The sequence below is a fragment of the Haloterrigena sp. KLK7 genome (assembly GCF_037914945.1).
Lineage (GTDB): Archaea > Halobacteriota > Halobacteria > Halobacteriales > Natrialbaceae > Haloterrigena > Haloterrigena salinisoli.
Window position 1 is genome coordinate 110895 of record NZ_CP149787.1, and the last position, 55991, is coordinate 166885.

At 68.0% G+C, this 55991-nt stretch carries 53 protein-coding genes and 1 pseudogene (2 of these 54 cut by a window edge); 26 read left to right on the forward strand and 28 right to left on the reverse strand.

What is annotated here, in order from left to right; all coding sequences use genetic code 11:
• The 5 genes from WD430_RS00565 to WD430_RS00585 form a co-directional block, all read left to right on the forward strand.
• Positions 1–715 carry the 3' portion of a shikimate dehydrogenase gene (locus WD430_RS00565; RefSeq protein ID WP_339105841.1) on the forward strand. The gene continues 95 nt to the left of window position 1, outside the view, so 715 of the gene's 810 nt are visible here — the last part of the coding sequence; the start codon falls outside the window, past its left edge; its stop codon occupies positions 713–715.
• A gap of 79 nt (positions 716–794) precedes the next feature.
• Positions 795–1538, forward strand: coding sequence for a DUF4332 domain-containing protein (locus WD430_RS00570; RefSeq protein WP_339104092.1), 744 nt, complete (start codon positions 795–797; stop codon positions 1536–1538).
• A 137-nt stretch (positions 1539–1675) separates the two neighbouring features.
• The gene (pabB, locus tag WD430_RS00575; protein WP_339104093.1) at positions 1676–3340 is read left to right on the forward strand and encodes an aminodeoxychorismate synthase, component I; all 1665 of its coding nucleotides are present in this window, start codon (positions 1676–1678) and stop codon (positions 3338–3340) included.
• Positions 3333–4007, forward strand: coding sequence for an aminodeoxychorismate/anthranilate synthase component II (locus WD430_RS00580; protein WP_339104094.1), 675 nt, complete (start codon positions 3333–3335; stop codon positions 4005–4007). Before pabB ends, WD430_RS00580 begins: the two co-directional genes overlap by 8 nt.
• Positions 4000–4923, forward strand: a complete 924-nt coding sequence (locus tag WD430_RS00585; protein ID WP_339104095.1) for an aminotransferase class IV — start codon at positions 4000–4002, stop codon at positions 4921–4923. The genes WD430_RS00580 and WD430_RS00585 overlap by 8 nt, the downstream gene beginning before the upstream one ends.
• A 248-nt stretch (positions 4924–5171) precedes the next feature.
• Here the strand turns inward: WD430_RS00585 and WD430_RS00590 are convergent, their stop codons facing one another.
• Positions 5172–5723 (reverse strand): twin-arginine translocation signal domain-containing protein, encoded by a 552-nt coding sequence (locus WD430_RS00590; protein ID WP_339104096.1) that lies wholly within the window; start codon positions 5721–5723, stop codon positions 5172–5174.
• A 552-nt stretch (positions 5724–6275) separates the two neighbouring features.
• On the opposite strand from WD430_RS00590, the gene WD430_RS00595 reads away from it, so the two are divergent.
• On the forward strand, positions 6276–7589 hold the full coding sequence (locus tag WD430_RS00595) for an MATE family efflux transporter (protein WP_345786464.1): 1314 nt from the start codon (positions 6276–6278) through the stop codon (positions 7587–7589).
• A gap of 3 nt (positions 7590–7592) precedes the next feature.
• Here the strand turns inward: WD430_RS00595 and WD430_RS00600 are convergent, their stop codons facing one another.
• Positions 7593–8729 carry a saccharopine dehydrogenase NADP-binding domain-containing protein gene (locus WD430_RS00600; protein ID WP_339104098.1) on the reverse strand — a complete coding sequence of 379 codons (1137 nt, stop codon included), beginning with the start codon at positions 8727–8729 and terminating at the stop codon, positions 7593–7595.
• Between the two features lie 90 nt (positions 8730–8819).
• Here WD430_RS00600 and WD430_RS00605 point away from each other — a divergent pair, with 90 nt between their 5' ends.
• On the forward strand, positions 8820–9275 hold the full coding sequence (locus WD430_RS00605) for a Rieske 2Fe-2S domain-containing protein (RefSeq protein WP_339104099.1): 456 nt from the start codon (positions 8820–8822) through the stop codon (positions 9273–9275).
• Between the two features lie 55 nt (positions 9276–9330).
• Here the strand turns inward: WD430_RS00605 and WD430_RS00610 are convergent, their stop codons facing one another.
• Both WD430_RS00610 and WD430_RS00615 read right to left on the reverse strand, forming a co-directional pair.
• Positions 9331–9693, reverse strand: a complete 363-nt coding sequence (locus WD430_RS00610; RefSeq protein WP_339104100.1) for a hypothetical protein — start codon at positions 9691–9693, stop codon at positions 9331–9333.
• Positions 9694–9897: 204 nt separating this feature from the next.
• Positions 9898–10194 carry a transcriptional regulator gene (locus tag WD430_RS00615; protein WP_339104101.1) on the reverse strand — a complete coding sequence of 99 codons (297 nt, stop codon included), beginning with the start codon at positions 10192–10194 and terminating at the stop codon, positions 9898–9900.
• A 144-nt stretch (positions 10195–10338) separates the two neighbouring features.
• On the opposite strand from WD430_RS00615, the gene WD430_RS00620 reads away from it, so the two are divergent.
• Both WD430_RS00620 and WD430_RS00625 read left to right on the forward strand, forming a co-directional pair.
• Positions 10339–11313 carry an NDP-sugar synthase gene (locus WD430_RS00620; RefSeq protein WP_339104102.1) on the forward strand — a complete coding sequence of 325 codons (975 nt, stop codon included), beginning with the start codon at positions 10339–10341 and terminating at the stop codon, positions 11311–11313.
• Positions 11314–11454: 141 nt separating this feature from the next.
• Positions 11455–12165 carry a hypothetical protein gene (locus tag WD430_RS00625; protein WP_339104103.1) on the forward strand — a complete coding sequence of 237 codons (711 nt, stop codon included), beginning with the start codon at positions 11455–11457 and terminating at the stop codon, positions 12163–12165.
• A 33-nt stretch (positions 12166–12198) separates the two neighbouring features.
• Here the strand turns inward: WD430_RS00625 and WD430_RS00630 are convergent, their stop codons facing one another.
• From WD430_RS00630 to WD430_RS00680, 10 genes and pseudogenes are all read right to left on the reverse strand, one after another.
• A complete protein-coding gene (locus tag WD430_RS00630; RefSeq protein ID WP_339104104.1) occupies positions 12199–13077 on the reverse strand; it encodes a hypothetical protein in 879 nt (292 codons plus the stop codon).
• A 218-nt stretch (positions 13078–13295) separates the two neighbouring features.
• Positions 13296–13760: a DUF892 family protein gene (locus WD430_RS00635; RefSeq protein ID WP_339104105.1), complete on the reverse strand. Its 465-nt coding sequence runs from the start codon at positions 13758–13760 to the stop codon at positions 13296–13298.
• Between the two features lie 64 nt (positions 13761–13824).
• On the reverse strand, positions 13825–15354 hold the full coding sequence (locus WD430_RS00640) for an FGGY-family carbohydrate kinase (protein WP_339104106.1): 1530 nt from the start codon (positions 15352–15354) through the stop codon (positions 13825–13827).
• 342 nt (positions 15355–15696) lie between these two features.
• Entirely contained in the window at positions 15697–16422 is a 726-nt protein-coding gene (locus WD430_RS00650) for a diphthine--ammonia ligase (RefSeq protein WP_339104107.1), read from the reverse strand.
• A gap of 54 nt (positions 16423–16476) precedes the next feature.
• Positions 16477–17799 (reverse strand): DUF373 family protein, encoded by a 1323-nt coding sequence (locus WD430_RS00655; RefSeq protein ID WP_339104108.1) that lies wholly within the window; start codon positions 17797–17799, stop codon positions 16477–16479.
• 96 nt (positions 17800–17895) lie between these two features.
• Positions 17896–18891 (reverse strand): signal peptide peptidase SppA, encoded by a 996-nt coding sequence (gene sppA, locus WD430_RS00660; protein WP_339104109.1) that lies wholly within the window; start codon positions 18889–18891, stop codon positions 17896–17898.
• 127 nt (positions 18892–19018) lie between these two features.
• On the reverse strand, positions 19019–20359 hold the full coding sequence (locus tag WD430_RS00665; protein ID WP_339104110.1) for a carboxylate--amine ligase: 1341 nt from the start codon (positions 20357–20359) through the stop codon (positions 19019–19021).
• An 87-nt stretch (positions 20360–20446) separates the two neighbouring features.
• The gene (locus tag WD430_RS00670) at positions 20447–20752 is read right to left on the reverse strand and encodes a hypothetical protein (RefSeq protein WP_339104111.1); all 306 of its coding nucleotides are present in this window, start codon (positions 20750–20752) and stop codon (positions 20447–20449) included.
• Positions 20753–20974: 222 nt separating this feature from the next.
• A complete protein-coding gene (locus WD430_RS00675) occupies positions 20975–21856 on the reverse strand; it encodes a phosphoserine phosphatase (RefSeq protein ID WP_339104112.1) in 882 nt (293 codons plus the stop codon).
• 537 nt (positions 21857–22393) lie between these two features.
• Positions 22394–23481 (reverse strand): annotated as a pseudogene (locus tag WD430_RS00680) (tubulin/FtsZ family protein).
• A gap of 153 nt (positions 23482–23634) precedes the next feature.
• Here WD430_RS00680 and WD430_RS00685 point away from each other — a divergent pair.
• From WD430_RS00685 to WD430_RS00695, 3 genes are all read left to right on the forward strand, one after another.
• Positions 23635–24060, forward strand: coding sequence for a DUF5791 family protein (locus tag WD430_RS00685; RefSeq protein ID WP_339104113.1), 426 nt, complete (start codon positions 23635–23637; stop codon positions 24058–24060).
• Positions 24061–24166: 106 nt separating this feature from the next.
• Positions 24167–25069, forward strand: coding sequence for an SDR family oxidoreductase (locus WD430_RS00690; protein ID WP_339104114.1), 903 nt, complete (start codon positions 24167–24169; stop codon positions 25067–25069).
• 182 nt (positions 25070–25251) lie between these two features.
• On the forward strand, positions 25252–26436 hold the full coding sequence (locus WD430_RS00695; RefSeq protein ID WP_339104115.1) for a bifunctional oligoribonuclease/PAP phosphatase NrnA: 1185 nt from the start codon (positions 25252–25254) through the stop codon (positions 26434–26436).
• Positions 26437–26686: 250 nt separating this feature from the next.
• Here WD430_RS00695 and glmM read toward each other — a convergent pair whose 3' ends face one another.
• Positions 26687–28027 carry a phosphoglucosamine mutase gene (glmM, locus tag WD430_RS00700; protein WP_339104116.1) on the reverse strand — a complete coding sequence of 447 codons (1341 nt, stop codon included), beginning with the start codon at positions 28025–28027 and terminating at the stop codon, positions 26687–26689.
• Positions 28028–28201: 174 nt separating this feature from the next.
• Between glmM and WD430_RS00705 the strand changes: the two genes are divergently transcribed.
• The 6 genes from WD430_RS00705 to WD430_RS00730 all read left to right on the forward strand — a co-directional run bounded on the left by WD430_RS00705 (position 28202) and on the right by WD430_RS00730 (position 36068).
• A complete protein-coding gene (locus tag WD430_RS00705; RefSeq protein ID WP_339104117.1) occupies positions 28202–28510 on the forward strand; it encodes a transcription factor S in 309 nt (102 codons plus the stop codon).
• Positions 28511–28646: 136 nt separating this feature from the next.
• Positions 28647–28973: a hypothetical protein gene (locus WD430_RS00710; RefSeq protein WP_339104118.1), complete on the forward strand. Its 327-nt coding sequence runs from the start codon at positions 28647–28649 to the stop codon at positions 28971–28973.
• An 83-nt stretch (positions 28974–29056) separates the two neighbouring features.
• On the forward strand, positions 29057–32647 hold the full coding sequence (gene smc, locus WD430_RS00715; RefSeq protein ID WP_339104119.1) for a chromosome segregation protein SMC: 3591 nt from the start codon (positions 29057–29059) through the stop codon (positions 32645–32647).
• The gene (locus tag WD430_RS00720; RefSeq protein ID WP_339104120.1) at positions 32640–33722 is read left to right on the forward strand and encodes a ScpA family protein; all 1083 of its coding nucleotides are present in this window, start codon (positions 32640–32642) and stop codon (positions 33720–33722) included. The genes smc and WD430_RS00720 overlap by 8 nt, the downstream gene beginning before the upstream one ends.
• A 72-nt stretch (positions 33723–33794) precedes the next feature.
• Positions 33795–34505, forward strand: a complete 711-nt coding sequence (locus WD430_RS00725; protein ID WP_339104121.1) for a hypothetical protein — start codon at positions 33795–33797, stop codon at positions 34503–34505.
• Positions 34506–34607: 102 nt separating this feature from the next.
• Positions 34608–36068, forward strand: a complete 1461-nt coding sequence (locus WD430_RS00730; RefSeq protein WP_339104122.1) for an MATE family efflux transporter — start codon at positions 34608–34610, stop codon at positions 36066–36068.
• 9 nt (positions 36069–36077) lie between these two features.
• Here the strand turns inward: WD430_RS00730 and WD430_RS00735 are convergent, their stop codons facing one another.
• On the reverse strand, positions 36078–36803 hold the full coding sequence (locus WD430_RS00735; RefSeq protein WP_339104123.1) for a sporulation protein: 726 nt from the start codon (positions 36801–36803) through the stop codon (positions 36078–36080).
• A 268-nt stretch (positions 36804–37071) separates the two neighbouring features.
• Between WD430_RS00735 and WD430_RS00740 the strand changes: the two genes are divergently transcribed.
• The gene (locus tag WD430_RS00740; protein WP_339104124.1) at positions 37072–37263 is read left to right on the forward strand and encodes a hypothetical protein; all 192 of its coding nucleotides are present in this window, start codon (positions 37072–37074) and stop codon (positions 37261–37263) included.
• A 97-nt stretch (positions 37264–37360) separates the two neighbouring features.
• On the opposite strand, the gene WD430_RS00745 is transcribed toward WD430_RS00740, so the two are convergent.
• The gene (locus WD430_RS00745) at positions 37361–38059 is read right to left on the reverse strand and encodes a phosphoribosyltransferase (RefSeq protein ID WP_339104125.1); all 699 of its coding nucleotides are present in this window, start codon (positions 38057–38059) and stop codon (positions 37361–37363) included.
• A 108-nt stretch (positions 38060–38167) separates the two neighbouring features.
• The gene (locus WD430_RS00750; protein ID WP_339104126.1) at positions 38168–38479 is read right to left on the reverse strand and encodes a HalOD1 output domain-containing protein; all 312 of its coding nucleotides are present in this window, start codon (positions 38477–38479) and stop codon (positions 38168–38170) included.
• A gap of 264 nt (positions 38480–38743) precedes the next feature.
• Between WD430_RS00750 and thiC the strand changes: the two genes are divergently transcribed.
• The 3 genes from thiC to WD430_RS00765 are packed head-to-tail and all read left to right on the forward strand — an operon-like array spanning position 38744 to position 41475.
• Entirely contained in the window at positions 38744–40192 is a 1449-nt protein-coding gene (gene thiC / locus WD430_RS00755) for a phosphomethylpyrimidine synthase ThiC (protein ID WP_339104127.1), read from the forward strand.
• Positions 40193–40244: 52 nt separating this feature from the next.
• Positions 40245–40517, forward strand: coding sequence for a hypothetical protein (locus WD430_RS00760; RefSeq protein WP_339104128.1), 273 nt, complete (start codon positions 40245–40247; stop codon positions 40515–40517).
• 58 nt (positions 40518–40575) lie between these two features.
• Positions 40576–41475: a PhzF family phenazine biosynthesis protein gene (locus tag WD430_RS00765; RefSeq protein ID WP_339104129.1), complete on the forward strand. Its 900-nt coding sequence runs from the start codon at positions 40576–40578 to the stop codon at positions 41473–41475.
• Between the two features lie 321 nt (positions 41476–41796).
• Here the strand turns inward: WD430_RS00765 and WD430_RS00770 are convergent, their stop codons facing one another.
• Positions 41797–42519 carry a helix-turn-helix domain-containing protein gene (locus WD430_RS00770; RefSeq protein ID WP_339104131.1) on the reverse strand — a complete coding sequence of 241 codons (723 nt, stop codon included), beginning with the start codon at positions 42517–42519 and terminating at the stop codon, positions 41797–41799.
• Between the two features lie 193 nt (positions 42520–42712).
• Between WD430_RS00770 and WD430_RS00775 the strand changes: the two genes are divergently transcribed.
• The gene (locus WD430_RS00775) at positions 42713–43570 is read left to right on the forward strand and encodes an SDR family oxidoreductase (protein WP_339104132.1); all 858 of its coding nucleotides are present in this window, start codon (positions 42713–42715) and stop codon (positions 43568–43570) included.
• Between the two features lie 2 nt (positions 43571–43572).
• Positions 43573–45603 (forward strand): AMP-binding protein, encoded by a 2031-nt coding sequence (locus WD430_RS00780; protein ID WP_339104133.1) that lies wholly within the window; start codon positions 43573–43575, stop codon positions 45601–45603.
• An 82-nt stretch (positions 45604–45685) separates the two neighbouring features.
• On the opposite strand, the gene WD430_RS00785 is transcribed toward WD430_RS00780, so the two are convergent.
• The 8 genes from WD430_RS00785 to WD430_RS00820 all read right to left on the reverse strand — a co-directional run bounded on the left by WD430_RS00785 (position 45686) and on the right by WD430_RS00820 (position 54829).
• Positions 45686–46498, reverse strand: a complete 813-nt coding sequence (locus tag WD430_RS00785; RefSeq protein ID WP_339104134.1) for a DUF2182 domain-containing protein — start codon at positions 46496–46498, stop codon at positions 45686–45688.
• 94 nt (positions 46499–46592) lie between these two features.
• Positions 46593–47873 carry a hypothetical protein gene (locus tag WD430_RS00790; protein ID WP_339104136.1) on the reverse strand — a complete coding sequence of 427 codons (1281 nt, stop codon included), beginning with the start codon at positions 47871–47873 and terminating at the stop codon, positions 46593–46595.
• The gene (locus tag WD430_RS00795) at positions 47870–49144 is read right to left on the reverse strand and encodes a Glu/Leu/Phe/Val dehydrogenase dimerization domain-containing protein (RefSeq protein WP_339104137.1); all 1275 of its coding nucleotides are present in this window, start codon (positions 49142–49144) and stop codon (positions 47870–47872) included. Before WD430_RS00795 ends, WD430_RS00790 begins: the two co-directional genes overlap by 4 nt.
• 190 nt (positions 49145–49334) lie before the next feature.
• On the reverse strand, positions 49335–49700 hold the full coding sequence (locus WD430_RS00800; protein ID WP_339104138.1) for a helix-turn-helix transcriptional regulator: 366 nt from the start codon (positions 49698–49700) through the stop codon (positions 49335–49337).
• An 85-nt stretch (positions 49701–49785) separates the two neighbouring features.
• Positions 49786–50112 carry a hypothetical protein gene (locus WD430_RS00805; protein ID WP_339104139.1) on the reverse strand — a complete coding sequence of 109 codons (327 nt, stop codon included), beginning with the start codon at positions 50110–50112 and terminating at the stop codon, positions 49786–49788.
• A 156-nt stretch (positions 50113–50268) separates the two neighbouring features.
• The gene (locus tag WD430_RS00810; protein WP_339104140.1) at positions 50269–51810 is read right to left on the reverse strand and encodes a cbb3-type cytochrome c oxidase subunit I; all 1542 of its coding nucleotides are present in this window, start codon (positions 51808–51810) and stop codon (positions 50269–50271) included.
• A complete protein-coding gene (locus WD430_RS00815; RefSeq protein WP_339104141.1) occupies positions 51807–53177 on the reverse strand; it encodes a transporter in 1371 nt (456 codons plus the stop codon). Before WD430_RS00815 ends, WD430_RS00810 begins: the two co-directional genes overlap by 4 nt.
• Positions 53178–53314: 137 nt before the next feature.
• Positions 53315–54829 (reverse strand): permease, encoded by a 1515-nt coding sequence (locus WD430_RS00820; RefSeq protein ID WP_339104142.1) that lies wholly within the window; start codon positions 54827–54829, stop codon positions 53315–53317.
• Positions 54830–54834: 5 nt separating this feature from the next.
• On the opposite strand from WD430_RS00820, the gene WD430_RS00825 reads away from it, so the two are divergent.
• Positions 54835–54987 (forward strand): hypothetical protein, encoded by a 153-nt coding sequence (locus WD430_RS00825; protein WP_339104143.1) that lies wholly within the window; start codon positions 54835–54837, stop codon positions 54985–54987.
• A gap of 122 nt (positions 54988–55109) precedes the next feature.
• Here the strand turns inward: WD430_RS00825 and WD430_RS00830 are convergent, their stop codons facing one another.
• On the reverse strand, positions 55110–55553 hold the full coding sequence (locus WD430_RS00830; protein ID WP_339104144.1) for a hypothetical protein: 444 nt from the start codon (positions 55551–55553) through the stop codon (positions 55110–55112).
• Between the two features lie 210 nt (positions 55554–55763).
• On the opposite strand from WD430_RS00830, the gene WD430_RS00835 reads away from it, so the two are divergent.
• Positions 55764–55991, forward strand: partial view of a hypothetical protein gene (locus WD430_RS00835; RefSeq protein ID WP_339104145.1) — the beginning only. Its footprint extends 339 nt past the window's final position; only the first 228 of its 567 coding nucleotides appear in the window; it begins with the start codon at positions 55764–55766; its stop codon lies beyond the right edge, outside the window.

Genomic DNA, 55991 nt, shown 5'->3' on the forward strand with positions numbered 1-55991 from the left:
CTACGTCACCTTCGAGCCCGCGCCCGAGGATATCACCGACGCGATCGACGGCGCCGACGCGCTGGGAATTACGGGACTGAACGTGACGATCCCGTTCAAACGGGACGCCCTCGAGTGCGTCGACGCGGACGAGCTGGCGACCCGGATCGGTGCGGTCAACACGATCGATTTCACGGGCGAAGGCGCGCCCACGGGCCACAACACCGACGCGATCGGTGCCCTGCGCGCCCTGCGGGATCACGGCGTGGCCGTCGACGGTGCACGTGCGGTCGTCGTCGGCGCGGGCGGCGCGGGCCGGGCCGTCGCCTTCGGCCTCGCCGACGCGGGCGCGACGGTCGAGATCGCCAACCGGACCGCGTCGAAGGCCCGCGACCTCGCCGACGAGGTGCCGGGCGCCACGGGTCACGGCCTCGAGGCCGACGCGCTCGCCGACCTGCTTTCCGACGCCGACGTGCTCGTCAACGCCACCAGCGTCGGCATGGAGGAAGACGAGACGCCGGTGCCGGCCGACGCGCTCCACGGCGAGCTGGCCGTGCTCGATGCGGTCTACCGCCCGCTCGAGACGCGGCTCCTGCGGGACGCGGCCGCGGCCGGGGCGACGACCGTCGACGGCGCGTGGATGTTGCTCTACCAGGGCGTCGAGGCCTTCGAGCGCTGGACCGGGCGGGAGGCGCCGGTCGACGTGATGAACGCGGCGCTTCGCGATCGGCTCTGAGCCGGGCTATGGCTGGAATCGGCGGCCGAGATCCGAGTATCAGGCGAATTTAAGTGATGGAACCGACTATATCGCCACAATGGCAATCCTCCAAAAGCTGAAGTCGCTGCTCGGGTTCGGCGATTCGGACCCGGAGCGAGGACGCGGTCGAGAGGTCGGGGTAACGGTCGAACGGGAAGGGTCGCGGGAGGACGAGGCCGACACCGAATCGACCGAGACGGAACCGGCGACCGAGACGCCGCCGGCAACGGAAACGCCGGCGCCCTCGAGTTCGACGAGCGGCGCGGACGAAACGGGCGCCGAGACCGACGAGACGACCGCCGGTACCGACGACTCGGCCGTCGACGCCGACGACTCGGCCATCGAGACCGGCGAATCGACGGCCGCCGAGCCGGCCGCATCGACGTCTACCGACGAATCCGAGGCGGCGAGCGCCTCCGACACGGCGGACGAAACGCCGGACGTCGAGGATCTGCCCGACAGCGCCGCGGATCCCGCTATCAAGGGGTCCGAGCCGGAAACTGAGCCGGAGCCGGAACCGGAGGCGGCCGAGGAACCCGACGAACCGGAGCCGGCAGCCGAGTCCGCCGAGCCGGACGCGGACGAGTCGTCCGAGCCGCTGGACGCGGCCGACGACGAAGCCAGCCAGGAACCGGTCACCTCGATCAAGGGGATCGGCCCCGCCTACGCGGACCGTCTCGCCGCCGCCGGGGTCGAAACGGTCGGCGAACTCGCCGCCGCCGACGCGGAGGAACTGTCCGAGCAGACCGATATCTCCGAAAAGCGCATTCAGGGCTGGATCGACAGAGCGGAGGTCCGCTAGTCGCCGACGCTCGCCCGCCCGCGACCGACCGTTCGAACCCCGTTCTCCCACTCTCCCGACGGCTACCCTCGGTACGCTCGTTTTCCGTCGCTCTCGAAACCGCAAGAGGATTAGGCGCTCGCCCCCTTCCGAGGGGTATGAGCGATCCGCGCGTCGTCACCTCGCTCGCGTCGTTTCGAGCCGCTGCCCGCGAGCGGCTCGAGGGGGACGACGCCGCGCCGACCGACGACGTGCCGACCGACGACGTGCCGACGCGCCCGCCCGGCGTTCGGATTCCCGTCGAGGTCCGCGTCGCCGTCGACGATCCGTTTCTCGCCTATCGCCGAGCACGCGATTCCAGCGGGGGCACCGTCTTCCTCGAGACGACCGGCGGTCAGCCCGGCTGGGGCTACTTCGGCGTCGACCCCGTCGACCGGCTGACGGTCGGGTCCGACGCGGTCGCCCGAACGAACGACGGCGATTCGCCGACGCTCGCCGCGCTCGAGGGCGTCCTCGACGGCGACGAGCTGATTCGCGGCGACTGTTCGGTCCCCTACCCCTGCGGGGCGATCGGCTGGCTCTCCTACGACGTCGCCCGCGAACTCGAGTCCCTCCCCGAATCGGCGGTCGACGACCGGGGGCTGCCGCGCCTCGAGGTCGGCGTCTACGACCGGCTGGTGGCCTGGGAGGCGCCGACCGACGAGGGCGACGGGGTGACGCTGCGGGTGACGGCCTGTCCGCGAGTCGGGGTCGATGCAGCCGACGCCGTTACGTCTGACCCTGCCGACGCGCTCGAGGCGGCCTACGAACGCGGCCGCGACCGCGCGCTCGACCTCGCGCGGGCCGCCCTCGAGGGCGATCCCGCGATCGGCGAGCCGCCGGTCGCGACGTCCGAAGCGACGTTCGAGAGCGACTGCGGCCGCGAGGCGTTCGCCGAGCGCGTCCGCCGAGTCAAGGAGTACGTCCGGGACGGCGACACCTTTCAGGCGAACGTCTCCCAGCGGCTGGTCGCCCCCGCGGCGGTCCACCCCGTCGCGGCCTACGACGCCCTCCGCCGGGTCAACCCCGCCCCGTACTCGGGGCTCCTCGAGTTGCGCGCGGCCGATCTGGTGAGCGCGAGTCCCGAGCTATTGTTAGAACGCGACGGTGACGACGTGCGAACGGAGCCCATCGCGGGCACGCGACCGCGCGGGGAGACACCCGAGGCGGATCGAGCGCTCGAGGACGACCTCCGAACCGACGAGAAGGAGCGGGCCGAACACGCGATGCTGGTCGATCTCGAGCGCAACGACCTCGGGAAGGTCTGCGAGTACGGCTCCGTGGCGGTCGACGAGTACCGGCGGATCGACCGCTACGCCGAGGTGATGCACCTCGTCTCGAACGTGACGGGCCGACTCCGCGACGACGAGACGCTGGCCGACGCCGTCGCCGCCGTCTTTCCGGGCGGCACGATCACCGGCGCGCCGAAACCGCGCACGATGGAGATCATCGACGAACTCGAGGCGACCCGCCGGGGTCCCTACACGGGCAGCGTCGGGGTCTTCGGCTTCGACGGCCGGGCGACGCTTTCCATCGTCATTCGGACGCTCGTCCGCCACGCCGACGAGTACCACCTCCGCGTCGGCGCCGGGATCGTCCACGACTCCGAGCCCTACCGGGAGTACGACGAGACCCTCGACAAGGCCCGCGCGCTGATCACCGCGGTCGACGAGGCGCTGGGCGAGCGGGCCGGGATGGGACTCGAGGCCGGCGGCGGAGCGGCCCCAGGCGACGGGGAGGCAACCGCCCTCGACGGCCGCGGCGGCGGTGATTCCGATGAGTGAGCGTCCGACGACCGACGGCACGCGAATCCTCGTCGTGGACAACTACGACTCCTTCGCGTACAATCTGGTACAGTACGTCGGCGAAGTCGCGGACGAGGTGATCGTCCGTCGCAACGACGAAATCGACCTCACCGACCTCGAGTCGATCGACCCGACCGGCATCGTCGTCTCGCCGGGACCGGGAACGCCCGAGGAGGCGGGAATCTCGATCCCGCTGTTCGCCGAGACGGAGTATCCGATTCTGGGGGTCTGTCTGGGCCATCAGGCCCTCTGTGCGGCCAACGGGGCGCCGGTCGTCCGCGCGCCCCACGTCGTCCACGGCAAGCCCTCGACGGTCGAGCACGACGGCGACGGGATCTTCGCGGAACTGCCCGAGACGTTCCAGGTCGGGCGGTATCACTCGCTGGCGGTCGACCGCGCGGATCTGCCCGACGAACTTCTCGAGACGGCGCGGACGACCGACGAGCGCGGCGTGTCGATGGCGGTCCGCCACGCCGAGTTGCCCCACGTCGGCGTCCAGTTCCATCCCGAGAGCATCCTGACGCGGGGCCACGACGACGCGGCGGGCGGCGACGGCATCTCGCTGCGGGTCGGGAAACGCATGATCGCCAACTTCTGTGCGTTCGCCGCGGAAGCGACGGCGGAGGAGGAACCGCGGCATGGCTGACGGAGACGGGGAGCGCTACTACCACGTCGACGGCGAGATCGTTCCCGCGAGCGAGGCGACCGTCAGCGTCGACGACCGGGGCTTCCGGTACGGCGACGCCGCCTTCGAGACGCTGCGGGCCTACGGCGGGACGGTCTTCGCGTGGGACCGCCATCTCGAGCGCCTCGAGCGGACCTGCGACGCCCTGTCGCTCGCACACGGCCTGACCGACGCCGACCTCCGCGCGCGGATCGACGAGACCCTCGCGGCGAACGACCTCGCGGACGCCTACGTCCGCCTCTCGATCACGCGGGGCGTCCAGCCGGGCAAACTCACCCCCCAGCCCGAGGTCGATCCGACGGTCGTGGTCTACGCCAAACCGCTCCCTCGCGGGGGCCTCGAGGGCGAGTCCGTCTGGGACGACCCGGCGACCGTGCGGACGGTCGAGACGCGCCGGACGCCGAGCGAGGCGATCCCGGCCGCGGCGAAGACACACAACTACCTGAACGGGATCCTCGCGCGCGCGGAACTGCGTCGGGGCGGGGGTGGGGCCGGCAACGAGACCGAGGACGGAACGACGACAGCGGACGAAGCCCTCATGCGCGACCTCGAGGGGTCGGTTGCGGAGGGCGCGACGAGCAACCTGTTCTTCGTTCGCGACGGCACCCTCCATACGCCGACGACCGATGGCCCCGTCCTGCCGGGGATCACCCGCGAACTCGTCCTCGAGTCGGCCGCCGAGGACGGAATTCCGACTCGAGAGGGACGGTACGACCTCGCGGACGTCCGCGGGGCCGACGAGGCGTTTCTGACCAATCGCACGTGGGAGCTTCGCCCGATCGAGACCCTCGACGGGCGAGCGATCGGCGCCGGCCCGGTCACGGAGCGACTCTCGCGGCTGTACGACGAACGCGTCGAATGGACCTGTTACTCGTAGGGTCCAGAGCGCTACGGCTCGCGGTCGTGTACGAACCCGCAGATCTCGTTCGCGACCCGCTCGACGCCGACTCGATCTCGTCTCGTCGTGACTGGCGCACTCGAGTGCGACCGACGGAGCGTCGCCTCGAGCGCGACGAACACGGCACGTACGCTCCGGAGATATCCAACGCAACGATGGAGTCGTCGTCGCGAAAGAAATCGGCGGGTCAGCTCCCGTTCACTCGTCGGGAGACGATTCCGCAACGCCTACGCGGTGGTCTGCCACCAGTCTTGGGTCTCGAGGATATCGTCTTCTTCCTCTTCCGTGACTGGGCTGGCGTTGACGGTGATGAGCTGGTTATTATCGCTGAAGGGCGTCCACTCCCGGTTCATCTCGAACAACTGGGGCTGATTCTGATCGTCGTCGGCGTCGGGAATGAACCCCAACTCCTCGTCGTACTCACCGATGTTCGCGTCGTGTGCGACGTAGAGCGGGACGATTTCGTCCCCGTTCAGCCACCGAATCTGGTACGTGTTGTAATCCGAGAACCAACTGTCCTGTACGTCGCCGTAGCTGGGGTTCCACTCGATCACTTCCGAGACGAACGTGAACCGCCCGTTCGGGTGGAAGTTATCGACGTTGATCAGCGCCTTCCACGCGTCGTCGAGATCACCGAACACCCCATCGTCTTCCTGTGCCACTGCCGTTCCGGACGCGCCGATGGTGAGAGCACTCGTCGCCAGCGCCCCTTTCTTGAGGAATGATCGGCGCGAGTCATCGGATCGACCGAACAGCAACCCGTTTTTTCTTTCTGTCATAGCAGCGTCCCTCCATCGGGCGGGTCCGCCACTGGAACCGGTAAGCCCTATCCTTGCAACTCGTTCGGAGTTATTTTATATAAATTTCGGAAGTACGTATATTATATCAAATTGGAATCATAAGCGACTCGAAGACGGTCGCCGATGAGAACCGATCGCGCCGGTCCCTCGTCGTAGATCACCGCCATGACGAGGGTGATCGGTACGGTGGGATCGACTCACCGAGAATCGATGTGACGAGCGGCTGACGTCCGCGAATAGTCCAGCGACGGCCGATGCGGCGACGGTTCAGACCGCGTCGCGTCCGCGACCGATCTCGAGGCCGGTGACTCTCGTGGATGTACGGAACGAGCGTCCCGATCGACAACAGCAGGCGAACCCGAACCTAGGGTCGCCGACGTCTCCTCTCTCCGCCGCCGTCGACGACCCGCTTCGAGTATCGCCTTCAACAGGTTCAAACGGGCCACCGACCGAGTTCCAGACGTGCTTCCCGGAGGGAGACGACGGCTGTTCGCCGTCTGGCAGCGTGTGTTCGACCTCTCGTGGCCGGTGATGATCGAGCAGTTCCTCCGGACGATGATGCGGACGACTGACGTCGTCGTCACCGGGCTGTTCTCGCCAGCAGCGGTGGCGGCCGTCGGCCTCGCGGACCTCTACGCGAGACTGCCGCTCCGGATCGGGCTGGGACTGGGCAGCGGCGTCATCGCCCTCTCGAGTCAGGACACGGGCAGCGGCGCGACGGCCAACCGGGACGAGGCGATCACGCAGGCGATACTGCTCGGCGCGGTCGCCGGGCTCCCGTTCGTGCTGTTCGGCTTCTTGCTCGGCGAGCGGGCGATCGGCGTGCTGGGCGCCGAACCCGAGGTGGCTCGCATGGGCGGGCTCTACCTCGCGATCATCTTCGCGACCAGTCCCGCCCGCCACGTCACGCTGATCGCCGCGCGGTCGATCCAGGGCGCCGGCGACACGCGCACGCCGATGTACGTCAACGGCGTCTCCAACGCCCTCAACATCGCCGGCACGGTCGTCCTCGGACTGGGACTGGGGCCCGCACCGCGACTCCACGTCCTCGGCGTCGGCGTCGCGACCGCCTTCGGGAACGTCTTCTCCGCGCTCGCGCTCGTCGCGGCGATCCGCGGGCCGTGGACGCCGGCGGGATTCGTCCGGCCGCACCAGTGGACGATCACGAAGCAGTTGCTCTCGATCAGCGCGCCGCGGATCGCGGAGGGGCTGGTGACGACCGTCCTCGAGTTCCCCTTCAACTCGATCCTGCTGGTCTTCGGGACGGACGTCAACGCGGCCTACCAGATCGGCCGACGGGTCTACCAGCAACTGACCAGCCCCCTCTCGCGTGGGTATCGGACCGGGACGAGCATCGTCGTCGGCCAGACGCTCGGCGACGGCGATCCCGCGGGGGCGCGGTACAACGGCTGGGCGGCGGCCGCGCTCGGACTCGTGACCGTCGGCTCGCTCGGCGGCCTGATTTTCGTCGGCGCCGAGCAGATCGTCTCCCTGTTCACCGACGATCCGGCGACGATCGCGCACGCGACCGGCTTCGCTCGCGCGTACGCCCTCGCGGCGCCGGCCACCGTCCTCTACGTCGTGCTCTCGGGCGCGCTCACCAGCGGCAGCGACACGCGGACGCCGTTTATCGCCCGCGTCTCGGGAATGGCGGTCGGCATGCTCGGCGTCTCGGCCGTCGGCGGGATCTATCTGGACTACGGGATGCCGGCGGTGTACGCCTCCATCGTCGTCTTCTACGTCTGGTCGATGGCCTACGTCGCCGTCGGCTACTATCGGGGCGGCTGGGTCGACCGAACGCGGACGATGATGGACGAGCGCGGCAGCGCGCCGAGCGAGGACTGACGCTCAGTCGTCGGACTCGAGGGTCGATCGCTGGGGATCGGCCGACTCGGTCGGCGCCTCGAGGAGTTCGCGCTCGGTCCCCGCGAGTTCGAGGACGAACTCGGAATCGAACGCCGAGGAGGGCGTCTGGAAGCCGGCCGGGAGGCGATTCCGGGTTCGGGACCGGGATCGCTTCCCGCCGTCGATGACCCGTTCGGCGGCGCTCACTGCGGCTTCGGCCGTCAGCGCGTAGGGTTCGGGGGTCCGGAGGCGAGCGCGGACGCGACGGCCGGTCGCCTCGTCGACGGCCTCGCCCCAGACGGTCGCGGCGCCGGTCGAGCGGGCCGCGTCGTCGGGACCGTCGAGCCGTGCGTCGACGAGGCGTTTCAGCGCGGCTTCGACCGGTCGGCGCTCGAGCAGCCAGCCCAGCGAGTCGACGGCGGACAGCGCGCGGGTCGCCCACGACGGCGCGGCCGCGTAGACTTCAATCGAGTCGATGCCAGTGCTGTGGGCGGCAGTGACGACGTCGCCCCACGGGATCGTGACGGCGTGTTCGGGGCCGTCGCCGAAGTCGATCTCGCGGGTCCGGTAGGCCATCGGGACCTTGATGAGCCGGCCGTTGCGCCGGACGACGCCGTCGTCGCCGAGGTGTTCGACGAGCGTCCGGGCGGTGCCTCGAGAGAGCCCGCCGCCGCCCTTGATCCCCAGCGAGAGGGCGGTCGCGTCCGGCAGTTGCGCGTGGAGAAACGCCGCCAGACAGTCGGTGGGGACGACGTCGAAGCCGACGCCCGGCAGGAGCGTGATTCCCGCCTCGCGGGCCGCGTCGTCGCGCCGGCGGAGCCGTTCGAACGCCTGGAACTCGCCGCTGATGTCGAGGTAGTGGGTATCGCTCTCGAGACAGGCGTCGACGAGCGGATCGACCGTGTTCACGAACGGACCGGCGCAGTTCAACACGGCGTCGAACGAGCGGAGATGGGCGGCGACCTCGTCCCCGTCGGTGAGCGCGAACGTTCGCCCCTCGACGCCGAGTTCGTCCGCCTGCCGGGAGACGGCGCGACCGTTGCGGCCGGCGACGACCGGGGACCCTCCTCGAGAGACGGCTTCGCGAGCGATCAGTCGGCCGGTGTAGCCGTAGGAGCCGTAGATGAGAAGGGAGTCCATAGCCGTCGTTTGGGGTTCGGGATGTTAAATCCGCGTCAGACGTTCGGTCGATCGAAACCTTCACGACGGCGGACCCGTAACCGAGGGGCGATGGACGCGTCCCAACGGATCACCGCGCTCGAGGACGTGCCGGCGGACTCGACGGTGCTCTTTCGCGTGACCGACGGCGACGGCGGCGAACGGGAGGCGATTCTCGTCGCCACTGAGAACGAGACCAGCGGCGACGGGGCCGACGGTGACGTCGACGCGGAGCGACTCTCCTGCTGGCTGAACTACTGCCAGCATCTGACGCACATCAAGATCGACAAGGGCTCCGGTGCCCCGATGCGAGACGGGGAACTCGTCTGTGCCAACCACGGCGCGTACTTCGACGCCGACTCCGGCGAGTGTACGTACGGTCCCTGCGAGGGCGCCTACCTCACCGACCTCGAGGTGACGGTCGACGACGGTGCGGTCTACCTGACCGACGACGACTACGAGTACGTCGGCGCGGGACCCGTCGACGACGATGACGACCTCTCCTCGAGTTCGAACGTGAAGATCTAGCAGTCGGTCGAGACAGCGGAGACGCGGCACCTGGGGCTGCCGGATCGCGCCGTCGCTACTCGAGGGCCGTCGGCATCACGAGGTCGCGCTCCTGATCGTAGTCGAGCAGGCCGGCGTCGACCAGCCGCGGCAGGTGATCGTGGTACAGGGAGAGATATATTTCGTGGACGCGCTCGGCGGAGATCTCCGGGACCTGGCAGCCGGTTTCCCGGACGGCGACCTCCTCGGCGGCGTCGGGCAGCGTCAGCGCCTCGCCGTAGGTGCGCATGACCGACAGCAACAGCCGCCGGCGGTGATCGGCCAGCAGCCCGAACGCGTCGTCGACCGTTTCGGCTGAGGCGTCACAGCCCTCGAGTTCGTCGAGGACTGCCAGCACGAAGTCGACACAGTCGGACTCGGAGTTGGGGGTGGCAGTCATTCGTAGCCTCCATGGGCCTCTCGAAACGGACGGGTTCCTGCGTCGGAGAGACGAGAACGGTAGCAGGGTCGATGGGACAGCGGATCGACCGTCCGTTCGCTCGAGGGTATGTACCGATTTCTCGGGAGCACACTAAATATGAGTATCGAATCCGTCCCGGACGTATTCTCCGAGTTGACTGTCTCTCTCTCGAGACCGTCTCGATCACTCGATCGTCAGGGTCGGTTCGGTGACGGACTCGCTCTTGCACTCAGGACAGCGCGAGGGGAGGTTCAGCAGGTCGTCGAAGTCGTCGAAGCCACAGTCCCGACACGTCGGCGGCGCGACGAGTAGCTGTTCGTCCGTTTCGTTCCCGTCGATCGACCGGGAGACGTGTTCGGCGTGGCGAACCACCGACTCGGGGGTCAGATCGAGCCGGACCGCGAGTTCGCTGGGCGTCGCGGGGTCGTCTCGGAGGGCGTCGGCGAGTCGCTGTCGCGTCGTTTCGTCGGCCTCTCGCATACGTCCGAAAAACGGCCGTCCGACCGTTAGCCTATCGGTCGTCCGATCGGCCGCCGGTCGTCGCGCCCGACGCCAGAACTCGCCGACGGCGACGCGATCGCTGAAAGGGCAAACCACTTATCGCAGGCAGATGAAGGAGAGGCCATGAAAGCCGTCGTCCTTGCCGGCGGGTACGCGACTCGGATGTGGCCGATCACGAAGCATCGGCCCAAGATGTTCCTCCCGATCGGCGACTCCACCGTCATCGATCGCATCTTCGCCGAACTCGAGGCTGACGAGCGGATCGACGAGGTCTTCGTCAGCACCAACGAGCGGTTCGCCCCGGACTTCGAGGCCCACCTCGCGGACAGCGAGTTCGACAAGCCGCGGCTCTCGGTCGAGGACACGACCGAGGAAGACGACAAGTTCGGCGTCGTCGGCGCGCTCGCGCAGCTGATCGACCGCGAGAACGTCGACGACGATCTGCTGGTCATCGCCGGCGACAACCTGATCAGCTTCGACGTCGCGGACTTCGTGGACTACTTCGAGGACCACGAAGCGCCGACGCTGGCCGCCTACGACGTCGGCTCCCGCGAGAAGGCCAAATCCTACGGGCTGGTCGAACTCGAGGGCGATCGCGTCGTCGACTTCCAGGAGAAACCCGACGATCCCAACAGTACGCTGGTCTCGATCGCCTGTTACGCGTTCCCACAGGACTCGCTGTCCCTGTTTCCCACGTACCTCGAGGAGGGGAACAACCCCGACGAGCCGGGCTGGTTCATCCAGTGGCTCCAGAATCAAGAGGAGACCTACGCCTACACCTTCGAGGACGCGTGGTTCGACATCGGCACCCCCGAGAGCTATCTCGACGCCGTCGGCTGGCATCTCGACGGCGACTCGAGGGTCGCCGACTCCGCGACCCTCGAGAACGCCTCGATCGGCGAGAACGTCCACGTCATGGGGGACGTCACCCTCGAGAACACCGATCTCGACCACGCCGTGATCTTCCCCGACGCGACGGTCCGTGACGCCGACATCCGCCGCTCGATCATCGACGAGGGAACGCACCTCGAGGACCTCGATCTCGCGGGTGCGCTCATCGGCGCCCACACGACGATCACGAACGGTCCCTCGAACTGACGGCGGAGCCCGTCCGAACGGCGAGGCGATCACCAACGACGAAGGGACGACCGGACGGCGAGCCGTCGACGGTCCCGCCGCGTTCGAGTCGAACGGTCGATACAGCTATCAGTCCACCGTGTGATGTGTTCCGACGAACACATGTCACGGGCGGTCCAATCGGTTCTCGACCGATACGCCGAGGGCGTTCCCTGCGCGGAACTCGCGGCCGCCTTCCGCGAGCACCGCCGCTGGACCGGCGACGACCCGCGGCTGTTGCTCGCCGAAGCGGCCGCGTCGACGACCGGCCAGCGCTTTCTCGGCGGCGTCAAACCGACCGTCGAACGGTTCCGCGAGGCGTTCGTCGCGACCGATCGCGTCGCGTCGTTCGCCGACATCGCCGCCCTCGATCTCGAGGACGACGACCTCGTCGCGGCGTTCGGCGCCCAACGGAAACGACGCGTCCTGCTCGAGGCCGCCGGCGTGTTATCGGCCAGACCCGAGGCCGACGATCCGGCGGCGCTGCTCGGCTGGGCGGAAACGGCGGATCACTACCGCTACGACGAGGACCCCATCGGCGCGATCGCCGGCGTCGGTCCCTCGACGTTCCAGTTCCTGCGCCAGCTCGCCGGCGTCGAGACGCTCACTCCGGACCCGACGGCCGTCGCCCTGATCGACGCCGTCGCGGACGCCCTCGAGTCGTCGCCGCTGGACACCGGGACCGACCTGCGAACGATCGCCTCGGGCGAGTGGCTGGCCGTCGAATCGTCGTACTCGGCCCTCGAGATCGACCGGCTCGCGTGGTGGACGTTCACCGACGCCGACGATCGCGAGGCCGTCCTCGCAGTCCACGAGTCGGCAACGAAGCGGTGACCGCGGCGAACCGATGGCCCCGTCGGCGATCGGTTAGAACTCTTCCGTCGGGACCGTGTACTCGGCGGTGACCATGCGGCCGTCCTGCGAGACGTCGGTCACGTCTGTTTCCTCGCCCATAATCTCCGTCACTTGCGTCTCCGCCTCGTCGACGTCGACGCCGCTCTCGGCCTTGTAGAGGGACACGAACGTCCCGTTCATCTCCGCACCGTCGACCGACGCGACCAGACCCATCGCGACGGTCGTGTCGTCGCTCGCGTCTTCGGCGCTCGATTCCGTGTTCGCGTTCACGAACGCGATATCACCCGACTCGAGTTCGCCGTCGACCTGCTCGAAGTTCCCGTTGATGTCGATATACCGATCGGCGTCCTCGGCGTAGGTGTCGAGCAGGAGTTCGAGTTCGTCGCGGACTTCGACCTCGCCGTACGGCGCCGGCGTCGTTCTGACGAGATGATCGCCGTCGGTCGCGACCAGCGCGTCCCTCTCCTCGTCCCCACTGGAGTCGGTGTAGACGTCGAAATCGCCGTGGCTATCCGCCGAACCGAACTCCATCTCGTCGACGATGTCACCGCCGTCGAACGAGCCAGAGAGGATTTCGGACTGGCCGACGGACAGGGCGATCTCGACGTCGTCGGCCAGGAGCGCCCCGCTGTAGTCGCTCGTGACGTTGTCCCGGAGCTCCCCCTTGTCCGGAACCTCGTCCGTCTCGAGGATGGAACCGACGTCCTGATAGGCGACCCACAGCGATCGCTGCTCCAACTCGGCGGGATCGTACGCCCACTCGGTGTAGTCGACTTCGTCCTCGAAATAACTCCCCACGACCGGGACGTTGCTGCAACCGGCGAGACTCGTGATCCCGCCGACGGTCGCAACGCCCGCACCCATTCGAAGCACGTCGCGTCTGGATTGCATCTCTCGCTGAATAGTAACCTAGACCTTAAAGTCTTTTTTGCCAATATTTCCGCATATGGCTCCTTACTAACGTCACGATAGCCGACGTACCGAGAGAATACGGAATCTCAGTTACTCCAGAGACGGAACGCTCTCCGTTCGACGACGGTCGAACGGAGAGCGGCCGAAAAGTGAGGGGCCGTCGGCCGTCGACGCGCGGTCGTACCCGCGTAACCGCCCTAGGCCGTCAGTCCCTGGACGCGCTCGAGGCCGTTCTCCACCTCGGCTTTCGTCTGCTCGAGGGGATCGACGACCTCCTCCGGGAGGTCCATCCGATCGGCCAGCGTCAACAGCGTCTCGAGTTTCGTGAGTTCGAGGCGCTCGATCCCGCGTCCGAGCTCCGTCTCGACGAGGTCGCCGAGGTGGGGGTCCTCCACGTCCTGAACGAGTTCCTCACGGTCCTCGCGCAGGCCCGCGAGCGTCTCGCTCTCGAGCGCGCCGGGTTCCTCCTGGACCGCCTCGAACAGCGGCTCGAGTCGCCCGATCTGCTCGGACGTGGTCTCGCCGTGGGCCATGTAGTACTCCTCGAGTTCCTCGTCGGTCGCCGACTCGGCCAGTTCCGACTGGAGGTCCTCGAGTTCCCGCTCGATGTGGTACAGTTCGCGCAGTTCGCGGACGAACAGGTCGCGCTGGGATTCGATCATGCCGTCAGCCACGTCACCGACGAGAAACAAAGCGGTTCGCCCGCCAACTGAAACCTACCCGACCTCACTCCGACTCCGACGTCGGCTCCGTCGCGGTCTCGCGGGCCCGGGACGCAGCCTGTGTGTCCCAGATAGATTCCATTTCCCGCCGAACGGACACGTATCCGTCGTACAGTTCGTCGTACGTCGCCGCAGTCGACGGCGTCGGCTCGTACCGGGTTCGGTCGCCGACGAGCGTCTCGGTCGCGGCCTCGAGCGTCGGGACGGCGTCGAGTCCGACCGCAGCGAGGGCCGCGGCCCCCGTCGCAGCGGGCTCGTCGGTGTCCGGGACGACGATTTCGGTCCCGACGCAGTCGGCGACGAGCGGGGGGAGCAACGACGAGCGAGCGCCGCCGCCGCTCAGGGCGATCCGATCGGGGTCGACGGGGAGGTGCTCGACGCAGTCCCGCAGGGCCAGCGCCAGTCCCTCGTAGGCGCTCCGGACGAGGTGGGCGGTCTCGTGGGTCGGCGAGAGACCGAGAAACCCCGCCCGAGCGTCGGGATCGGTAAACGGCCCGCGCTCGCCGGTCTCGCTGAGATAGGGGAGGTAGAGCACGCCCTCGCTGCCCGGCGGGACCGACCGGGCTCGCTCCTCGAGATCGTCGAACGACGCGCCGTCGGCGGTCTCGGACTGCAGCCACTCGAGGGTCCGCGTCCCCGCGTTCGAGCCGATCGCGGTCGTCCAGCGGCCGTCGATTCCGAGCGCCATCCCGATCGACGTCGGCTCGTCGCCGGGGCCGTCGCCGATGACCTGCGTGAACAGCGAGGTGCCGAGCGAGGCGGCCCCGTCGCCCGGCGCCACGGCGCCGCTCCCGATCGCCGACGCGGCGACGTCGATCGCACCGGCCACGACCGGCGTTCCGGCCGTCAAACCGGTTTCGTCGGCGGCCTCGGCGGTAACCGTCCCGGTGACGGCCGTCGGGTCCCGTATCTGTGGGATCAGCGACGACTGCTCCGGGAGGCCGACCGTCTCGAAGACGTCGGACTCGAACGCGGTCGTCTCCCGATCGAGAAACGGCACCGTCGCCTCGGTGTAGTCCGTCCCGCGCTCGCCGGTTAGCGAATACGCGATCCAGTCCTTGCACGAAAACGCCGTCGCGGCCCGCTCGAGGCGCTCGGGTTCCTCGTCGGCCATCCACCGCAATAGCGGGAGGCACATCCCCGGATACGGCCGCGAGCCGCAGGTGTCGACCAGCGCCTCGAGCGTTCCGTCACGTTCCCACGCCTCGATGATCTCCGCTGCGCGGCTGTCCGACCAGAGGACGGCGTTCCGGACGGGGTCGCCGTCGTCGTCGAGCAGCCAGCAGCCGTCGCCCTGTCCCGTGAGCCCGACGGCCTCGATCGCGGTCCCGCGGGCCTCGAGATCGCCGACGACGGATCGGATCACCGCGGCCGTGGTCGACCAGACCGCGTCCATGTCCTGTTCGGCCCAGCCCGGTTCCGGATTCCGTACCGGCTGTGATCTCGACGCTGCAGCGATCCGTCGACCGTTTCGATCGTAGGCGACAGCTTTGACGTTGCGGGTTCCCGCGTCGATCCCGAGGAAGACGCTCATCGATCGATACAGCGAATCGCGCGATATTGAATCCCAGTGTGAGCGGCCGCCGAATCGCTACTCGAGCCCCGCGTCCGTGATCCGCAACCGTCCGCGCGTTCCGTCCCACTCCCGCTCGTACTCGAGGTCGATCCGTCGATCCATGTGCGGCCCGTCGACCACCAGCGTCTCAGAACCACCTTTTTTCCTCTCGGGTCGGCCTTCGGCCGACCGCTCGAGCAAAAAATCTGGACCAAAAAAGGCCGCTCGCTCACTTCGTTCGCTCACGGGCGCTACGCGCTCGTTCACGTTCTCGCGGTTCTCGGCCGTCGGCCTCCGAACCGCGCATCGCTCCCGGTACAGTTACTCGAGTCGCGCGTCCGTGATCCGCAATCGCCCGCGCGTTCCGTCCCACTCCCGCTCGTACTCGAGGTCGATCCGTCGATCCATGTGCGGCCCGTCGACCACCAGCGTCTCGAACTCGCCGCCCTCGCCCAGAATGTGGACGCCGTACTCCTCGTTGAGTTCCTCGAGTTCTTCGATCGCCTCCCGATCCAGCGTCCGACCGAGCCACGACTCGTCCAGTCCGTGCGCGGCGACCTGGATGATCGCGATCTCGAACCCGGCCTCGAGCATCGCGTCGGCCAGTTCCCGTGGGTCTTCCTGCCAGAGCGGAGCGAACAGCTCACACTCCAGTCGGTCGCACATCCCCTGAATGCGGCTCGTCTGGTACTCGCTCTCGACGGCGCCCGCGGTGACGCCGGCGAGTCCGCCCTCGAGGTCCGCGTCGAGATCGGTCAGGGCGGCCTCGAGCGGTTCGAGTTCGTCGTCGCCCTGTGCGCCGGAGTCGGCGGCGCTGGCGGCCTCGAAGTCGTCGGGCTCGACGTCGATCAGCGGGATCCCGATGCTCTCGGCCGCCAGCGCCGCCAGCTCCGTCGCGGGCACGTGGTACATGTACGAGTCGCCCGTCGGGTGAACCGTCACGAGGTGGGAGACGTCGTGTCCCGCCACGAGGGCCCGGTACAGCGCCCACGAGGAGTCCTTGCCGCCCGAGAAGAGGCTCGCCCACGTCCCGTCTGCGTCGCTCATGGATGGACGTTGCGCCAGAGGAGTATATGGATGACGAGTCCGCTCGCCGACGGGTCACTCGCTTGAATCGGGGTCAGCGCTCGAGTTCGAGTCGACGTCGGCGCTCGAGGTCGAATCGGGGTCGTCAGTCGCGTCCGTTCGGGACGTCGGCGGCCCGCCGTCGGTGCGCTCGGACATCGATTCCGGGCCCGACGGCGTCTCAGGCGCCGTCCCGGCCGCCGGCAAGTCGTCGGAGCCGCCGTCGGCGAGTTCCGCCTCGTCCGGACTGGTGCTGAAGTACGACGCGACGTGCGCGCCGACCAGACTGACCACGATCCCGGTCACGACGAACAGCGCCAGCCGTTCGCCGGCCGCCACCACGAACTGCTCGTTCGAGATGACGCCGAACTCGTAGGCCGGCACCACGAACGGCTCGATCACGTGCTGTTGCTCGAGGAAGTACGCCGAGAACCCTCGGACGACCAGTCCGACGGCGACGACGATGAAGGGCAGGTTGAGGTAGGAGCTGCGGATCGGGTCGTCGCCGATGGCCTCGTCGAGCAGTCGGCCGGCGCTGGCCGTCAGCCCGGCCATCGCGAGCCAGGGGACGCTGTCGAAGGCGAACTGCATCGTCGGGACCACGACACCGGGCGCGTCCTCGATCGTCGAGACGCCCAGCGCGCCGGCGAAGAGGCCCACGAGGGTCAGCCCCGCGGCGACGACGTAGGTGACGACCGAGACCTGCCCGGAGTACAGCGATTCGCGAACTTGGTGGGCGAGTCTCGTCACCAGTTCGTCGATGTTGAACCCCTTGTAGAGCAGGAAGACGCCGATGACGGTCGTGATCGCGGCGGCGCCCTCCGCGGGACCGACGAAGCTCGCGAGCATCGGGAAGACCAGCAGCGTCAGCCCGATCGGCACGAGGACGGTCTGGCGCAGTTCCTCGTCGGCGAGGAACTGTTTGAGCAGGTAGTAGGTCGACTCGATGTCCCGGGCCTGTCGCACGACGACGCGGTCGACCGAGTCGACCCGGACGCGGCTCTCGACGATCGGCACCAGTCGCTCGTCCTCCGCGCTGTCGATGACGACGACCGCGGAGTCTGGATCGTACTCGGCGACGAGTTCGTCCAGTTGCGTCGCGACGGCGCGGTCCGCCGACACCATCGACTCCCGGTCGCCCGAGACGACCGCGACGACGACCTCCTCGTTCTCGTCGCGGAGGTTCTGGGCGACGCGTAACGTCTCGAGCAGGGAGTTGACCCCCGAATCCTCCGGATCCGCCAGCCCGACGTCGGTCACGAGCGCGCGGACCGCCTCCCAGCCGACGACTGGAGAGCGCAGTCCGGTCTTGCGACCGACGTCGTCGGTCCGGTCGAGACAGACGACCAGCGTTGTCACGGTAGGCGATGCATTCCGTGTGACGATAAAACCACTCACTCGTTCGACGCGTCGGGGGCGCCGAGCGATCGGCGAGAGCGGCCCGCGAGCGTTCGATCAGGTCCGCAGGCGGAACTCCCGGTCCTCGGCGAGACTCGAGACACCGGCCCCGAAGGCGTAGGCGACTCGCTGCGCACCCGCGCCGATGCGGGCCATCAGCGGTCGCTCGGGCTCGAACTCCTCGACGCTGATCTCGTCGCGCTCGAGGCGGTCGGCCAGTTCGGCCTCGATCTCCCGGCGGGTGCCGAGCCGATCGACGAGATCCAGTTCGTGGGCCTGCTCGCCGAGGTAGATCCGCGCCTCGGTGTCGCGGACGAACTCCGCGTCCAGGTCGCGGCCGTCGCTGACCCGCTCGACGAAGGTATCGTAGTAGTCGTCGATCAGCCCCTGCAGGTACGCCCGCTCGTCCTCGTCCATCTCCTTCAGCGGGGAACCGGCGTCCTTGTAGTCGCCGGCGGCGAACCGCTCGTAGGAGAGGCCGACCTTCTCGGCGAGGTCGCTCGCGTTGACCCGGGAGCCGATGACGCCGATCGAGCCGACGATCGAGCCCTCGCGGGCCCAGAGTTCGTCGCAGCCGCTGGCGATCCAGTAGCCGCCGCTGGCACAGACGTCGGTCGCGTAGGCGATCGTCGGCCCGTCGAACCGTTCGGCCGCCAGCCGGATGTCGTCGCTGGGGACGACCTCGCCGCCGGGCGTGTTCAGCTTGAGCAGGAGGGCGTCGACGCCGTCGTCCTCGTCGGCCCGGTCGATCTGGTCGACGATGTCGTCGGCCGGCGTCCCCCGCGGACTCGAGGGTAGCGACCCCCCGCCGCCGTCGCGCGTGATCGGCCCCTCGACGGCGACCTCGGCGACGTCGTAGCCGGGGTACAGCGACGCGGCGATGTTACTCGAGAAGCGAACGCCGAGTCCCACCGCTGCCAGCGTGACGAGCACGCCGAGCAGTTCCGCCAGCGAGTCCGGATAGACGACGAACAGCGCGAACCCGGCCGCGGCAGAGGCGACGACGCCGCCGACGACGATCAGCAGTCGATCGATCCGTTCGCTACCGACCACAGCGGACACCTCGGTTCATACGACTCTCTCCGTTCGGTACCCGGTAAGCGTTGGTGGTTCCGGCGATCCGTCGCCTCGCGGTCTCGTTGGGCCGCTCGAGACGGCCCTCGACGCGTTCGACGCGTCATCAGTCGTCGAATCCCTGCGACGTCTGCGACGGCGACGTCCCGCGTGAACGCGCCGATTGTGGCGATGATCCCGTCGGCTCTCGGTCGTCGTCGCCGCTCGAGCCGTCGGTTCCGCTCGAGCCGTCGGCCGAACCCGACGTCGATCGGCTCTCGCGGTACGCTTCGATCAGATTGATGCCGTCCCGGACGAACGGCATCGGATCGTCGGCCACCGCGTAGTCGAACCGCGGCTGACTGACGAGCGACGTCGCGACGTCGCGCACCGCGCCCGCGAGCGACGGCCGTTCGACCATCGGATACTCCTTGGTCGCCACGCTGTGGAGGTAGCTGAGCTCCCCCCGGAGCAGGTGGCCGCCGATCCCGACTTCGTAGGTGTCCCCCGGCTCGATCGGCCGGCCGATGGCCTGCCGCCAGTAGTAGTACGGAAAATCCGCGCCCGCGCGGACGGAGAACGGCAGCGACGACCAGAAGCGGGGGTTGATCTCCATGAGCTTGTACTCCCCGTCGTCGGGGTCGCGGAGGAACTCGACCATCGCGAGGCCGTGCCACTCGAGTTCGTCCAGCAGGTCCCGACCGGCCGACTCGAGGGCCGGATCGTACACCGACTCGCGGTAGGCGCTGGGCCCGCCGCAGTACTCCCAGCCGCGGTGCTGGCAGTGCTGGAAGGTCGCCACCGGATCGCCGCGATCGTAGAGGGCGAAGAAGCCGAACTCGCGGGAGTCGGGGATCCGTTCCTGGACCAGCGGGACGTGACCGTGCCGATCGACCATGGACTGGAGGTCCGGCGGCGTCCCGGGTTGCTGGTACTCCGTCGAGCCGATCTCGATATCGTCGGCGTCGGGATCGAGATACGCGGACGAAGCGACCGTGTACCGCGGCTTCACGATCGTCTCCTGGTCCCAGTCGGTCCACTGGTCGAGCAGCGCGGTCTCCGGGACCGCGACGCCGGCCGCGTCGGCGGCGGCGAAGAGTTCGACGCGGTCCTGAACCCGCCGGAGGGTTTCGAAATCGGGCCAGTTCGTCTCGACCGCCGCGGCGAACGCCGCCTTGCGATCGGCGAGGACGTAGACGTCCTCCTCGCGGACCGGGACGATCGTTCGGACGTCCGACCGCTCGGCGACCTCGAGCAACGCGTCACCGTACGCGGACAGATCCTCGGACGGATCCGGCAGCTCGACGAACTCGTCGCAGTACGTCGAGCGGGACGCCGGCGTCGTCGACGACTCGGACCCGACGATGGTACGGATACCCCGCGGTCGCAGCGAACGGAGGCAGGCGACGGTACTCGGCGCCTCGATGCCGGGTATCAGGACGCCCGCGTCGTCGTCGTGTCGGTGCATGGTCGAAGAATCGTGATCAGCTGTCATCGGTATAGGCTCACTAACTCGATCGGTGTCCGCTATCGGTCGGTCGGTTCCACAGGCATACTAGTCGGGTCCGAACACCTGCCGTCCGCGGTCGGTTTCGACGAATCGCTCCGGTGACTGCAGGGGCGTCGCCAGTTCGCGAGCGGACGCGGCGACGATTTCGGCGACGGCGTCGAGACCCCTATCGCTTCGCTCGGAACGATCACCGTCCGCGGCGACCGCCCACCGGACGCCGTCGACAGGCGCCGCTTCCGGTGCGTCTCGCTCCCCGCGATCCGTTGCGAGGCGATCGAATCCGGGATCGTATTCGGCGAGGCTGCCGCGGCCGGTCGGTCGCCCGGCTATTCGATTCGATTCCGTATCCATTACGCGCTCGTCTACACTCCACCGCGGCAGGGACTAAAATAGCTCACCCTGCTTCCACGCGATGAGAAGGTCCCGCCGCTCGAGCGGACCGGGACGTTCGGCCGATCGGAGACGCGCGGTGTCGATCTCGAGAGCGTAACGGCTGGTCCACCGGCTCAGGAACCGTCGACGCCGAAATCGCCGCAAAGAGAGAAAACCGAACCGCCGGTAGACGAGAACGACCTAGAGCAGGCCGGTCTTCTGGAGCTTCATCAGGTCCTCGGTGTCGAGGGTCTCGCCCTCCTTGAACTTCTGATAGATCTCCTCGGCCTCTTCCTTGGCCTCCTCTTTCTTCTTGTCGCGCTCGGACTTGCGCTCCTCCTCTTCTTTCTTGTCCAGTTCGCGCAGGCGCTTCTGGACGCGGACGAAGTCCTCGTGGTGCTGGTCGGCGGCCTCTTGGGCCTCGACGAACTTCTCGTGCATCTCGTCGGCCTCGTCGCGGATGTCGTCGGCCTCCCGATAGGCCTCGATCATCTGGTTGTGGTGTTCCTGGGCCTTGTCCGCGAGCTCAGTCACCTTCTGGTGGTGCTGGGAGGCTTCCGATCGCACTTCCTCGGCTTCCTCGACGAGGTCCTCTAAGTCCTCGTTCTGCTCGAGCTTTTCCTTGCGCGACTCGTACTCCTCGCGCTTGGACTCGATCTTCTCGATGAGTTCCTTCTCCTCTTCGCTCGAGAGGACCTCGGTCTGCTGTTTGAACTCGAGTTCCTCGATCTCCTCCTCGAGGTCCTCTAAGTCCTTGCCCTCGTCGAGCTCCATGTCCGACTTGAGCTTCTCGACCTTGTCGAACAGCTCGTTGGCCTCGGCGTTGAGCTCGTTGCGGCTCTCCTTGTGCTCCTGAACCTTCTCGTTGAGCTCGTCGCGCTTCTCGCGGTGTTCCTGGGCCTCGTCGACCTTCTCGCGTGTCTTCGCGTTGAGGTCGTCGCGCTTGGACGCCCGCTCGGACGCCATCTGGTTCAGCTCGTTTCGCCGGTCCCGCAGTTGACCGGCCATCTTGATAAGCTGTCCTTTCGATTTGTTTTCGAGGTCGTCCTCCGTCAGTTCGATGTTCTTTGATTCGTCTACCATGTATTATTCAAACCTCTGTGCCATACCCGCACCGGGGACGTTCGCCCGTTTCACGGACGGTTACAGCCGTCGGTCGGACGGATACCGTCGAACGGAAACGAGCGGCCGTACACAGCATCTGCTCACGATCTGCGAAACCTCGGTGAATAAGATTTCCTGTCATCGATCGTCGAGCGATACGCGCCCCGGTGGCGTTCTGGTAGCCGTACCTATTGGCGCCTTCAATTTAAACCTACCGGTCCACTACCCCCTGAAAACCGTTCGCAGGGGCGCCCTCCTACTGTGATGGACTGTGTCATGGGTCCCGAGAGTACTTATAAATGATACCGGTCGCCGACCGGTCCGCCGACCGCGATACCCGTCGGCCGGACACCGTTCACGTCCGGCGGAATCTCGGCTCGGCCGGTGGCCGTCGTCGGCCGTCGGTGGACCGCCGTCTCGTCGGTCGGCGGCGAACCCGGATCAGTTGACACCGCTGGGTACAGTCACCGAACCCGACCGAAAACGTCCATCCGAGCGGGTTCCGGGATCGGGGCGTTAGAAGAGGTTCTCGAGGCGATCGTCGGCGAACTGCTCGGCCGGATCGGTCTGCTCCTCCTCGCGTTCCTGGGCCTTTTTCGCCTCGCGCGCGCGTTCCATGACTCGTCGATGCGGTCGGAGCGTTCCGCCCCGCCCAAGAGGACCAGCGCACCGAGCCGGTCGCTGTCCAGCGGGAAGTCCCCGCCCCGAACCTGCATGCTGCCGGTCTCGTCCTCGAGCCAGTGGCGGGCGCGTTCGACGCCCTTGCGCGGGATCCGGTCGGGTTCGCCGGCGATGACCAGCAGGGCCGAGTCGGCCGTCGTCGCGTCGGGGAGACTGGTGCCCGTCAGCAGGGCCTGTCGAGAGACGCTCATGGCGGTGTTGACGTTCTCGGCGCTGTCCTCGCTGGCGATCTCGGTCGCGTACCCCAGCGCGGCGATGCCGCCCGCCCGGAGGGTGTTGATGACCTCGCTCGAGTCGACCACACTTTCGCCGACGCCCTCGACGGCCTCGCCGGAGGCGAACAGGAGGCCGACGCGCTTGGCGACCCGCTCGTTGATCGTCTCGAAGGCGCCCTCGACGCTCTCGCCCTGTTCGTGCCAGGCGTCGTTGTCGACCAGCAGCGTCGAGTCGGCCTCGCGGACGATGGTCTTCAGCGACCGGCCCGCGTTGGCCTGGTAGAGCGCGCCCTCGTTTCGCCCCGGGAGGACCCCGAGCGCGTAGACGGGAACGTCGTAGATCTGCTGGAGGTGGTGGACGACGACCGGCGCGCCGCCGCTGCCGGTGCCGCCGCCGAGGCCGGCGACGACGAAGATCGCCTCCGCTTTGGAGGTGACGCGGCCGTCGATCGAGTCCAGCACCTGCTGGATGTCCGCCTGCATGATCTCGGTCCCGAGTTCGTTATCGCCGCCGACGCCGTGGCCGTTGACGCGGTCGGCGCCGACCAACTGCGTGTCGACGTACTCGAGCGACTGGAGGTCCGGTTCAGCGGAGTTGACGGCCAGCGCGCCCTGGACGGCTCCGAACCCCATCTCCGCGTCGAAGCGGGCGAGCCGTTCAGTGACCTTGCCACCGGCCTGACCGACACCGATCAGGGCAACTTTCATAGTATCTCATGTAAGTATGCCCAATTGAACGTTTCGGCGGACAATTGCAGCGAACGCGATGACTCGAGTCGGCCGCCGACGTGGCGTCGATACCCCGTCACCGAGCCGACAGGGATAATAATACCTTTCAACGCGATGCCCGTTCTTCCGGGCATGTTCTACGAACAACGGATGACCGTCCCGGACTCGCCCGCCGACCTCCGCGCCGAGTACGAGGACGACCTCCGGGCGGTCGTCAACCAGCACGGCGTCGACGCCGTCGCCGACGAGACCGACGTCGACCGCGAGAGCGCCGAGGCCTTGCTCGAGGGCGACTCGCCCGCCCTTACGCTTCCCGAAGCGGCCCAGATACAGGCGCTCGAGGACGGCGAACCCGAGCCCGACGAGATGGTCGAAATCGCCTGTGAGCACCTCCTGCTCGGAATGACCACCGCCGTTCTCGACGTCGACGCCGTCGAGAGCGAGCTCGGAATCGATATGGACGCAAAGGAGATCCAGCAGAAGATCGAACGCCGCGCGCCGATGTCACTCGAGGAGTTCGTCCACATCCAGTACGTGATCGCCGACGGCGCGCCCTGACGGCGTCGTCAGTACTCCCGCCAGTCGACGACGTCGAATCGGGCGAGGGGACTCGAAGCGTCTCCTCGAGCAGTGATACTATAGTCGTTCGTCCACGAGTCGAGGTATGAACGTCGCAATTCTGGGCTGTGGCCACGTCGGCCTCGAGTTGGGCCGTCAACTGACCGATCGCGGCCACGAGGCCATCGGGGTACGCCGATCGGACGAGGGCATCGCGGCGATCGAAGACGCCGGCTTCGCGGCCGTGCAGGCGGACGTCACCGACGACGCGGACCTCGAGGCCGTCCCGGACGTCGACGCCGTCGTCTTCGCGGCCAGCAGCGGCGGGCGCGGGGCCGAGGCCGCACGCGAGGTCTACGTCGAGGGGCTCCGGACGGCCGTCGAGCACTTCGACGAGCGCGAGGCCTCGCCGGAGCGACTGGTCTACACCTCCTCGACGGGCGTCCACGGCGACCACGACGGCGACTGGGTCGACGAGGAGACGCCGATCGAACCCACCACCGAGAAGACCGAGGTGCTGGCCGAGGCCGAACGGATCGCTCGCGAGTTACCCCCCGAGCACGGCTTCGAGGGCACCGTCGCGCGCTACGCCGGTCTCTACGGCCCCGGCCGCTACCGCCTCGAGCGCTACCTCGAGGGGCCCGTCACGGAGGGCTACCTGAACATGGTTCACCGCGACGACGCCGCGGGGGCCGTCCGCTACCTGCTCGCGGAGGACCTCGCGCGCGGCGAGGTCGTCCAGGTGGTCGACGACGAACCGGCCCACAAGTGGGAGTTCGCGGACTGGCTGGCGGAGCGATGCGGCGTCGAGGAGCCACCGAAGCAGACGAAAGCCGACCGACTGGCGGACGACGACATCTCCGAGGCCGGCAAGCGGCGCATCCTGACGAGCAAGCGCTGTGCCAACGAGAAACTGCGCGAACTCGGCTACGAGTTCGCGTATCCGACCTACCGCGAGGGGTATCGGGACGCCATCGAAGCCTACCGAAACGGCGAGACCGGAATCTGAGCGGTCCGAGGGCGGTCGGACTGCCGCTTGCGAGACGCGAAGAGCGCTGCGCGAGTGCCCCCGATCGAGGGCGGTCCGACCGGGAACCGGACGGCAGGGACCGACCGAGAACTTGCGTCGAGACCGACCGATTCGGTCACTCGAGGGGGAAATTTCTTGTCGATTCGATTTAATGGTGACGTATGATCGTTCGGAACGGCTCGACCAGCGGCGCGTTCCGCCAGTCGGGCGCGGCGCTGGTCGGGCCGGTCCGCGAGTTCCTCGAGTCCCTCGAGCCGTTGATGCTCTCCCTGTTCGTGGTGGCGACCGTCGCGGTCGTCGTCGGCGGCTGGTGGGTCGTCCGCTGGTTCCGGCGGCCGCCGGGCGTTCGCTTCCAGCGCCTGCTGGAGGAGTACGACCACGTCGCGGTGGTGATGCACCCGAACCCGGACCCCGACGCCATGTCCTGTGCGATGGGGGTCGCCCGGATCGCCGAGAGCGTCGGTACCGAGGCGACGCTGCAGTACGCCGGCGAGATTCGCCACCAGGAGAACCGCGCGTTCCGGACCGTCCTCGATCTGGACCTCGAGGCCATCGAGTCGAGTTCGCAACTGGCCGCCGACGCGGTGGTCCTCGTCGACCACAACACGCCCCGCGGGTTCGCGGGCTCTCAGACCGTCGAACCGATCGCGGTCATCGACCACCATCCCGGCAACGGCGCGGGAACGGAGTTCACCGACGTCCGGACGGAGTACGGCGCCGCCTCGACTATCCTCGTGGAGTATCTGGACGAACTCGGCGCGTCGATGACCGGCGACGGGGACGGCCTCGCGGTCTCGGCGGAACTGGCGACCGGACTGCTCTACGGGATCCAGTCGGACACGAAGCACCTGACCAACGGCTGTTCGCGGGCGGAGTTCGACGCCTGCGCCGCGCTGTTCGACGCGGTCGACGAGGACCTGCTCGATCGGGTCGCCAACCCGCAGGTCAGCGACGACGTCCTACAGGTCAAGGCGACGGCGATCACCGAGAAACGCGTCGAGGGCCCCTTCGCCGTCTGTGACGTCGGCGAGATCTCGAACGTCGACGCGATCCCGCAGGCCGCGGACGAACTGATGCACCTCGAGGGGGTGACGGCCGTCGTCGTCTACGGCGAGTACGACGGGACGATCCACCTCTCGGGGCGCTCCCGGGACGACCGGGTCCACATGGGCGAGACGCTCCGCCACGCCATCAGCGACATTCCGATGGCGAACGCGGGCGGCCACGCCCGGATGGGCGGCGGGCAGGTCTCGGTCGACCACATGAACGGGATCGGGCCCTCCGACGGCATCTCGAGGGACGAGTTCGAGAATCGGCTCTTCGCGGCGATGTCCGGTGAACGGTAACGAGCGACCGATATCGTGTTCGCTGCCACTCGAGTTACTGCCCGCTCGAAGAAACGGGCTGAGAACGCTGCTAACACCGGCAACAGGGATCGCCACACCCACCCCAGCCGATTCGTTCGCTACGCTCACGAAGACCTCGCGCAATGTCGTCGATCGATCCTCACTGGCGTTCGGGTACGATCGACGGCGCACGCCACAGCGAGGCGAGATCCTCAGCCGGAGCGACGACGCGTACGCCGCTCGAGTCGTCTCACTCGGCGGCGGTTACGTCGGTCCCCTCGCTCGCCTCGAGGACGATTTCGCGAGCGTCCTCGAACAGCTCGTCGGCGCGGTCGTCGTCGCGGGCTTCGGCGGTGATGCGGACGACGGGTTCGGTGCCGCTGGGGCGGACGAGCGTCCAGCCGTCGCCGTGGTCGATGCGGACGCCGTCCAAGGCGTCAATTTCGTCGTAGCGCTCGCGGACCGTCGCCTCGACGGTCTCCATCACCCGTTCCTTGTCGTCGACCTCGATCGACGTCCGGCGGATCGGATACGTCTCGAGATCGTCGACCAGACCGGCGAGCGAGCCGTCCGCGGCGGCCATCGCCGCGAGTTTGGCGGCCGCCAGCGGGCCGTCGGGACAGAGCGTCTCGTCGGGCCAGATCCACGCGCCACTGGGTTCGCCGCCGAAGACGACGTCGGGCTCGGTCGCCCGCTCGGCGACGTAGACGTCCCCGACGGCGGTTCGAGTCACCGAGGCGCCGGCGTCCGCGAGCGCATCGTCGACGGCGAGGCTCGTGTCCACCGGCGCGGCGACCCGGTCGCCGCTGCCGACCGCCTCGCGGGCGAACAGCGCGAGCAGGAGGTCCTTCGGGACGAACCGGCCCCGCTCGTCGACGGCCACCATCCGATCGCCGTCGCCGTCGTGGGCGATCCCCAGATCCGCGTCGGTCGCGCCGACGAGTTCCTGGAGGTCCCCGAGGGTCTCCTCGTTGGGCTCGCTGGGCCGACCCGGGAAGCGACCGTCCTGCTGGGCGTTGAGGGTGCGGACCGACGCGCCTAACTCGAGGAGGGCGTCCGCGGTCACGCTCCCGGCGCCGTTGCCGACGTCGACGACGACGTCCAAGCCGTCGAGGTCGTCGACGCGGTCCGCGATCGCCTCGACGTGGCGCTCGAGCAGTCCCGTGTGCTGCGCGCGCGTCCCGAGCCCGTCCCAGGCCGCGAGGTCGTACCGGTCGGTCTCGACGCGGCTCGCGATGGTCTCACGGCGCTCGGCGTCGAACGCCTGGCCGGAGGGCGACCAGAGTTTGATCCCGTTGTCCGTGGCCGGATTGTGCGAGGCCGTGATCACGACGCCCGCGTCGGCCTCGAGCCAGTCGACGCCGCGGGCGACCGTCGGCGTCGGCGCGACGCCCACCTCGATGACGTCGCCGCCGCACTCGCGAATGCCGGCGGTCAGCGCGTCGACCAGAACCGCCCCGCTCTCGCGGACGTCGCGGCCGACGACGACGCGTTCGTACCCCTCGGTGGCGAGCGCACGGCCGACGGACAGCGCCAGATCGGCCGTCACCTCGTCGCCCACCGCGCCCCTGATACCGCTCGTTCCGAACATGCTCGAGGGTAGCACAACCGACTATATAAAGCCCGGAATCCCGTCCGCCCGTGTGAGAGAAGGTGTATCGAGATCCCGCGAGTCGCGGAAAACCGCCGGCCGTGACGCCGCCTGCGACGGCCGGGGAACGGAACGGGTGGCTTAAGTCGCTCGGCCGACGTATCCCGGACAACGATGGAATTTTGTGACGAATGCGGTTCGATGATGAAGGCCGACGACGGTCTCTGGAAGTGCGGGAGCTGTGGCTACACGGAGCCGAAAGGCGACGCCGACCAGTACGTCGTGACCGACAGCCAGGAGGCCAGCGAGATCATCGAGTCCTCCGGCGAGACCTCGCTGCCCGAGACCGACGCCCACTGTCCCGAGTGCGGCAACGACCGCGCTCACTGGTACATGCAACAGATCCGCTCGGCCGACGAGTCCGAGACGCGCTTCTTCATCTGTACCGAGTGCGAGCACAAGTGGCGAGAAGACGATAACTGAGCGTCGCTGAGCGCCGCCGCCCGTCCCGGCGTCGCCCCTCGTTTCGCGGCCCGACGTTCGCGAGCGACCGAAAGTTGCCAGAAGAGTTAGTATTGTCTGACGTACGTTTATGTGGCCAGACAGACCGCTAGAGGGTATGCCGAATAACCGCGTCGAAGAGCTCGAATCGACGGTTGCGGAACTCGAGTCGACGGTAGAGGGGCTGACGGATGAACTCATCGAGGCCAAGGAGCGCATTCGCGTTCTCGAGGCCGAACTCGACGCGGAGACGCCGACTCGCGTTCCCGATCGGCGCGTCTCCGAGGCCGAGGGCGAAGCGGACGTCGACGTGACCGCGGAGGCCGAACCGGACGAGGTCGCCGAGGCCGCGGCCGACGCCGACGCTGACGCCGACGCGGACGAGGAGACGTCGACGACCGACGAAGCGGAAGACTCAGGTAGCGACGATATTATTGTCGCATAACCGCGTGGTACCGGTTCGGTCGCGGCGATATCGCGATCACATCGGCCACGATTCCCCGCACGGATGGAGGGCGCGCTAAGAGAATGTATATCAAGGCACTCGTTCTGGACAATTTCAAGAGCTTCGGCCGCAAGACGAAAATTCCGTTCTACGAGGACTTCACGGTTATCACGGGCCCGAACGGCTCGGGCAAGTCGAACATCATCGACGCCGTCCTCTTCGCGCTCGGACTGGCCCGCACCCGCGGGATCCGCGCCGAGAAGCTGACCGATCTCATCTACAACCCCGGTCACGAGGACGGCGACGCGTCGGGCGGCCCCCGCGAGGCGACCGTCGAGGTCATACTGGACAACGCCGACGAGACGCTGACCCGGTCGCAGGTCGTCAACGCCGCCGGCAGCGAGGACGTCGGCGACGTCGACGAGATCCGCATCCGCCGGCGCGTCAAGGAGACCGAGGACAACTACTACTCCTACTACTACCTGAACGATCGCTCGGTCAACCTCTCGGACATTCAGGACCTCCTCGCGCAGGCGGGCGTCACGCCGGAGGGGTACAACGTCGTCATGCAGGGCGACGTCACCGAGATCATCAACATGACGCCCCACGCCCGCCGGGAGATCATCGACGAGATCGCCGGCGTCGCCGAGTTCGACGCGAAGAAGGAGGACGCCTTCGAGGAACTCGAGGTCGTCGAGGAACGCATCGACGAGGCCAAGTTGCGGATCGAGGAGAAGCGCGACCGGCTCGACCAGCTCGCCGACGAGCGTCGGCAGGCCATGCGCTACCGCCGCCTGCGCCGCGAGAAGGAGGAGTACGAGGGCTACAAGAAGGCCAGCGAACTCGAGGAGAAACGCGACGAGCTCGCCGACGCCGAGGCGACGGCCGACGAGTTGGCGGACGAACTCGAGGAACTCCAGCGCGAACTCGACGAGCGACAGGGGACGGTCGTCCGCCTCCAGGAGGACCTGGAGGACCTGAACGCCGAAATCGAGCGCAAGGGCGAGGACGAACAGCTCCGAATCAAGAGCGAGATCGAGGAGATCAAGGGCGAGATCTCCCGCTTCGAGGACAAGATCGAGGCCAGCGAGGCCGCCATCGAGGAGGCCGAGTCGAACCGCCGCGAGGCGTTCGTCGAGATCGACCGCAAGCAAGAGCAGATCGACGACCTCGAGGACGAGATGCGCGAGCACAAACTCGAGAAGGCCTCCCTCAAGAGCGAAATCCAGGAACGAGAGGCCGAGCGCGACGAACTCGAGGCCGAGATCGAGGCCGTCGACACCGAGTTCGACGAGCTGAAAGCCGAACTCGCCGAGCGCAAGGCGGACCTCGAGGAGGCGAAAACCGAGAAGAACGACCTCCAGCGCGAGCAGGACCGCCTGTTAGACGAGGCCCGACGGCGCTCCAACGAGATCGACGAGAAGGAGGCCGCCATCGAGGACAAGCGCGAGGAGATTCCCGAGATCGAGAGCCAGCGAAGCGACCTCGAGCGGGAACTCGAGAAGGCGGAGAAGAACCGCGAGAACATCGCGGGCGTCGTCGACGACCTCAAAAGCGAGAAGCGCCGCATCCAGTCCGACATCGACGAACTGGACGACGAGATTCAGGCCAAACAACAGGAGTACGCCGAACTCGAGGCCAACGCGGGCGAGAGCGGCGACACCTCCTTCGGCCGCGCGGTGACGACGATCCTCAACGCGGGGATCAACGGCGTCCACGGGGCCGTCGCCCAGCTGGGATCAGTGCCGGGCGAGTACGCCGTCGCCTGCGAGACGGCGGCGGGCGGTCGGCTCGCGAACGTGGTCGTCGACGACGACGTCGTCGGCCAGCAGTGTATCGACCACCTCAAATCTCGGAACGCGGGCCGGGCGACGTTCCTCCCGCTGACGGACATGAGCCAACGTCGACTGCCGTCGGCCCCGAGCGATCCGGGCGTCGTCGACTTCGCGTACAACCTCGTCGACTTCGACGACCAGTTCGCCGGCGTCTTCTCGTACGTGCTCGGTGACACGCTCGTCGTCGAGGACCTGGAGACCGCCCGCTCGTACATGGGCGACTACCGGATGGTCACCCTCGACGGCGACCTGGTCGAGAAGAGCGGCGCGATGACCGGCGGTTCCGGCAGCGGCTCCCGGTATTCCTTTACCGGCGGCGGCGAGGGCCAACTCGAGCGCGTCGCCAAGCAGATCACCGAACTTCAGGAGGAACGCGAGTCCCTGCGCGAGGACCTGCGCGGCGTCGAGGAGCGGCTGGACGACGCCCGCGACCGCAAGACCGACGCGACCGACGAGGTGCGGTCGATCGAGAACCGACGCGAGAACCTCGAGGAGCGACGCGAGTCCATCGAGGCCGAGATCGAGGCCCTCGAGGACGACCTCGACGAACTCGAGGACGAACGCGAGTCCGTCGACGAGCGGATGACCGAGATCTCCGGAGAAATCGAGGCGAAGACCGCCGCCGTCGAGGAGATCGAGACCGACATCGAGGAACTCGAGACGGAACTCGAGGACTCGAAGATTCCCGAACTCACCGCCCAGATCGAGGAACTCGAGGCCGAGATCGACGACCGCGAGGACCAGATCGCCGAGCTCGACAACACGCTCAACGAGCTGAGCTTAGAGAAGGAGTACGCCGAGGACGCCATCGAGGACCGTCACGACGAGATCGAGGCGGCCCAGAACCGGAAAGCCGAACACGAGGAGCAGATCGAGGAGTTCGAGGCGGAAATCGAGGCCAAGGAGGCGAAACTCGAGGAGAAACGCGAGGCCGTCGCGGAGTTAGAGGAAGAGCTCACCGAACTGAAGGAAGACCGCAGCGAGCTCAAGGACGAACTCAGCGACGCGCGGGCGGAACGCGACCAGCAACAGGATCGGGTCAACGCCGTCGAGAGCAAACTCGAGGACACCCGCAGCACGGTCAGCGACCTCGAGTGGGAGATCGAGAGCCTCGAGTCGGAGGTCGGCGACTACGACCCCGAGGACGTCCCCGACCACGACACCGTCCTCGAGATGATCGACCTCCTGCAGGCGGACATGGAGGCGATGGAGCCGGTCAACATGCTCGCGATCGACGAGTACGACGAGGTCCGGAGCGACCTCGAGGAACTCGAGGACGCGAAGGCGACGCTGGTCGAGGAAGCGGAGGGGATCCGCGACCGTATCGAGCAGTACGAGACCCAGAAGAAGGCGACGTTCATGGACGCCTACGACGAGATCGCCGCGCAGTTCACGGAGATCTTCGAGAAGCTCTCGGAGGGGACCGGTACGTTGCACTTAGAGAACGAGGAGGACCCCTTCGACGGCGGGCTGACGATGAAGGCCCAGCCGGGCGACAAGCCCATCCAGCGCCTGGACGCGATGTCCGGCGGCGAGAAGTCGCTGACGGCGCTGGCCTTCATCTTCGCGATCCAGCGGCACAACCCGGCGCCGTTCTACGCGTTAGACGAGGTCGACGCCTTCCTCGACGCGGTCAACGCCGATCGCATCGGCGAGATGGTCGACGAACTCGCCGACGAGGCCCAGTTCGTCGTCGTCTCCCACCGCTCGGCGATGCTCGACCGCTCCGAGCGCGCCATCGGCGTCACGATGCAACAGGATAACGTCAGCGCCGTCACCGGGATCGATCTGAGCGACGGCGCCGACGCGAGCGGTGAGGAGGTGCCCGTGAGTGACTAGGGAGCCGCCACGCGGCTCGGACGACTCGCGAGACGTCGATCCGGACGAGTTTTACACGGACGGCGGGCAGGACGACATCCCCCTGAACATCGCCGGTCACGAGGAGAGAGAGCCGCCGGGGGAATCGGGTTCGGAGACGGACTCGAGTAGCGACGGCGGCCCTCGAGACGCCGATCCCGAGGCCGAGGAATCGGTCCTCGAGTTCTCGGAGGACGAGACGGCCGGCGACGACACCGACGCAGACGGGGACGGCGACGAGGATGACGAAGTCGAGCCCGTCGAGTTACTGGTGCAACTCGCCGAGGACGGCGAGATCGACCCGTGGGACATCGACGTCGTGCGGGTGACCGACAAGTTCCTCGCGGCGATCGAGGACGTCGACCTGCGGACGTCGGGGCGGGCGCTGTTCTACGCGAGCGTCCTCCTGCGGATGAAAAGCGACGAACTGTTCACCGCCGACGAGCCCGACGAGGAGGAACTCCCGCCGTGGGAGGCCCCCTTCGCCGACGAGGGGCCGGGGCCGATGGACGGCGGCGACGGGGACGGACCGGCGCCCGGGTTCGACCCCGTCGAGAGCCTCGAGGCGGAGATGGAGCGGCGCCTCGAGCGCAAGCAGGCCCGCGGGAAGCCGGAGACGCTGGACGAACTCGTGCGGGAACTGCGGTCGGCCGAACGCGGCTCTCGGTGGAAGGAATCGCGCAGTTACGACACGAGCGAGTCGCCCCAGGGGTACGATCGGGGCGTCCAAGAGCTCGACTACCACGCCGACGACGACTTCCGGGTCGACGACGAGCCGACCAGCGACGACGTCACTCACACGACCCACGAGGAGGACATCGAGGCGGTCATCGACGACGTCGAGACCGAACTCGAGACCCAGTACGACGGGGGCCGCGAGGAGGTGCTGTACGCCGAGATCGAGGGCGTCGGCGGCTCGCGCGTCATGACCTACCTGGCGCTGCTCTTTCTCGCTCACCGCGGTCGGATCCGCCTCGAGCAGGACGAACTGTTCGGCGACCTCTGGATCCAGAACGCCGCGGCGGAGACGGACGCGAGCGAAGCGATCGCCGATTGATCGCGGGATCGTGATGGTCGACTGAGGGTTCTGCCACAAACGTTTACCAGTCGCTATCCCAACGTCGGAGCGATGGAACGGCCCGACGACGCAGTGATCCGCATCCACGTCGAACTGTTCGCGCTGATCCGGCGGCTCCTCCCCGTCGCGATCCTCGTCGGGTCGTTCGCCGGTCCGATGTCCGTCGCCGAACCGCGCATCGCGATGTGGTACTCGGCGGTCCTGTTCTGCGTGAGCCTGTTCGTCCTCTGGACGCTCGAGGGCCTCCCGCTGTATCCGGCCCACACGTTCGGGCTCGAGTACCGCTTCGAGGACCGTCCGCTCGAGTCCGGGACGCGACGCTGCGTCCACTGCGAGCGCGTCATCGACGACGGCGTGCATCGCCGCTACGCCCGTCAGGTCGTCGCGCTGGGCGTTCCGATCTACACGATCGCGTGGGGCAGCAACGACGTCTGCCGGGACTGTCTCGGAATCGGGGCGGGCGCGGGACGCGCGCCCGGGTGGACGCGGCGAGGGGACGTCGGCCGCGTCCACCGCGGGGCCCCGGTCGACGAGCGCGGACGCGGCGTCGGTCCGGCATCGGCCGCGTCGGCGGCCGCCGACGCCGCGTCCCGATCGGAATCGGCACCGGCCGACGGTGCCGCAGCGTCCGACGGGGCTGCCCCGAACGACTGGCGTCGCGACGACACCGGCCCCGGAACCGAGATCGTCCGACGCGTCGATCTGAGCGACGAAACGGCGGCGCTCGAGGTCGAGCGGGCCTTCGAGGACGGGACGCGGTAGTCGGGATCCGGCGCGACGTCGCGGAACGGATCCGCCGTCGATCGTGATCGAAGATATCATACCTCGCGAATGGTCAAGTGACTCGAGAGACAGTGCTCTAACATGTCCTCCGGCCCGGCGCCGGACGCGAGCACCCTCACCGAGGGATCGCTCGTCCGGCCGATGTTCGAACTGGCGTGGCCGCTCGTGGTCATTCAGCTGTTGCAGGTGACCTACAACGTCGGCGACACCTTCTGGCTCGGGGCGCTCTCGCCCGACGCCGTCGGCGCGGTGAGCCTCGCCTTTCCGCTCCTCTTTCTGGTGATCTCCGTCGGCGGCGGCTTCACGACCGCGGGCTCGATCCTGCTCGCCCAGCACACCGGCGCCGAGAGCGGCGAGGGCGGTCTGATCGCCGGCCAGACGATCTCGTTTATCTCGATCGTCGCGGTCGCGCTCGGCATCGTCGGCTTCCTCGCGACGGACTCGATGCTCGCCGCCCTCCCCGCCGACGCGGAGACGCAGGCCGCGATCATCCCGCTCGCTGGCGACTACCTGCGGGTCTTCTTCCTCGGGATTCCCTTCGTGTTCGGCTTCTTCGTCTTCGCCGCGCTCATGCGGGGGTACGGCAACACCCGCGCGCCGATGCGGGTGATGGTCGGCAGCGTCCTGCTCAACCTCGTCATCGATCCGCTGTTGATCTTCGGCGTCGGGCCGCTGCCCGACCTCGGGGTCGCCGGCGCGGCCGTCGCGACCGTTATCTCGCGCGGACTGGCGACGCTCGTCGGCTTCTACCTGCTGTACTACGGCGGCGTCGGGCCGGACATCCGACCGGAACACCTCCGGCCCCGTCTCGAGTACGTCGCCGAGATCGTCCGCCTGGGCGTTCCGACGGCCCTCGAGCAGTCGATGACGGCGCTGGCGCTGGTCGGGATGACGGCGATGGTCGTCACCTTCCAACCGGCGGTCGTCGCGGCCTACGGGCTGGGCAACCGACTCATCTCGCTGGCCTTCCTGCCGGCGATGGGGATGGGACAGGCGACGGACTCGATCGTCGGCCAGAACCTGGGCGCGGGGAAGGGCGACCGCGCCGAGCGAGCGACGTGGATCGCCGCTGGCACCATCGCGGGGATCATGGCCGTCGCGGCGCTGCTGGCCGCGCTCTTCCCGGAGCCGTTCGTCTCGGTGTTCGTGACGGCCGAGGAGGCGGGTCGCGCTGAGACGATCGCCTACGGCTCCACCTACCTCCGGTTCGCCGCGGTCGGCTTCGTCTTCATGGGCGCCATGCAGGTCGTACTCGGCGCCTTCCGCGGCGCCGGCAACACGAAGACGGCGCTGGCCTTCTCCGTACTGGGCCTGTGGCTCGTCCGCGTGCCCGTGACCTACGCCCTGCTGTTCGTCGCCGAGTGGGGGCCGCGGGGGATCTGGACCGGCGTCGTCGCCGGCGACGTCGTCGGCGCCGTCGCCGCCGTCGCGTGGTTCACTCGCGGCACGTGGAAGGGAGCGCTGGTCGACGAGGACGAGCGAACGGACGACTCGCCGGACGGTGCGGCGGAATCCGTCGACGCCGAGTCGACCGCCGAGTGAGCGGGCGTCTCAGAGAGTCCGTTCGATCGCCGCTCGCAGGCGCCGTTCGAAATCGTCGCTCGTCGACTCGAGCGACAGGCGTTCGTGGCTCTCGTCGGCGTCGAAGTGTTCGGTCAGCAGACCGCCGCGGCGGTCGACCTCGACCAGCAGGTCGAAGCCGTCGCCCTCGGGGAGCGGAACGATCTCCAGTTCGTCCAGTTCGCCCGCGAAGGGGCCCGAGCGAGGGACGAACTCGAACTCCTGGACGAACCGGTGGCTCGAGAACAGCGACTCGCTGGCCTCGCAGTTCGCAGTCCGGAGCGTGAACCCGAGCGATTCGACGGCGTCGAGCATCGTCCGCCGGAGCGGATCCGGTCGGATCTCGACGGGGTCGGTGTCGTCCGGATCGACCGCCCAGTCGATGTCGAGGCCCGTATCGAGCCAGACGTCCGTTTTCCCCATCGTCACGGGCGTGTGATACGGCACATCGATCGAGACGGAGAACGATCTGTCCTCGTCGGGGTCGATCGTGAACGAGTCCGCGATGCGGTGCGAATCGATCGTTCCCGTGCGGGTGCTCTCGTCGGTCTCGTAGCGCGTCTCGAGCGCGAAGTAGATGCCGTCGACCGCCTGGGTATCGTTCCCGCCGGTGACGTCGACGCGCGCGTCGACGGTGTCGCCCGCCGTGAGCGTCGTCGGGAGGACCGTATCGACCGTTGCGGCCCCGATACCGAGGCTCGATAGGATACGTTTCATACGACAGAGTTGTCACAGCCATCAAATAAATCCCTTACTGTACTGACGTGTATCGCAGGAGCGGCCGCGTCCCAGTTCAGCGGCGCTACACCGGCCGCGGCGGAGCGACCGTCTTCCGTCGCGACCTGTCTCAAATCGTTCACTGACTGACCGGGCGCAGGCGTGCTGATAGCAGTCGAACGACTCACTTCCGGCGACAGACCAGTGGTACGGCATGCCAAACCCTTTTGGAAAACGGCTCAAGCGAACACGCGGTGAACGAGCAGGTATGCTCACGAACAGGGAGTCGACCGAGACCGACGGCGGCGTGAAACAGTACCTGGTCCAGTGCGAGGGATGTTCGTTCGAACACGCGGCCACCGACCGCGACGAGGCGATGGCTATCGGTTCCGATCACCAGCGGGAGACGCGACACGAGGTCGTCGCCCTTGAGGTTCCCCCGTCGCTCCGTCCGGCGTAGGGGCTCGCGGTGGCGTCCGCGAGCAGCGCGGAGCCGACGCGACGACGGAGGAATCCGACGCGGCGAGCCGCCCGTATGCAGTCAGTCGCCGGTCGATTCAGTCGTCGCTCAGCGTCCACTCGCCCGGGCCGGCCGACTCGAGGACGTCGCGTCGCTCCATCTCGGTCAGTACTTCCGGCACGCGGTCGGGCTGAGCGATCTCCATCTCGATGCGGTCGATCCCGTGGAACTCGGCGAGGTAGTGACGGATCTCTTCCTGCGTGAACGACTCCTGGTCGGCCTGCTCCATGACGCTGGAGACGAGATCGACCATGTCCTCGATGAAGTTCCAGGGGTAGACGATCCAGGTCCACTCCTCTAGGTGTTCGCCGACGTAGTCGGGCTGGTACTCGCTGGTCCCGAGCAGTTGCAGCGTCGCCGTGCGGACCTCGCCGGCGTCGCGGTCGGTGACGTACTCGTGGGCGCGCTCGATGGAGCCGCCGGTGTCGGCGATGTCGTCGATGATCAACACGTCCTTCCCCTCGACGCTGCCCTCGGGCATCGGGTAGCGGACGGAGGGCTCGCCGCTCTTCTCGGCGGTCCCGACGTAGTGTTCCATCTTCAGGCTCGTCAGGTCGTCCAGTCCGAGGAAATCGCAGAGACACCGCCCCGCGAACCAGCCGCCGCGGGCCAGCGCGACGACGACCTCGGGATCGAACTCGTCGTCGCGAACGTCGTCGCTGACGTCGCGACACAGGCCGTAGATGTACTCCCAGGTAGTGATCGTACAGTCGAAGTCGTCCGGTAGGTCGGACATCGTGTTTCGGGACGTACCACGAATCAGCGGCGCTTAAACGATGGGTATTCGGACGATTCGCGCCAGTCGATAGCACGCCTCGCAACGACTTCCCCCCCTGAGGTCCCGTTAGTCGGTCGTTTCCTCGAGCGTCACCGTGACGCCCGGTCCGTCGCCGACGGCGACGTCGAACCCGCCGTAGGAAAACGAAACGCGTCGCGTCTCTCCCGGCTGCGACGCCGTCGACTCGAACGTCGCGTCGAGTGCGTCGGGATCGATCGCGTCGTACAGCGGTGGGAGCGACGTGGGATCGGCCTCCGACGCGGACGCGACGGCCTCGATGACGGCCAGCGTCGGCGCCTTCTCGGACGAGAAGACGTACGTCTGTTCGTCCGTCGAGCTACTCCCCCTGTCAGCGTTGCGATGATGTTCCGTCGCCATAACTCCTTGCGAAGTGGGCAACATCGTACTATAAAAATCCACCTGTGTTGGACTGGATTGTAACTATCGTTCACCGGGATCTCAGCGTCGCTATCTGACGGATTTGCATCCGAACTTCTGAGAGCGGTACTGGGAAGCGACGACGGAGACGCCCTGCGTTAGAACACCGTCCCGGCGGATCGATTCCACCGTCTCGCGGCTCCGTTCGAGCGAGGAGTCCCCAGCGTAAGCGCTATATAACTCGATGATACAACCTAGTTATCGATGGCGCGAACCCAGATCGAAGCCGCCCGCGAGGGGACGGTCACCGACGCGATGGAGCGAGTCGCCGAGCGCGAGAACCGCGACCCCGAGTTCGTTCGGAAGCAGGTCGCCGAGGGACAGGCCGTGATCCCGGCGAACGCGAATCACGACGCGCTCGATCCGATGATCATCGGCCGCGAGTTCGCGACGAAGGTCAACGCGAACATCGGCAACAGCGAGGAGACCAGCGACCTCGAGACGGAACTCGAGAAACTCCACACCGCGGTCCACTACGGCGCGGACACGGTGATGGATCTCGGCACCGGTAGCGACTTAGACGAGATCCGCGAGACCCACGTCGAGCACTCGCCGGTGCCGATCGGGACGGTGCCGCTGTACGAGGCGGTCAAGCGGGCCGGCGGTCCCGAGGAACTCACGAAGGAGCTGTTGCTCGAGGTCATCGAGAAGCAGGCGGAGCAGGGGGTCGACTACATGACGATCCACGCCGGGATTCTGGCGGAGCACCTGCCGCTGACCGACGGCCGCAAGACGGGGATCGTCTCGCGGGGCGGCTCGATCATGGCCTCGTGGATGGAAGCACACGGCGAGCAGAACCCGCTCTTTCAGGTGTACGACGAGATCTGCGAGATCTTCGCCGAGCACGACGTCACCTTCAGCCTCGGCGACAGCCTGCGGCCCGGCTGTCTGGCCGACGCCTGCGACGAGGCCCAGTACGCGGAACTCGACACGCTCGGTGAGTTGACGCGCCGCGCGTGGGAGTACGACGTGCAGGTGATGGTCGAGGGCCCGGGCCACGTTCCGATGCACAAGGTGGCGGAGAACGTCGAGCGCCAGCAGGAGGTCTGCGACGGCGCCCCCTTCTACGTCCTCGGGCCGCTGGTGACCGACGTCGCGCCGGGCTACGACCACATCACGAGCGCCATCGGCGCCGCGATGGCGGCCCAGGCCGGGGCCGCGATGCTCTGCTACGTCACCCCGAAAGAACACCTCGGCCTCCCGGACGAAGAAGACGTCCGCGACGGCCTCGCGGCCTACCGGATCGCCGCCCACGCCGGCGACGTGGGGAACGAACGCCCCGGCGCCCGCGACTGGGACGACGCCCTCTCCGAAGCGCGCTACGAGTTCGACTGGCGCGAGCAATTCGCCCTCGCGCTCGACCCCGACCGCGCTCGCGACTATCACGACCAGACCCTCCCCGGAGACAACTACAAGGAGGCCCGCTTCTGCTCGATGTGCGGCGTCGAGTTCTGCTCGATGCGGATCGATCAGGACGCTCGCGAGGACGGCGAGATGGAGTCGCTGACGACCGACGAGGACGGCGGGACCGACCTCGAGTCCTCGCCGGCCGCCGAGGTCAACCGGCCGCCGGTGGGGATCCACGAGTCGGGCGAGTTGCCGCCGCTCGAGGACCGTTCGGAGTATCCGGCGGAGACGCCGAGCGACGACTGACGGTGTCGAGCGGTCACTCAGTTCTTTGGGGCCACGGTGCGATAGTGAGACCATGACCACGGGACTCCGCTCGACCCCGACGCTGACCTGTTCGGAGTGCAGCGAGCCGATCGCGGACGCGGGATACCTCCCGGCCGTCGAACGCGACGACGGGTACGAACCGCTGGCCGACGCGGCGGTCTGCGACGCCTGCGGGTTCAACGAGATCGGCATGATGGGCTGTGCGCCCGAACTCGACGACGTGATCGATCCCGAACCGGATCGCGCGCTGCTGTACGTGACGGTCACGGACGACGGCGTCGACGTCGTAAGCGCGAAGGGCTGACGGGTTCGGGACGACCGAGGCCCGGGGATTGATACGCCCGTCGGCCCACCACCGTCGTATGAACACGATTCGAATCCTACAGGTCGACGCCTTCACGGACGAGCCGCTGACCGGGAACCCGGCCGGCGTCGTCCCCGACGCGGACGGGCTCTCGGACGGGCAGATGCAGTCGATCGCCGCCGAGCTGGCGGTCAGCGAGACGGCGTTTCTCGGCCCCAGCGAGACGGCCGACTATCGCGTCCGCTACTTCACGCCGACCCAGGAGGTCGACCTCTGCGGGCACGCGACCATCGGCTCGTTCGCCCACCTCCGCGACGAGGGCCTCGAGGCGGGGACCTACGCGCTCGAGACGAACGTCGGGGAACTCGAGATCGAGATCGATCCGGACGGCACGGTCTGGATGACCCAGGACGAACCGCAGATCCGCGAGGTCGACGTCGGCTACGACCGAGTCGCCGACGCGCTGGGCGTCGACGCGGCCGCCCTCGAGGGGGCCAGCGACGACATCCCGCTGGCGGTGTCCTCGACCGGGCTCCCCTTCCTGATCGCGCCGATCACGTACCTCTCGGATCTCGGGAGCGCCGAGCCCGATATGCGGGCGATCGAGGAGCTCACCGACGAGGTCGACGCGACCGGCGTCTACTGCTTCACGTTCGACGCGCTCGGCCGGGAGTCGACCCTGCACGGCCGGATGTTCGCGCCGGGAGCCGGCGTGCCGGAGGATCCCGTCACCGGTACCGCCAGCGGCGCCGTCGGCGCGTACCTCGACCGCTTCGGCGCGTTCGACGACGATTTCCCCGAGGAACTGCGCCTCGAGCAGGGCCACTACGTCGATCGACCGGGGCTGGTCCGCGTTCGGATCGGCGAGGACGTCCGCGTCGGCGGTCGCGGCGTGACGGTTCTCGACGGCTCGCTGGCCGTCCCCGAGGCGGAGGACGACGACATCCTCGAGGCCTGAGCGGAGCCGGGAGGGCGACTTTCCGAACCGCTCAGTCGCGGTCGAACGCGTCGACGCTCGCGTCGTCGGCCAGCGGATCGCTGCCCCGAGAAGGCCCGCGGCGACGAGCGCCGCGCCGAGCAGCACCGAGAGGACCGCCACTAACCGATAGCCGAGCGCCCACCTGAGCGAGTGGCTGCTGTCCACAGTCGGCTCAGTCGCGCGAACAGAATACCGTCTGGAGACGAACGAGTCGCGTTTTCGGGCGAAACGAACGGGTACAGGGCGATTGCGGCCATCCCGCCAGTACGGCAGTGACCGTCCGCTCAGTGCAGCCGACGGTCAGCGCGTTTGCGTCACCGTCTCGTCCATGTTCTCGAGGGCCGACAGCGCCGCCTGCAGGACCTTGCGTTCGCTTCGGCGGAGGTTCATCGACACGGCCGTCTTCGAGACGTCGAAGTGGTTCGAGAGGTCCTCGAGGGTCGTCGCTCGGGGCGTCTCGTAGTAGCCCTCCCGGGCGGCCGTCTCGAAGGTCTCGCGTTCGGTCTCGGTCAGCGACCGACAGCCCTCGAGCAGGCGGAGCGCGCTGTCGGAGTTTTCCAGCAGATCGAACAGTTCCGTCGGCCCGAACTGGTCGCGGTCCGCGACGGTGTAGTCGTTGTGTCGCTCGAGTTCGGCTAACGCGTGATCCTCGTCGGCGTCGTCGTCGAAGCCGACGTGCCACTGTTCGTGCCCGTCCTCGATGTGGAAGGGGCCGGTGATGTAGCCGCCGTTTCGCTGGATCGTCCGCATCGCGTTGGTCTCCTCGATGGTCGTCCCGATCTCGGCGACGTTCTCCCGCTTCGAGAGGATGTAACACTCGCGCATGTTCGGGTGGTCCCGAAGCGCGTGGAGCCCGTCCTCGAGGGCGCCCGTCGACTCTCCCCGCGCGATGAGCCGGGTCTCGAGTTGCTCGTCGTCGGTATCGAGTTGCCATTGGACGGCCGAGAAGGCGATCTCGACATCGTCGGTCGTGTCGATGAACGGACAGTCGTACTGGCGCATATCGATATCGAGATCGATCATTGATAGCGAGTGAACCACACACAGGGTATTAAGATCTATCACTCGTTCGCGAGCACGCCCCTCTCGAAATCGGAGATTACCGATCGAAATCGGCCGGCACTGATCGGCACTGCGACGATCGAGGCGCCTCCTCGAGCGCTCGTTGATATGTTAACGCGCGTCTTTTAGCGCGTTCCGAGGGTAGCTAAACGAAATGTCACAGGACCAGGTGACGCCACCGACCGTGACCGCCGAGGATATTCACCGGATCGACGACGACGCCTTTACCGATCGCAACGTCTGTCTCGTGACCGGAGCCGGGTCGGGAATCGGCCGCGCGACCGCGCTCGCCGCCGCCGGGAACGGCCTCACCGTCGCCGCGACGGACATCGACGAGGACGGCCTCGCCGGGACCGTCGACCGGGGAGCGGAACTCGGTCTCGAGGGCGAGATCGAGTCGGTCGTCGGCGATCTGACCGAGGACGACGACATAGAACGGATCGTCGAGGAGGCCGCCGAACTGGGCGATATCAAGTACCTCGCGAACGTCGCCGGGATGCAACACATCGACTCGATCGAGGACTTCCCGATGGAGACCTACGACGTGATGCATCGAATCATGCTTCGTGCCCCGCTGTACCTCTCGAAGCTCTGCATTCCGCACTTCCGAGAGACCGAGGACGGGCGGGGCTGCGTCGGGAACATGGGCTCGGTCCACGGCCACTACGTCACCAGCGACAAGGTCGGTTACAACGTCTCGAAGTTCGGCCTGCGCGGGCTCACGCAGTCGATCGCCGCCGAGGGCGAGGGGGAGATCCGCGCCTACTCGATCAGCACGGGCTACGTGAAGACGCCGCTGGTGACCGACCAGCTCGAGGACACCGCCGAGCAGCGCGGCATCTCGGTCGACGAGGTGATCGAGGACGTCATGCTCGGCCAGTCCCGCGTCAAGGAGATGATGGAACCGGTCGACGTCGCCAACCTCTTCCTGCTGGGCTTCTCGGACCTCGGCCGACACTTAGACGGCGGCGACCTGTTGTTTGATGGTGGCATGACCCTTACCTACGAGTAACGATGTCCGACGCAACAGACCCGGCGCTCGCGGACGTCGACGAGATCGTCCACGAGCCCAGCGAGGAGTTCGTCGAATCGACGAACGTCTACGACTTCATGGAGACGTACGGGATCGACGACTACGACGAACTCATCGAGCGGACGACGAGCGAGGTGGACGGGGAGCCCGAGAGCGGAGTCGACTGGTTCTGGGACGAGCTCGTCGACTACCTCGACATCGAGTTTTACGAGGAGTACGACGAGGTTCGCGATGACAGCGACGGACCGCAGTTCACCGACTGGTACCCCGGGGGCGAGATCAATATCGCCCACAACGTCCTCGACCGACACGCCGCCGTCGACGAGGAGCGGCGCAACACGGTCGCGACCATCTGGGAGGGCGAGGACGGCGAGATCCGGGAAGTCACCTACCACGAGCTACACCGGCAGTCGAACATGGTCGCCAACGCCCTCGAGGAGCGAGGCATCGAGACCGGCGACACGGTCGGCCTCTACATGCCGATGGTCCCCGAGGTCGTCTCGATCCTCTACGGCTGCTTCAAGGTGGGCGCGATCGCGGTCCCCATCTTCTCGGGCTTCGGCGTCGACGCGGCGGCGACCCGGATCGCGGACTCGGAGTGTTCGGTGCTCTTTACGGGCGACGGCTTCTACCGCCGCGGCGACCCCGTCTTCCTGAAGTCGGCTGCCGACGAGGCCATCGAGGAGGCCGGCCACGTCGAGCACACGATCGTCTTCGACCGACTCGGCTCGAGCGATCCCCGGAACGAACACGAGATCCCGTGGACCGACGACCGCGACGAGTGGTGGGCCGACGCCGTCGAGACCGCGGACGACGAGTACGAGACGAAATCGCTGGATTCGAGCCAGGAGTCGATGCTCCTCTACTCGTCGGGGACGACGGGCAAGCCGAAGGGAATCGTCCACACCCACGCGGGCGTGCAGATCCAGTGCGCCAAGGAGGTCTACTTCGGGATGGACCTGAAGCCCGCCGACCGCTTATTTTGGGTCTCGGACATCGGCTGGATGATGGGGCCGTGGACGCTCATCGGCACCCACACCTTCGGCGGCACCGTCTTCATGTACGAGGGCGCGCCCGACCACCCCGAACCGGACCGCTTCTGGGAGATGATCGATCGGCACGAGCTGACGCAGTTCGGCATCTCGCCGACGGCGATCCGGGCGCTGCGCAAGCACGGGGACGACTGGCTCGAGGGCCACGACCTCTCCTCGCTCAGAGTGCTCGGCTCGACGGGCGAGCCCTGGGACCCCGAATCCTGGCGCTGGTTCTACGAGCACGTCGGCGGCGGCGAGGCGCCGATCATCAACATCTCCGGCGGCACCGAAATCTGCGGCTGCTTCCTGATGCCGATGCCGACCCAGCCGCTGAAACCCTGTACGCTGGGCGGGCCCGGACTGGGTATGGACATCGACATCGTCGATCGCGACGGGAACTCCGTCAGGGAGGACAACCAGCGGGGCTTCCTCGTCGCGAAGGACTCCTGTCCCTCGATGACGAAGTCGCTGTGGTCGGGCGACGAGCGGTACCTGAACGAGTACTGGTCGACGTTCGAGGACCCGCCGATGTGGGACCACGGCGACTGGGCCCAGAAGGACGCGGACGGCTTCTGGTTCCTCCACGGCCGGGCCGACGACGCGCTGAACGTGGCGGGTCGCAAAGTGGGACCGGCGGAGGTCGAGGGGGCACTCATCGACCACGAGGCCGTCAACCAGGCCGCCGCAATCGGCGCCCCCGACGAGACGACCGGAACGGCGGTCGTCACCTACGTCATCCTCGATGACGGCCACGAGGAATCGGACGACCTCAAGGAGGAACTGCGGGCCCAGGTCGGCGAAGAGTTAGGAAAACCGTTCCGCCCGCGCGAGATCCTGTTCGTCGACGACCTCCCGAAGACCCAGTCGGGCAAGATCATCCGCCGGGCCATCGAGGCCACCTACACAGGCGAGGACTTGGGCGACATGAGCAGCATCGAGAACCCCGAGGCGCTCGAGGAACTCGAGGCGGCCAGATAGCGCCGGGTCGCGCGGCTCCCGACGAGGTTCGATACCGCGATCCGAACGATCGCTACGGCTATCGAAGCCCGAACGAAGCGGTTCAGACCGCCGGGACACCGAACAGGAGCGTGAACGCGGCGGCGCCGAGCAACACGACGCCGAGGGCGCGGGCGACGGCGTCCCCGTCGGCCGCGAGCCGCTCGAGTGACACGACGAGCGTCAGGCCGACCATGACGAGGAGGTTCATCGACCCGAGCGCGACCATCAGCGCGAACAGCGGCCACGTGCAGCCGATGCAGTTCGCGGCGTACTCGAGACCCTCGCGAGCCATTCGAGCGACGGACGGCCGATGGTGGACCGACCGGCAACACCCGCATCGCGCGAGCAGGTCGCGTTTCAGCGACGTGAACTGGTAGCCGCCCGCGAACGCGAGCAGGCCGCCGACCGCGACCGCACCGACGCTCACGCCGATTACGGTCCCGGTCAGCAGGTCGCGAATCGAAACCAGAGCGGCGACCGCCAGCGGAACGGCCCCGACGAGCGTCCACGCGAGCCCGTAGCCGCCGAGGAAGGCGGTGATCGACGGGACGAAAACGGAGTCACAGAGGTCCGATCGATACCGCCGAACGACGGGCAGCAGCGACGGGAGCATCATCGCCAGCATCATCGCGCCCCACGTGAGCAGGTACGCCGCGACGCCGCCGAGCCCGTTCGCCATCGCCGCCGTCTCGGGGACGCCGGGCGCGTCCATCGGCGCCTCGAGGCCGGCCGGTACGGGGCCCGGCCCGGGGAGCCACCCCTGAACGAGGACTAACCACAGCAGCGCCGACAGCGAGAGGACGAGGACCTCGGGGACCGGAAGCGCGTCGGGATCGATGCGATCAGTGAACGGGAGTGACGTGTCGGGAATCATCGGTTACGCGGGGGACGAGAGGTCGGAACGCGATCCGGATCGGGCACGGTGACGGCGGCCGACGAGGGCGATCCGGCCGCTGGACGGCCGTCGCTCACTCACGGCGGTCACCGCCGTTCGGTCGCTCGCGGCGGTCGCGCTCGAGGACGACGCCACCGGCGCCGACGGCGACGTCGACGGGGACGGTCGCCAGCCCGTCGGTATCGGCGCTCGAGCGGGCGAGGGCGAGGCCCAGCAGCGACTGTTCGGTCGGGGCGTCGAGTGCGGTCCAGCGGATGCTGGCGTCGCGTTCGTAGATCCTACCGCCGGTCGCGACCGCCACCGCGTCGGTGCCGAGCGAGCGGATCGCCTGCAGCGCGCCCTGTCCGACGTGCAGCGGCGTCCAGTTCTCACAGTGGGGATCGTATCGGTACGCGATGCCGTCGGCGCCGGCGATGAACACCGACTCGTCGCCGGCCCAGACGTCCTGGAAGTCGACCTGCGCGTTTCTGACGCCGATCCGTTCCCACTCGTCGGGCTCGGTGTCGGTGGGTTCGGTATCGGCCGGCTCGCCGTCTCTGGGATCGCGCTCCGCCGAATCGTCGGTCGCGGCGGCGCCGTCGGCCGGGTCGGCGGGTTCCCGGTAAGCGCCGCCGCTGGTGTCGACGGCGTAGAACCCGTCCGGGCCTGCCGTCAGGCCGGGGATCGTCGACCCGCCGCCGGGTTCGACGACCTCGCCCCAGACCGGACAGCCGTCCTCGACGACGCAGTCGAGGACTTCGCCGGAGCCGTTGGCGATCCGCACGCGTTCGGACCCCGTCTGACCGGAGACGGCGATCGCCTCCCACGTGCTGGTCTTCTCCATCGGCGCCGAGTAGTCGCTCAAGTAGCCGTCGGCCACGTCGTAGAACCCGAGCGCGCCGCTGTCGCCGGCGAACCAGAGCCGACAGCCGTCGTCGGTCGCGGCGATCGACCGGAGGGTGTTCTCCGAGACGCCGGGACCGCGCTCGAGGACGACCCGCCAGTCGTCGTCGGCCCGGTGGAGCAGGAGGCCCCCTTCGCCGCAGGCGTAGGGGCCGTTCTGCCCGTGGACGACCCCGTGGAGGGTCCGCGACGTCGGCGACTCGACGGCGTTCCAACCGCCGCGGTCGTCGGTCGCGATGCCGTCACCGCCGGACCCGTTCGGCCGTCCGCCGGCGTCAGCGTCGGCGTCGGCATCGGTCGCCCGATCGGCGTCTTCGGCGTCTTCGTCGTCACCGTCGGTTCGGCCGTCGCCGCCGATCAGGTCCCGGCCGCTCTCCCCGTCGCTCGCGTCGCGATCGTCGGATTCGGCCGACCCGACCCGCTGGAGCCACTCGAGCGCGTCCGAGAGCGACTCGTCGACGCGATCGATCACCGAATCACCTCGTGGGCGCCGGCGACCCGGGAGAGCCCGACGCTGTAGGCCGCGTCCCGCCAGCTCAGGTCGCACCGTTCGCGGCGGTCGCGCACGTCGTCGACCGCGTCGGTGAGCGCGTAGGCGAACTCGTTTGACACCCGCGCGTCGCTCATCCGATCGCGACCGACGTTGTGGACCCACTCGAGGTGGGCCGCCACCGCCCGCCCGGCGGACGCCAGTACGGCCGGAACGACGGTGATACCGCGCTCCTCGAGGGCGCGCTGGCCGTCCGGCGTCACGGCGCCGACGGTCCCTTCGACGACGAGGTCGGCCCGTATCCCGTCCGCGTCCTCGGCGGTGATCGCCGTCTCGGGCGCTCCGAGGAGCAACGCGTCGGCGTCCCGCTCGAGGACGTTTTCGGTGCCGGTCACCGTGCCGTCCTCGTACTCGGCGATCGCTCCCGGTCGGTCGAGGTAGCTGGGGACGAGATTCGTATCGAGTCCGGACCCGTCGTCCGGAGCGACGAGCCCGGCCCGGTCGCTACACATCGCGACGACGGTACCGCCCCGGAACTCGAGCAGGCGAGCGGCCCTGGCGCCGGGGACGCCGACGCCGTAGACGGCGATCGTCGCGTCGGACAGCGGCCGCTCGCAGTCGGTCTCGAGGATCTCCTGGGTCACGTGGGCGACGCTGTGGCCCTCCGCTCTGTCGATCTCCCGGAGACCGCCGATGGCCGGCGGTTTGCCGGCGACCGTCGCGGTCCGGGGGGCGTCGACGCGATCGGTGGCGGCGTCGGCGAACCGCGCCATCGTTCGCTGATTCGTGCCGACGCCCGGCACGAGGACGTCGCCGCGTTCGCCGTCGGAGAGGCGCCTCGCGTAGGACCGGGTGAGCCGAACCCGCTCGTCCCGGGAGAGCGCCGTCGGATCGACCGCGATCCCGCCGGCGGCGCCGCCGAACGGGAGGTCAGCGATCGCGGCGCTGACGGTCGCCGCGGCCGCGAGTCCGGCGCAGTCGTCGCCGGTCAGGGCCGGGTAGTAGCGGTGCGGGCCGAGGTAGGGGCCGCGGACGCCGTCGTGGCGGACGCGATAGCCCTCGCAGACGTCGAGCGTCCCGTCGTCGCGTTCGAACGGAACCGAAATCCGCTGGCGCTGGCGGGGATGCAGGAGCCGTTGCTCGATCTCGTCGGGCACGCCGAGTCGCCGCGTCGCGGTCGTCGCGTACGTCCACGGCGCAGCGAGATCGGGGGCTGTTCGATCGGCGTCGGAAGTGTCGTGAAACGGGATCATGGTGTCTCGATGGATGCGTCGCCGCTCGGACGGCTGACTGGTCGGTCGGCGAGTCGGTTCTCCGTTCGATGGCGTCGGCCGGTCGAACTGCCGGAGACCGGTGACGCCGCCGATACGGGTGGAGTCGAGACGAGCGTCGCTGGGACCGCCGGCGATCGCCGCCGTCGGGACCGCAGCGCGGGAGCACCGGTCATGGCGACTCACAGACCAGACAGCGCCGTTCCCACTCGTGGTGCTCCTCGAGGCGTCGGTTGGCGCGTGTGCTCGGACGATAGGCGTTCGTTCGTCCGTCGAGGGGGTGTTTCTCGACGTATCCCTCTTCGACGAGTTCGGCCAGGTTCTGGTAGAGCCGCCCCTGGTTGATCTCCTCGTCGTAGTAGCAGTCGAGTTTGTCCTTGATGACGAGCCCGTGTGGATTGCGCTCCGCGAGCATCCGGATGACGAACAGCTGATCGCGTTTGAATCCGGTCAGGTTCACCAGCGGACGCGGCTCCGTGTTCTCGTCGGAAGTCGGTTCGTCACTGTCGTCGGTGTCAGTCGAAGCGTGATTGGACATCGGTGCGTCATCGGCGGCGAAGCCGCCGAAGCTACGCGCGGGAGTCGAACCCGCACCCGGCCGGGTCCGGACGTAGCGAGGGTCCTCAGGGACCGAACTCCATCCGGTGTTCGCGGTAGAGAACCCCGACGAACGCTCCGAGGGGCGGGAGGCCGAGGATCACGAGAATCAGCCCGGCGTAGACGGCGGCCGACAACTGGAGGCTCGCGACGAAGTAGGCCATCACGGCGGTCGCGGCCGCGAGCAGCAGCGCGATACTCGAGAGCACGAGCCCGAAGCTCAGCTTCCGGAACTGCCACTCGAGGTTCCCCGACCGACGTAACTGTTCGATCAGGACGACGGTCGCGGGGATCGTCACCGCGATCAGTTGCAGGAGCATCAGTGCGACGTCGGTGCTTGCGGTAGTGGACATGGGTGTAGTGTGGATCGCCGCGGAAGTGGGCTGACCGCGCGCATCTGCGGTCGTTCGCGTCGATGCGACGAGCCGCCGCGACTGCCGAGCCGGCGGCTCGCGGAGCGGAACGGTTCGGACGGCCACGGGGGAGCGAGAGTGGGCCGAGAGACGGGATCACCGCCACTCGCGGGCGTGCGAGGGCCCCTCCTCGAGGGCCCACGGATCGTCGGGGGCCGGCTCGCCGACCCGCAGCGATCGGCCGAGGTTCCAGAGGAAGACCAGTTGGGCGGCGGCGATGACGTAGGCGCCGACCGTCGCCAGCTGATGCAGCGGCGCGTAGGCCGCCGGATACGTCGCGACGCGGCGGGGGAGCTGTCCGAGACCGACCAGCAGGAGCGCGCCGAAGGTGACGGCGACGCCGCCGATCGTCAGCCGGACGTGCAGGCGAGCGAGTCGCGGCTCGAGCCGCCGCCCGGTCAGGAGCGGATACCAGTAGTAGACCCCGGCGACGAGCGCCAGCCCGACGAAGCCGGCCAGCAGCAGATGGAAGTGGGCGACGACGTAGTAGGTCCCGGTGTACTTGACGTTGATCGGCACGACGGCGAGGAAGACGCCGGTGACGCCGCCGACGACGAAGAAGCCGACGGCGGCGAGGGACGCGACCATCGGGGCGGTGTACCGGATCGAGCCGCCCCACAGCGTCACGAGCCACGTACAGAGCTTCGCCGAACTCGGCAGCGCCACCGCCAGCGTGGTGACCATGAAGACCGTCCGGACCGAGAGGCCCGCGCCGGTCACGAACATGTGGTGGGCCCAGACGGTGAACGAGACGACGCCGACGGCGAGCGTCGAGTAGACCGACGACCGGCGGCCGAACAGCCGCCGCCCGGCGAACCGCGGCACCGCGTGGCTGACGATCCCCATCGGCGGTAACACCACGACGTACACGAGCGGATGGGCGAAGAACCAGAACAGGTGTTGCCAGACCAGCGGGCCGCCGCCGCCGACGAGGAACGCGGTGCCGAGCGTCCGGTCGGCGAGGACGAGCGCGACCGTCGCGGCCAGCACGGGGAAGGCGACCAGCGACATCGCCGCGGCCGTCAGCACCGTCCACGTGAACGTGTCGACGTCGAGCCACCGGATCTCGCGACCGCGCCGAATCGTCCGGAGGAGCGTCCACGCCGTCAGCGTCGTCCCGACGGCGACCAGCGCGAGTCCGACGAGGAGCGCGTCGACGGCCGGATTCGACGACAGGACGCTCAGCGGCGGATACAGCGTCCAGCCGCTCGCGACCGGCTCGAGGCCCGCGAGGCCGAGGATTCCGCCGATCGTGCCCGCTCTGATCGACAGCGCCGCGGGGACCTGCAGCCAGAACGCGACCGCGCCGAGGGTCGGCGTGGCGACGGTCTCGGCCTCGATCAGCGGGGGGACGGCGGCGTAGGCGACTCCCCAGATCGCCGGCAGCGCGAACAGGAACAGCATCGTCAGCCCGTGGGTCGTGAAGAAGGCGTTGTAGGTCTCGGCCGTCCACCGATCGAGGGACGGCGTGACCAGCGCCGTTCGCAGGAACAGCGCGTCGAGCCCGCCCCACAGTCCCATCACCAGCGCCAGCGCGAGGTGCCAGCGACCGAGTCGTCGGTGAGCGACGCTCGAGCGGCCGGCCGACCACCGGTCGACCGCCTCGAGCGCCCGTCGCGGTGCGGTCGATCGGGTCATCGTCGGTCGAACTGAAACGCCCGACCCAGTTCGCGAACGCCGAGCAGGCCGACCGTCGTCGCGACGGTGAACGCGAAGATCGGATCGGCCGCGTACAGGAGCCCGCCGATCAACGGCGCGGGGACGACGGCGAACCGCACCGCCGTCCTGACCGCGTCGGGGAGCCGCGGGCCGGGAACCGGGGCGGGTCGAGCGCTCGCCCCGACGGTCGGCCGGAGCGGTTCGATCGCGGTCCGGCAGCCGAGCAGACCGAACAGGACGGCGACGATACCGGCACTGGGCGGGGCCGCCACGAGTACCATCGGGAGCAGCGAGACGACCGCGAGACCGACGGCCAGCAGCGCCCGGCGATCGAGCCGCGAGGCGAGCGCGGGAGCGGCGACCGCACCGACGATCGCGCCCGCGGCCTCCGCGAGGACGAACAGGCCGAAGACGGCGGCCGGAGCCAGCGAGAGGCCGCCGATCGAGAGCCCGATCGACCGATACTCGACGACCAGCAGGATCAGAAACGGCCAGCTACCGGCGAGCGCGACCCTGACGAGGGCGTCGCCGATGACCGCCCAGCGGCGGCGGTCGGGGAGCCTCGAGGCGGCGCTGCTGACGGCGCCGAGCGCCGAGTCGGCGTCGGTCGCGACGTCGGTGTCGCGCTCGACTCCCTCGCGACGGGAACGGTCGCCGAGCAGCGGCGATCGCTCCCCGACCGAACCGAGCGCGACCGCGCCGACGAGGCCGACCGCAGCGGCGGCCGCGGCGACGAGCGCGAATCCCGCGGAGACCCTATCGGCGCTCGCGACGGCGGCCGCCGCGAACACCGCCGCGGCGGCGACGCCGATGGCACCGACGACGATCCGCGTCGGCCGAGCGTCGACGGCTCCACGCCGGCTCGACGGGTCGTCAGGGACCGCAGTCGCGCTCGAGGGCGGCGACGCGACGCGGGTATCGGTCGGCCACAGGCCCTTCGCGGGGCCGCGAACGTGCCACGCCTGGAGGAGGACGATCCCGACCGCGAGCCATCCCAGTGACGACAGCGGCGTCCCCAGCAGGATATCGAGCGTCGGCGCGCCCGCCCACGCGAGGAGGCCGACCGCGGCGATCAGCGCGGACGCCACCGCGGCCGCGGTCGGCGCGATCGCCCTCGTCTCGGCGGCGGTGGGATCGCTCGAGCGCTCTGCCGCCGCGGCGGCGACGCCCAGACCGAGCGTCACCAGCGCACCGGCGACGATCGGCCCGCGGCCGATCGCGACGACGAACTCGGGGAGGTAGCGTTCGGCGAGGCGAATCAGTCCGTGGCTCGCCACGAGCGTGACGAGACAGACGATCCGGACGGGATCGGTTCGGTCGGACGTGGCTGTCGGTTGTGGGGTCATGGGTGGTGAGACGATGACTGTAACGGGTCGGCGATGGAGCGGCGGTCGGGCGCTCGACCGGCTCGAGACGCCGGACGGGACGACGGGGAAGCGGTTCGGAGGGCCGACGGGGACTGCGATCGGTGCCGACCGAGAACTCACTCCAGCCCGCGGTCCTCGAGCGCGTAGGCGATCCGCTCGAGGAGCTGGTGGGTGCGGATGACGAGCCCGGCGACGTGGGGCGCGAGCCGGTCGCCGATGCGGGCGCGCTGTTCCGGCTCGAGGACGACGTAGACCTGCACCGCGAGGATCGGGATGGCGACGGCGTTGAGGAGGGCCGTGTACGTCCCGGGGACGGTGCCGCCGGCTGCGCTCACGGGCGGGACGAGCCCGAGCCCGCCGAACAACAGTTGGACGGCGAGACCGGCGGTCACTGCTGCGAGGAAGAACGCGACGAAGATCACGGCAGCCATCCGGATCCCGTAGTAGCGGCGATAGGCCTGAACCAGCGGGAGGATCAGCAGGTCCGCGAAGATGAACGCGAGGACGCCGCCGAAGGAGACGCCGTTCTGCCAGAGGACGACCCCGAAGGGGACGTTCCCGACCGAACAGAGGAAGGTAACGACGCCGACGACGGCACCCAGGATGACGTTCGAGACGAGCCGAACGACGCTACCCTCGGCACCGACGCCGAAGACGGCTGTCCACCACGCGTTCGGCACGAACGCGGCCAGCAGGCCGGCGATGAGAAAGCCCAGCAGGATGTCCCGCCAGAGCATGTCCCACTCGCGGATCGCGTTCGCGGTCGCCGACTTCCAGCGGTCGCCGGACAGCAGTTCGGGACCGGCGGTGACCGGCTCCCGGTCGGCCGAGGGATCGTACGCGTTGCGACAGCCGCCACAGCAGAAGTATCGCCGCTGGCCGTCGACCGTCGCTTCGATCGTCTCCTCGTCGGCCGGATCCGCACGCATGCCACAGGTGGCACACTCGGTCTCCTCGAGCGCTCGGGCGTGCTCTCGTGCGCGTTCGATCCACGCCTCGGGAACGAACCGACGGTAGACGATCGCGAGGACGACGATCGCCACGAGGCCGCCGACGACCTCGGCGAGGGCGAACTGCCAGCCCAGCAGGAGCAGAACGATCAAGGCGAGTTCCAGCACGAGATCCGTACTCGCGAACTGGAACGCGCCCAGACTGGCCGCGGCCGACGCGCCCTTCGTGAACAGCGACCGGGTCATCGAGACCGCCGAGAACGAGCAGCTCGAGGACGACGCGCCGAAGAACGAGCCGTAAGCGACGGCTCGCCAGCTGTCGTCGCCGAGGTAGCCCGTGATCTGGTCCTCGGAGAGGAACTCTTGGATCGCGCCGGAGAGCGTGAAGCCGAGCACGAGCGCCCACCACGTCTCCCAGGCCATCTTGAACGCGATGCCCACGCCCTCGACGAGCCGTAACAGGACGACGCCGAGCAGGCCGACGAGGCGGGCCGCCAACTCGAGGCTCCCGTCGTTCGCGTTCGGGGAGACGAACCCCGCGCCGGTCGGCCAGCCGTGAGCGAGCGCTCTCGGACGGAGCAGTCCGTGTTCGACCGCCGCCACTGCGAGCGAGACGAACGGCCGCGTCTCCGCGGGGACGAGGGTGGCGGCGTCGGTGATCGATTGCGTGACTACGTACATGGTGGATGAACGAGGACGAGGATGAGGACGAGTCGGGCGATCGACACGCCCGAGAGGTCGGGGTCGAGCGCCAGTGGATAGTGGCGACTGTGCTGTCAGGCCGGGAGGTCATCCGCGCCGATGGCGCGTCGTCCGGGCCTTCCGACACCGGTGCCTAATAGATTATGGCGTAAAAATATGGACGAAACCTAGAGGATGTGGACCGACGAACCGACGCGTCGCGCTCGCGGCGACGATCGACACGTCGAGCGTCGTCTCGCCGGTTCGGTCGCAGTGGGGTTCAGCGAGCCATCAGGCCGACCGTTCGGTACCGGTTGTAGAGGTACGCGACGCAGACGGACACCGTCGAGAGCAGAAACGCGACGAGGGCGATCGCGATCGCGACGCCGAACCCGGCCGCCAGTCCGGACAGCAGGCCCAGAACCAGCGGTGCCGCGACCGCAGCGCCGACGTAGATCTGTCGATCGGGCGTCCACGCGTCGGTCTCGGCCTCGACGAATTCGACGTCTCGCCAGATCGCGGGGAGCGTGACGGCGCCGGCGGCGGCGATGACGATCAGCAGCGCGACGCTGCCGAGACTCGAGGCCAGAACCGAGCCGCCGCCCGTGAGCCGGGCGAGCGAGACGATCCCGAGCAGACTCAACGCGGGATACCCGATCAGGACGTACCAGTACCACGGCGCGCGGTCGGTCGAATCGACGGAGATGAGATCACCACGTGACATGGTGCAGCCGCGATACGAACCGACCACCAATAAGTTGTATAATTACCTAATATTTCCGTACAAAAGACGAAGTATCGTCGTTTAAGAAAACAGATGAGTACATAAATTTATTCTAGAGGCTTCCAGTATCGTGTCACCTTATGTCACTGGCACCGTTAGGCTCGTCTCCCGGTCGAACCCGACTGGAGGTTCGATCGATTCCCCCCAACGATGATCGGAGAACACGCATTCTGTCCGACCAGCGGTGCATCTCTCTCGCGAGAGGTCCACTACGACGAACGCGGCCGCCCCGAACGCGTTCCACTGTCAGACGATCTCTCGCCGAACGCGGCCCTCGAGGCCCCGCTCACCACGGGGAAACGCCGTTCCTCGAGACGCGCACTCCTGACGTACTTCCGGCGGTGTCACCGTCGCCACGCGGAAGCGGACGACGACCTG

What these genes read in the sequence shown, in the direction of transcription:
- WD430_RS00705 (WP_339104117.1), top strand. Translation starts at nt 28,202, where the DNA reads ATGGAATTTTGTGACGAATGCGGTTCGATGATGAAGGCCGACGACGGT.
- WD430_RS00725 (WP_339104121.1), top strand. Translation starts at nt 33,795, where the DNA reads ATGGAACGGCCCGACGACGCAGTGATCCGCATCCACGTCGAACTGTTC.
- WD430_RS00650 (WP_339104107.1), bottom strand. Translation starts at nt 16,422, where the DNA reads ATGAGCGACGCAGACGGGACGTGGGCGAGCCTCTTCTCGGGCGGCAAG.
- WD430_RS00670 (WP_339104111.1), bottom strand. Translation starts at nt 20,752, where the DNA reads ATGGATACGGAATCGAATCGAATAGCCGGGCGACCGACCGGCCGCGGC.
- WD430_RS00690 (WP_339104114.1), top strand. Translation starts at nt 24,167, where the DNA reads ATGAACGTCGCAATTCTGGGCTGTGGCCACGTCGGCCTCGAGTTGGGC.
- WD430_RS00570 (WP_339104092.1), top strand. Translation starts at nt 795, where the DNA reads ATGGCAATCCTCCAAAAGCTGAAGTCGCTGCTCGGGTTCGGCGATTCG.
- WD430_RS00615 (WP_339104101.1), bottom strand. Translation starts at nt 10,194, where the DNA reads ATGCGAGAGGCCGACGAAACGACGCGACAGCGACTCGCCGACGCCCTC.
- WD430_RS00600 (WP_339104098.1), bottom strand. Translation starts at nt 8,729, where the DNA reads ATGGACTCCCTTCTCATCTACGGCTCCTACGGCTACACCGGCCGACTG.
- WD430_RS00665 (WP_339104110.1), bottom strand. Translation starts at nt 20,359, where the DNA reads ATGCACCGACACGACGACGACGCGGGCGTCCTGATACCCGGCATCGAG.
- WD430_RS00800 (WP_339104138.1), bottom strand. Translation starts at nt 49,700, where the DNA reads ATGTCCAATCACGCTTCGACTGACACCGACGACAGTGACGAACCGACT.
- WD430_RS00620 (WP_339104102.1), top strand. Translation starts at nt 10,339, where the DNA reads ATGAAAGCCGTCGTCCTTGCCGGCGGGTACGCGACTCGGATGTGGCCG.
- WD430_RS00830 (WP_339104144.1), bottom strand. Translation starts at nt 55,553, where the DNA reads ATGTCACGTGGTGATCTCATCTCCGTCGATTCGACCGACCGCGCGCCG.
- WD430_RS00730 (WP_339104122.1), top strand. Translation starts at nt 34,608, where the DNA reads ATGTCCTCCGGCCCGGCGCCGGACGCGAGCACCCTCACCGAGGGATCG.
- WD430_RS00825 (WP_339104143.1), top strand. Translation starts at nt 54,835, where the DNA reads ATGAACGAGGACGAGGATGAGGACGAGTCGGGCGATCGACACGCCCGA.
- WD430_RS00765 (WP_339104129.1), top strand. Translation starts at nt 40,576, where the DNA reads ATGAACACGATTCGAATCCTACAGGTCGACGCCTTCACGGACGAGCCG.
- WD430_RS00760 (WP_339104128.1), top strand. Translation starts at nt 40,245, where the DNA reads ATGACCACGGGACTCCGCTCGACCCCGACGCTGACCTGTTCGGAGTGC.
- WD430_RS00795 (WP_339104137.1), bottom strand. Translation starts at nt 49,144, where the DNA reads ATGATCCCGTTTCACGACACTTCCGACGCCGATCGAACAGCCCCCGAT.
- WD430_RS00775 (WP_339104132.1), top strand. Translation starts at nt 42,713, where the DNA reads ATGTCACAGGACCAGGTGACGCCACCGACCGTGACCGCCGAGGATATT.
- WD430_RS00610 (WP_339104100.1), bottom strand. Translation starts at nt 9,693, where the DNA reads ATGACTGCCACCCCCAACTCCGAGTCCGACTGTGTCGACTTCGTGCTG.
- WD430_RS00695 (WP_339104115.1), top strand. Translation starts at nt 25,252, where the DNA reads ATGATCGTTCGGAACGGCTCGACCAGCGGCGCGTTCCGCCAGTCGGGC.
- WD430_RS00585 (WP_339104095.1), top strand. Translation starts at nt 4,000, where the DNA reads ATGGCTGACGGAGACGGGGAGCGCTACTACCACGTCGACGGCGAGATC.
- WD430_RS00595 (WP_345786464.1), top strand. Translation starts at nt 6,276, where the DNA reads ATGATCGAGCAGTTCCTCCGGACGATGATGCGGACGACTGACGTCGTC.
- pabB (WP_339104093.1), top strand. Translation starts at nt 1,676, where the DNA reads ATGAGCGATCCGCGCGTCGTCACCTCGCTCGCGTCGTTTCGAGCCGCT.
- WD430_RS00735 (WP_339104123.1), bottom strand. Translation starts at nt 36,803, where the DNA reads ATGAAACGTATCCTATCGAGCCTCGGTATCGGGGCCGCAACGGTCGAT.
- WD430_RS00740 (WP_339104124.1), top strand. Translation starts at nt 37,072, where the DNA reads ATGCTCACGAACAGGGAGTCGACCGAGACCGACGGCGGCGTGAAACAG.
- WD430_RS00590 (WP_339104096.1), bottom strand. Translation starts at nt 5,723, where the DNA reads ATGACAGAAAGAAAAAACGGGTTGCTGTTCGGTCGATCCGATGACTCG.
- WD430_RS00710 (WP_339104118.1), top strand. Translation starts at nt 28,647, where the DNA reads ATGCCGAATAACCGCGTCGAAGAGCTCGAATCGACGGTTGCGGAACTC.
- WD430_RS00630 (WP_339104104.1), bottom strand. Translation starts at nt 13,077, where the DNA reads ATGCAATCCAGACGCGACGTGCTTCGAATGGGTGCGGGCGTTGCGACC.
- WD430_RS00780 (WP_339104133.1), top strand. Translation starts at nt 43,573, where the DNA reads ATGTCCGACGCAACAGACCCGGCGCTCGCGGACGTCGACGAGATCGTC.
- glmM (WP_339104116.1), bottom strand. Translation starts at nt 28,027, where the DNA reads ATGTTCGGAACGAGCGGTATCAGGGGCGCGGTGGGCGACGAGGTGACG.
- WD430_RS00820 (WP_339104142.1), bottom strand. Translation starts at nt 54,829, where the DNA reads ATGTACGTAGTCACGCAATCGATCACCGACGCCGCCACCCTCGTCCCC.
- WD430_RS00805 (WP_339104139.1), bottom strand. Translation starts at nt 50,112, where the DNA reads ATGTCCACTACCGCAAGCACCGACGTCGCACTGATGCTCCTGCAACTG.
- WD430_RS00635 (WP_339104105.1), bottom strand. Translation starts at nt 13,760, where the DNA reads ATGATCGAATCCCAGCGCGACCTGTTCGTCCGCGAACTGCGCGAACTG.
- WD430_RS00580 (WP_339104094.1), top strand. Translation starts at nt 3,333, where the DNA reads ATGAGTGAGCGTCCGACGACCGACGGCACGCGAATCCTCGTCGTGGAC.
- WD430_RS00750 (WP_339104126.1), bottom strand. Translation starts at nt 38,479, where the DNA reads ATGGCGACGGAACATCATCGCAACGCTGACAGGGGGAGTAGCTCGACG.
- WD430_RS00745 (WP_339104125.1), bottom strand. Translation starts at nt 38,059, where the DNA reads ATGTCCGACCTACCGGACGACTTCGACTGTACGATCACTACCTGGGAG.
- smc (WP_339104119.1), top strand. Translation starts at nt 29,057, where the DNA reads ATGTATATCAAGGCACTCGTTCTGGACAATTTCAAGAGCTTCGGCCGC.
- WD430_RS00770 (WP_339104131.1), bottom strand. Translation starts at nt 42,519, where the DNA reads ATGATCGATCTCGATATCGATATGCGCCAGTACGACTGTCCGTTCATC.
- WD430_RS00640 (WP_339104106.1), bottom strand. Translation starts at nt 15,354, where the DNA reads ATGAGCGTCTTCCTCGGGATCGACGCGGGAACCCGCAACGTCAAAGCT.
- WD430_RS00785 (WP_339104134.1), bottom strand. Translation starts at nt 46,498, where the DNA reads ATGATTCCCGACACGTCACTCCCGTTCACTGATCGCATCGATCCCGAC.
- thiC (WP_339104127.1), top strand. Translation starts at nt 38,744, where the DNA reads ATGGCGCGAACCCAGATCGAAGCCGCCCGCGAGGGGACGGTCACCGAC.
- WD430_RS00625 (WP_339104103.1), top strand. Translation starts at nt 11,455, where the DNA reads ATGTCACGGGCGGTCCAATCGGTTCTCGACCGATACGCCGAGGGCGTT.
- WD430_RS00685 (WP_339104113.1), top strand. Translation starts at nt 23,635, where the DNA reads ATGTTCTACGAACAACGGATGACCGTCCCGGACTCGCCCGCCGACCTC.
- WD430_RS00815 (WP_339104141.1), bottom strand. Translation starts at nt 53,177, where the DNA reads ATGACCCCACAACCGACAGCCACGTCCGACCGAACCGATCCCGTCCGG.
- WD430_RS00605 (WP_339104099.1), top strand. Translation starts at nt 8,820, where the DNA reads ATGGACGCGTCCCAACGGATCACCGCGCTCGAGGACGTGCCGGCGGAC.
- WD430_RS00675 (WP_339104112.1), bottom strand. Translation starts at nt 21,856, where the DNA reads ATGGTAGACGAATCAAAGAACATCGAACTGACGGAGGACGACCTCGAA.
- WD430_RS00810 (WP_339104140.1), bottom strand. Translation starts at nt 51,810, where the DNA reads ATGACCCGATCGACCGCACCGCGACGGGCGCTCGAGGCGGTCGACCGG.